Origin of the sequence: Microbacterium sp. zg-YB36 (assembly GCF_024623575.2) — a bacterium.
Lineage (GTDB): Bacteria > Actinomycetota > Actinomycetes > Actinomycetales > Microbacteriaceae > Microbacterium.
This window is the reverse complement of the sequence record NZ_JANJFD020000001.1, coordinates 1673450-1723187: the sequence shown is the minus strand read 5'-3', so window position 1 is coordinate 1723187 and position 49738 is coordinate 1673450. Positions and strand designations below refer to the sequence as shown.

The 49738-nt window shown below is 70.3% G+C and carries 57 protein-coding genes and 1 pseudogene (1 of these 58 only partly in view); 35 read left to right on the top strand and 23 right to left on the bottom strand.

Translation table 11 applies throughout. The features are described from left to right. Positions 1-229: 229 nt before the first annotated feature. Positions 230-664 (bottom strand): DUF1801 domain-containing protein, encoded by a 435-nt coding sequence (locus tag NQ151_RS08900; RefSeq protein ID WP_257527796.1) that lies wholly within the window; start codon positions 662-664, stop codon positions 230-232. 176 nt (positions 665-840) lie between these two features. On the opposite strand from NQ151_RS08900, the gene NQ151_RS08895 reads away from it, so the two are divergent. Continuing rightward, positions 841-1128: a hypothetical protein gene (locus NQ151_RS08895; RefSeq protein ID WP_257527795.1), complete on the top strand. Its 288-nt coding sequence runs from the start codon at positions 841-843 to the stop codon at positions 1126-1128. 106 nt (positions 1129-1234) lie between these two features. Here the strand turns inward: NQ151_RS08895 and NQ151_RS08890 are convergent, their stop codons facing one another. Both NQ151_RS08890 and NQ151_RS08885 read right to left on the bottom strand, forming a co-directional pair. Further along, the gene (locus NQ151_RS08890; protein WP_257527794.1) at positions 1235-1966 is read right to left on the bottom strand and encodes a hypothetical protein; all 732 of its coding nucleotides are present in this window, start codon (positions 1964-1966) and stop codon (positions 1235-1237) included. Further along, a complete protein-coding gene (locus tag NQ151_RS08885) occupies positions 1950-2405 on the bottom strand; it encodes a hypothetical protein (protein ID WP_257527793.1) in 456 nt (151 codons plus the stop codon). The genes NQ151_RS08890 and NQ151_RS08885 overlap by 17 nt, the downstream gene beginning before the upstream one ends. A 115-nt stretch (positions 2406-2520) precedes the next feature. On the opposite strand from NQ151_RS08885, the gene NQ151_RS08880 reads away from it, so the two are divergent. The 6 genes from NQ151_RS08880 to NQ151_RS08855 all read left to right on the top strand — a co-directional run bounded on the left by NQ151_RS08880 (position 2521) and on the right by NQ151_RS08855 (position 7307). Next, entirely contained in the window at positions 2521-3270 is a 750-nt protein-coding gene (locus tag NQ151_RS08880) for an ABC transporter ATP-binding protein (protein ID WP_257527792.1), read from the top strand. Beyond that, positions 3270-4022, top strand: a complete 753-nt coding sequence (locus NQ151_RS08875; RefSeq protein WP_257527791.1) for an ABC transporter permease — start codon at positions 3270-3272, stop codon at positions 4020-4022. The genes NQ151_RS08880 and NQ151_RS08875 overlap by 1 nt, the downstream gene beginning before the upstream one ends. Before the next feature lie 132 nt (positions 4023-4154). After that, on the top strand, positions 4155-5174 hold the full coding sequence (locus tag NQ151_RS08870; RefSeq protein WP_257527790.1) for a zinc-dependent alcohol dehydrogenase: 1020 nt from the start codon (positions 4155-4157) through the stop codon (positions 5172-5174). Beyond that, entirely contained in the window at positions 5171-5572 is a 402-nt protein-coding gene (locus NQ151_RS08865) for a 6-pyruvoyl trahydropterin synthase family protein (RefSeq protein ID WP_257527789.1), read from the top strand. Before NQ151_RS08870 ends, NQ151_RS08865 begins: the two co-directional genes overlap by 4 nt. Further along, positions 5569-6594, top strand: coding sequence for a glycosyltransferase family 4 protein (locus NQ151_RS08860; protein ID WP_257527788.1), 1026 nt, complete (start codon positions 5569-5571; stop codon positions 6592-6594). The genes NQ151_RS08865 and NQ151_RS08860 overlap by 4 nt, the downstream gene beginning before the upstream one ends. Further along, on the top strand, positions 6591-7307 hold the full coding sequence (locus NQ151_RS08855) for a RibD family protein (RefSeq protein ID WP_257527787.1): 717 nt from the start codon (positions 6591-6593) through the stop codon (positions 7305-7307). Before NQ151_RS08860 ends, NQ151_RS08855 begins: the two co-directional genes overlap by 4 nt. Here the strand turns inward: NQ151_RS08855 and NQ151_RS08850 are convergent. Together NQ151_RS08850 and NQ151_RS08845 are read right to left on the bottom strand one after the other, a co-directional pair. After that, on the bottom strand, positions 7280-8059 hold the full coding sequence (locus NQ151_RS08850) for an EI24 domain-containing protein (RefSeq protein WP_257527786.1): 780 nt from the start codon (positions 8057-8059) through the stop codon (positions 7280-7282). The genes NQ151_RS08855 and NQ151_RS08850 overlap by 28 nt on opposite strands. A 228-nt stretch (positions 8060-8287) precedes the next feature. Further along, positions 8288-8500, bottom strand: a pseudogene (locus tag NQ151_RS08845) (heavy metal translocating P-type ATPase); the annotation flags it as partial. A 314-nt stretch (positions 8501-8814) separates the two neighbouring features. On the opposite strand from NQ151_RS08845, the gene NQ151_RS08840 reads away from it, so the two are divergent. Continuing rightward, positions 8815-9867, top strand: coding sequence for a YihY/virulence factor BrkB family protein (locus NQ151_RS08840; RefSeq protein ID WP_257507692.1), 1053 nt, complete (start codon positions 8815-8817; stop codon positions 9865-9867). A gap of 17 nt (positions 9868-9884) precedes the next feature. Here the strand turns inward: NQ151_RS08840 and NQ151_RS08835 are convergent, their stop codons facing one another. Together NQ151_RS08835 and NQ151_RS08830 are read right to left on the bottom strand one after the other, a co-directional pair. Next, the gene (locus NQ151_RS08835; RefSeq protein WP_257527785.1) at positions 9885-10856 is read right to left on the bottom strand and encodes a cation diffusion facilitator family transporter; all 972 of its coding nucleotides are present in this window, start codon (positions 10854-10856) and stop codon (positions 9885-9887) included. Further along, positions 10856-11341, bottom strand: a complete 486-nt coding sequence (locus NQ151_RS08830; RefSeq protein WP_257527784.1) for a transporter substrate-binding domain-containing protein — start codon at positions 11339-11341, stop codon at positions 10856-10858. The genes NQ151_RS08835 and NQ151_RS08830 overlap by 1 nt, the downstream gene beginning before the upstream one ends. A 188-nt stretch (positions 11342-11529) precedes the next feature. On the opposite strand from NQ151_RS08830, the gene NQ151_RS08825 reads away from it, so the two are divergent. Beyond that, positions 11530-11919: a DUF7882 family protein gene (locus tag NQ151_RS08825; RefSeq protein ID WP_257527783.1), complete on the top strand. Its 390-nt coding sequence runs from the start codon at positions 11530-11532 to the stop codon at positions 11917-11919. Positions 11920-11925: 6 nt separating this feature from the next. Here the strand turns inward: NQ151_RS08825 and NQ151_RS08820 are convergent, their stop codons facing one another. After that, positions 11926-12270 (bottom strand): hypothetical protein, encoded by a 345-nt coding sequence (locus tag NQ151_RS08820; RefSeq protein ID WP_257527782.1) that lies wholly within the window; start codon positions 12268-12270, stop codon positions 11926-11928. A gap of 121 nt (positions 12271-12391) precedes the next feature. Between NQ151_RS08820 and NQ151_RS08815 the strand changes: the two genes are divergently transcribed. Beyond that, positions 12392-12724, top strand: a complete 333-nt coding sequence (locus tag NQ151_RS08815) for a DUF7882 family protein (RefSeq protein ID WP_257507697.1) — start codon at positions 12392-12394, stop codon at positions 12722-12724. Continuing rightward, positions 12711-12941: a hypothetical protein gene (locus NQ151_RS08810; RefSeq protein ID WP_257507698.1), complete on the top strand. Its 231-nt coding sequence runs from the start codon at positions 12711-12713 to the stop codon at positions 12939-12941. Before NQ151_RS08815 ends, NQ151_RS08810 begins: the two co-directional genes overlap by 14 nt. Here NQ151_RS08810 and arsB read toward each other — a convergent pair. Together arsB and NQ151_RS08800 are read right to left on the bottom strand one after the other, a co-directional pair. Beyond that, on the bottom strand, positions 12877-13911 hold the full coding sequence (arsB, locus tag NQ151_RS08805) for an ACR3 family arsenite efflux transporter (protein ID WP_502883570.1): 1035 nt from the start codon (positions 13909-13911) through the stop codon (positions 12877-12879). The two genes, NQ151_RS08810 and arsB, sit on opposite strands and share 65 nt — an antisense overlap. A 79-nt stretch (positions 13912-13990) precedes the next feature. Then, a complete protein-coding gene (locus tag NQ151_RS08800) occupies positions 13991-14356 on the bottom strand; it encodes an ArsR/SmtB family transcription factor (RefSeq protein ID WP_257507700.1) in 366 nt (121 codons plus the stop codon). An 85-nt stretch (positions 14357-14441) separates the two neighbouring features. On the opposite strand from NQ151_RS08800, the gene NQ151_RS08795 reads away from it, so the two are divergent. The 6 genes from NQ151_RS08795 to NQ151_RS08770 all read left to right on the top strand — a co-directional run bounded on the left by NQ151_RS08795 (position 14442) and on the right by NQ151_RS08770 (position 20307). Beyond that, the gene (locus NQ151_RS08795) at positions 14442-15752 is read left to right on the top strand and encodes an NAD(P)-binding domain-containing protein (protein ID WP_257527780.1); all 1311 of its coding nucleotides are present in this window, start codon (positions 14442-14444) and stop codon (positions 15750-15752) included. Then, positions 15740-16258, top strand: coding sequence for a GNAT family N-acetyltransferase (locus NQ151_RS08790; RefSeq protein ID WP_257527779.1), 519 nt, complete (start codon positions 15740-15742; stop codon positions 16256-16258). The genes NQ151_RS08795 and NQ151_RS08790 overlap by 13 nt, the downstream gene beginning before the upstream one ends. 39 nt (positions 16259-16297) lie before the next feature. Beyond that, positions 16298-16705 (top strand): arsenate reductase ArsC, encoded by a 408-nt coding sequence (locus tag NQ151_RS08785; RefSeq protein WP_257527778.1) that lies wholly within the window; start codon positions 16298-16300, stop codon positions 16703-16705. A gap of 314 nt (positions 16706-17019) precedes the next feature. Beyond that, entirely contained in the window at positions 17020-18339 is a 1320-nt protein-coding gene (locus NQ151_RS08780) for an ABC transporter substrate-binding protein (protein WP_257507704.1), read from the top strand. 85 nt (positions 18340-18424) lie between these two features. Continuing rightward, positions 18425-19411, top strand: coding sequence for a carbohydrate ABC transporter permease (locus tag NQ151_RS08775; protein WP_257527777.1), 987 nt, complete (start codon positions 18425-18427; stop codon positions 19409-19411). Further along, a complete protein-coding gene (locus NQ151_RS08770; protein ID WP_257507706.1) occupies positions 19408-20307 on the top strand; it encodes a carbohydrate ABC transporter permease in 900 nt (299 codons plus the stop codon). Before NQ151_RS08775 ends, NQ151_RS08770 begins: the two co-directional genes overlap by 4 nt. Positions 20308-20375: 68 nt before the next feature. Here the strand turns inward: NQ151_RS08770 and NQ151_RS08765 are convergent, their stop codons facing one another. Beyond that, positions 20376-22145 (bottom strand): glycoside hydrolase family 35 protein, encoded by a 1770-nt coding sequence (locus tag NQ151_RS08765; RefSeq protein WP_257527776.1) that lies wholly within the window; start codon positions 22143-22145, stop codon positions 20376-20378. A gap of 131 nt (positions 22146-22276) precedes the next feature. Here NQ151_RS08765 and NQ151_RS08760 point away from each other — a divergent pair, with 131 nt between their 5' ends. The 6 genes from NQ151_RS08760 to NQ151_RS08735 all read left to right on the top strand — a co-directional run bounded on the left by NQ151_RS08760 (position 22277) and on the right by NQ151_RS08735 (position 27840). After that, positions 22277-23302, top strand: a complete 1026-nt coding sequence (locus NQ151_RS08760; protein ID WP_257527775.1) for a LacI family DNA-binding transcriptional regulator — start codon at positions 22277-22279, stop codon at positions 23300-23302. Between the two features lie 126 nt (positions 23303-23428). After that, positions 23429-24316 (top strand): SIS domain-containing protein, encoded by an 888-nt coding sequence (locus tag NQ151_RS08755; RefSeq protein ID WP_257527774.1) that lies wholly within the window; start codon positions 23429-23431, stop codon positions 24314-24316. Beyond that, the gene (locus tag NQ151_RS08750) at positions 24313-25251 is read left to right on the top strand and encodes an ROK family protein (RefSeq protein ID WP_257507710.1); all 939 of its coding nucleotides are present in this window, start codon (positions 24313-24315) and stop codon (positions 25249-25251) included. The genes NQ151_RS08755 and NQ151_RS08750 overlap by 4 nt, the downstream gene beginning before the upstream one ends. Further along, positions 25248-26213, top strand: coding sequence for a 1-phosphofructokinase family hexose kinase (locus NQ151_RS08745; RefSeq protein WP_257527773.1), 966 nt, complete (start codon positions 25248-25250; stop codon positions 26211-26213). Before NQ151_RS08750 ends, NQ151_RS08745 begins: the two co-directional genes overlap by 4 nt. Continuing rightward, positions 26204-27052, top strand: a complete 849-nt coding sequence (locus NQ151_RS08740) for a class II fructose-bisphosphate aldolase (protein WP_257507741.1) — start codon at positions 26204-26206, stop codon at positions 27050-27052. Before NQ151_RS08745 ends, NQ151_RS08740 begins: the two co-directional genes overlap by 10 nt. After that, complete coding sequence (locus NQ151_RS08735) at positions 27049-27840, top strand: DeoR/GlpR family DNA-binding transcription regulator (RefSeq protein WP_257507742.1); 792 nt, start codon at positions 27049-27051, stop codon at positions 27838-27840. Before NQ151_RS08740 ends, NQ151_RS08735 begins: the two co-directional genes overlap by 4 nt. On the opposite strand, the gene NQ151_RS08730 is transcribed toward NQ151_RS08735, so the two are convergent. Continuing rightward, the gene (locus tag NQ151_RS08730) at positions 27813-28634 is read right to left on the bottom strand and encodes an IclR family transcriptional regulator (protein ID WP_257507743.1); all 822 of its coding nucleotides are present in this window, start codon (positions 28632-28634) and stop codon (positions 27813-27815) included. The two genes, NQ151_RS08735 and NQ151_RS08730, sit on opposite strands and share 28 nt — an antisense overlap. A 79-nt stretch (positions 28635-28713) precedes the next feature. On the opposite strand from NQ151_RS08730, the gene hutH reads away from it, so the two are divergent. From hutH to hutI, 5 genes are read left to right on the top strand one after another with little or no spacing between them, the layout of a single operon-like run. Beyond that, a complete protein-coding gene (hutH, locus tag NQ151_RS08725) occupies positions 28714-30267 on the top strand; it encodes a histidine ammonia-lyase (RefSeq protein WP_257527772.1) in 1554 nt (517 codons plus the stop codon). Positions 30268-30295: 28 nt separating this feature from the next. Next, positions 30296-31957, top strand: coding sequence for a urocanate hydratase (hutU, locus tag NQ151_RS08720; RefSeq protein WP_257527771.1), 1662 nt, complete (start codon positions 30296-30298; stop codon positions 31955-31957). After that, a complete protein-coding gene (locus NQ151_RS08715) occupies positions 31954-33165 on the top strand; it encodes an allantoate amidohydrolase (RefSeq protein ID WP_257527770.1) in 1212 nt (403 codons plus the stop codon). The genes hutU and NQ151_RS08715 overlap by 4 nt, the downstream gene beginning before the upstream one ends. Next, positions 33162-34508, top strand: coding sequence for a formimidoylglutamate deiminase (locus NQ151_RS08710; protein WP_257527769.1), 1347 nt, complete (start codon positions 33162-33164; stop codon positions 34506-34508). The genes NQ151_RS08715 and NQ151_RS08710 overlap by 4 nt, the downstream gene beginning before the upstream one ends. Next, positions 34498-35664, top strand: a complete 1167-nt coding sequence (gene hutI / locus NQ151_RS08705) for an imidazolonepropionase (RefSeq protein ID WP_257527768.1) — start codon at positions 34498-34500, stop codon at positions 35662-35664. Before NQ151_RS08710 ends, hutI begins: the two co-directional genes overlap by 11 nt. Positions 35665-35673: 9 nt before the next feature. Here hutI and NQ151_RS08700 read toward each other — a convergent pair whose 3' ends face one another. Then, entirely contained in the window at positions 35674-36033 is a 360-nt protein-coding gene (locus NQ151_RS08700; protein ID WP_257527767.1) for a DUF7882 family protein, read from the bottom strand. 167 nt (positions 36034-36200) lie between these two features. Here NQ151_RS08700 and NQ151_RS08695 point away from each other — a divergent pair, with 167 nt between their 5' ends. Then, positions 36201-36428 carry a hypothetical protein gene (locus NQ151_RS08695; protein WP_257507750.1) on the top strand — a complete coding sequence of 76 codons (228 nt, stop codon included), beginning with the start codon at positions 36201-36203 and terminating at the stop codon, positions 36426-36428. 19 nt (positions 36429-36447) lie between these two features. After that, positions 36448-36978: a MarR family winged helix-turn-helix transcriptional regulator gene (locus NQ151_RS08690; RefSeq protein WP_257527766.1), complete on the top strand. Its 531-nt coding sequence runs from the start codon at positions 36448-36450 to the stop codon at positions 36976-36978. Positions 36979-36983: 5 nt separating this feature from the next. Here NQ151_RS08690 and surE read toward each other — a convergent pair whose 3' ends face one another. From surE to NQ151_RS08640, 10 genes are all read right to left on the bottom strand, one after another. Beyond that, positions 36984-37724 carry a 5'/3'-nucleotidase SurE gene (gene surE / locus NQ151_RS08685; RefSeq protein WP_257527765.1) on the bottom strand — a complete coding sequence of 247 codons (741 nt, stop codon included), beginning with the start codon at positions 37722-37724 and terminating at the stop codon, positions 36984-36986. Further along, complete coding sequence (locus tag NQ151_RS08680) at positions 37721-38728, bottom strand: PfkB family carbohydrate kinase (RefSeq protein ID WP_257507753.1); 1008 nt, start codon at positions 38726-38728, stop codon at positions 37721-37723. The genes surE and NQ151_RS08680 overlap by 4 nt, the downstream gene beginning before the upstream one ends. Positions 38729-38806: 78 nt before the next feature. Further along, positions 38807-39952 carry a fatty acid desaturase family protein gene (locus NQ151_RS08675; RefSeq protein WP_257527764.1) on the bottom strand — a complete coding sequence of 382 codons (1146 nt, stop codon included), beginning with the start codon at positions 39950-39952 and terminating at the stop codon, positions 38807-38809. 134 nt (positions 39953-40086) lie between these two features. Beyond that, positions 40087-40290, bottom strand: a complete 204-nt coding sequence (locus NQ151_RS08670; RefSeq protein ID WP_191718937.1) for a cold-shock protein — start codon at positions 40288-40290, stop codon at positions 40087-40089. A 505-nt stretch (positions 40291-40795) separates the two neighbouring features. After that, on the bottom strand, positions 40796-40990 hold the full coding sequence (locus NQ151_RS08665) for a hypothetical protein (RefSeq protein WP_257527763.1): 195 nt from the start codon (positions 40988-40990) through the stop codon (positions 40796-40798). Positions 40991-41070: 80 nt separating this feature from the next. Continuing rightward, on the bottom strand, positions 41071-41391 hold the full coding sequence (locus NQ151_RS08660; protein ID WP_257527762.1) for a DUF7882 family protein: 321 nt from the start codon (positions 41389-41391) through the stop codon (positions 41071-41073). Between the two features lie 66 nt (positions 41392-41457). Further along, positions 41458-41772: a hypothetical protein gene (locus tag NQ151_RS08655; protein WP_257527761.1), complete on the bottom strand. Its 315-nt coding sequence runs from the start codon at positions 41770-41772 to the stop codon at positions 41458-41460. 177 nt (positions 41773-41949) lie between these two features. Next, on the bottom strand, positions 41950-42675 hold the full coding sequence (locus NQ151_RS08650) for an L-ribulose-5-phosphate 4-epimerase (RefSeq protein WP_257527760.1): 726 nt from the start codon (positions 42673-42675) through the stop codon (positions 41950-41952). Between the two features lie 50 nt (positions 42676-42725). Further along, on the bottom strand, positions 42726-44102 hold the full coding sequence (locus NQ151_RS08645) for an HNH endonuclease signature motif containing protein (protein ID WP_257527759.1): 1377 nt from the start codon (positions 44100-44102) through the stop codon (positions 42726-42728). Positions 44103-44234: 132 nt separating this feature from the next. After that, positions 44235-45194 (bottom strand): prenyltransferase/squalene oxidase repeat-containing protein, encoded by a 960-nt coding sequence (locus tag NQ151_RS08640; protein WP_257527758.1) that lies wholly within the window; start codon positions 45192-45194, stop codon positions 44235-44237. 91 nt (positions 45195-45285) lie between these two features. On the opposite strand from NQ151_RS08640, the gene NQ151_RS08635 reads away from it, so the two are divergent. The 5 genes from NQ151_RS08635 to NQ151_RS08615 all read left to right on the top strand — a co-directional run. After that, entirely contained in the window at positions 45286-46344 is a 1059-nt protein-coding gene (locus NQ151_RS08635) for an FUSC family protein (RefSeq protein ID WP_257527757.1), read from the top strand. Positions 46345-46534: 190 nt separating this feature from the next. Next, a complete protein-coding gene (locus tag NQ151_RS08630) occupies positions 46535-46858 on the top strand; it encodes an LLM class flavin-dependent oxidoreductase (RefSeq protein WP_257527756.1) in 324 nt (107 codons plus the stop codon). 63 nt (positions 46859-46921) lie between these two features. Beyond that, complete coding sequence (locus tag NQ151_RS08625) at positions 46922-48580, top strand: TIGR04028 family ABC transporter substrate-binding protein (RefSeq protein WP_257527755.1); 1659 nt, start codon at positions 46922-46924, stop codon at positions 48578-48580. Further along, entirely contained in the window at positions 48580-49527 is a 948-nt protein-coding gene (locus tag NQ151_RS08620) for an ABC transporter permease (RefSeq protein ID WP_257527754.1), read from the top strand. The genes NQ151_RS08625 and NQ151_RS08620 overlap by 1 nt, the downstream gene beginning before the upstream one ends. Further along, positions 49524-49738, top strand: the 5' end (the start) of a protein-coding gene (locus NQ151_RS08615; RefSeq protein WP_257527753.1) for an ABC transporter permease. The gene runs 700 nt beyond the window's last position; 215 of the gene's 915 nt are visible here — the first part of the coding sequence; its start codon is at positions 49524-49526; its stop codon lies off the right edge, out of view. The genes NQ151_RS08620 and NQ151_RS08615 overlap by 4 nt, the downstream gene beginning before the upstream one ends.

Here is a 49738-nt window from a genome sequence, read left to right as displayed (position 1 = left end):
CTCTGGCCCGACACCGGCTCTCCTATCGTGCTGACCGTGCTCTCAAGCAAGAGCTCAGCCGACGCAGAACGAGACGATGCGCTCATCGCGGCCGCCGCAAGGGCTGCGATAACAGCACTCAGACCTGCGAGTACCCGTTCTCGCGGGTGAAGATCATCGCGTCTGCCGGCGATGCCCGGGATGTCGAAGTGCCCCTGTCCGCGATGCTCGGGCCAGGTGCCCTCCGGGCTCAGGTCTGCGCCTGGTTCAGATCCTCGGTCACGTAGCGGTAGCCGGTTGCGATGAGCTCCTCGAGGACGGCCAGGTCCACATCGGCCAGCGTGTTGACATAGAGGCAGGACTTGCCGAGCCGGTGCTTGCCGAGCCTTTCCAGCAGCGCCGGCGCCTCGGGTTGCAGATGTGCGCCGTAGATGGTCAGGCTGGCCTTGCGGGGGGAGAACCCCGCGGCGAAGGCGTCGCCGCTATGGCCGGAGTCGTACTCGAAGTGGTGGTGGCCGTAGCCGACCATCGTGGGCCCCCACATGACCGGTCCCTGACCGGTGATCCGCCGGTACATCAGATCGAGGGTCTCGGCATCGGCACGCCGTACCGGATGCTCGACGTTCGCGATGAACTCCTCCGCGGAGACGTCGGTGGCTTTCGTCTTGTTCTCGTAGGGCGCCATGGGGCCATCCTGCAACTGCGACCCCACCGAGGGAAGACGCTCGGCTTCGGGGCCGACTCAATACCTGATGGCACGCCGAGAATGCAAGGGCGCCATGCATACTCGTCGGTTCTGTTTTCCTTGTTGCTCGGTGCGCAACCGCACCTGCACCCGTATTCACAGCAAGGAACACAGCCATGAGCAACACCCCCCAGAACGTCCGCGTCTCGCGTGTCTCGACCGAGACGAAGGCAGCTTTCAAGACGACCGAGTTCATCGCGTACGTCGTGATCCTCGTCTCCATGTTCATCGCCTCTGCCGTCGTGGACAACGGCGAGGACGGCCAGGGATTCGGCGCCGACCACGTGTGGCTCTACGCCACGCTGCTCACCATCGGATACATGATCAGCCGGGGACTTGCCAAGTCCGGCAGCCGCGAGTTCTACGACCGCGACGACCGTGCAGACCAGGGCGTTCGCCACTGACCGTTCGTTCTACTACGAAGACCCCCTGCAGCGCAGGGGGTCTTCGTGCTTCCGGCCCCCGCCGACAGCGCGACCACCATGCGCGCCGGGTGCCCATGTCCGGGCCTTATCGCCGGGAGCCCGAGGTGGCTAGCCGGTCCACAAGAGCGGGCAACCCGCAGGAAGAGTGGGTCGGGATCAGGCGCAGCATCCAGCAGGCGACCTGCACCGCCACCGCGAAAGCCGCACCGATGGCCATCAGCATCGCCGCGCTGCCGCTGGTCGGCCAGCTCGCCAGCGCGACCAGGCCCAATCCGACGACGAATGCTCCTGTGGGAATCGCCACGATCGGTGGCATCCGCCCTGCCGGCACAGCGTGCCGCGAGGCATCCCACGCTGCCGTCCCCACGGCCAGAGCGGCGGTGCCCAGCACGACCCCGATACCGAGGCTGACCGCCTCGGCGGGAGCATGTCCGGCTGTCACCGCGTGGCCGAAGAACGACATCGCCACCGCCAGCAGTGCGACCTGCGCGGCGGCACCTGCCGCCGCCACCGACACCGCATCCGGGCGCCGGCTGTCCTGCCGTTTGCGGGGGATATGGGCCCATGCTTCGGTGCGGTGATGACGTTCCAGCAGGGCGATCAAACCCAGGGTCACCGCAGACGAGAGCAGGGGCGTGACGGTGTTGTTGCTCGTCGCGAGCAGCGTGAGCACCGCAATGCACAGCATCAGCGGGGAGCAGAGCCAGTCCAGGACCGTCGCGGCCATGTAGGAGCGTCGTGCCGCGGGGATGTCCAGCGGATGCTGGAGTGGGCCACTGCGGTGCCCCAGCTGCCCCGGTTCACTGATGTGCGACATGATTCCCCCACGGGACATGACTGACGTGGCGCCCGTCGATACCGCCGCGTGCGATGTCGTAGACCTTCTGCCGGGACACCCCGAGGTCTGCGGCCACCGAGACGGCGCTGTACTCGTCCAGCAGCTCGTTCACCGCGGTGGCCCGCACCGCAGACGCGCGGGAGTTGAGGTGTGATGCCAGCGAGCTGACCTCGGCGGCGAGCAGCGCAACGGCATGCGGCCCGCCGAACGGCTCCGTCCAGTTCGGTTGCCCCGATGACGCTGCGGCGAACAACGCGTCACCCGCGTCGGCGAGCGTTCGCGCGACCAAGGATGCCGCTACGCCCTGCTTCTGAAAGCGAGCCACCGCATCGTCCACGCTGCCGTCGAACGCGCGGTGCGCGAGTACGTCGGTCCACGTTGCGGTCTCTGTGGCGCTCTCTCGGGTGTCATGAGGCACGGCCGCTCCCTTGTTCTGCCGAAAGTCTACCCGGGGTTGACAGCCCGTCAAGGGGGATGCCAGTGTGTCACCCCAGGGATGACACACATCCCGATTCTGAACAAATGAGGAACGGATGTCTTTGATCGATCTTCAAGGGGTGCGCAAGAGCTTCGGCGACGTCGAGGCCCTCCGCGAAGTCACCTTCTCCGTCGCCTTCGGCGAGGTGTTCGGCCTTCTCGGTCCCAACGGAGCGGGAAAATCGACGACGGTGGAGTGCATCGCGGGGACGTTGAAGCCGGATGCCGGCCGCGTGTCGGTTCTCGGGGTGGAACCCACCGGACACCGACGCTTCGTGCGCGACCGGGTGGGCTACCAGCTGCAGTCGGCGGCGTTGCCGCCGGCGCTGCGGGTCGGGGAAGCCCTCGACCTATTCGCGACGTTCTACTCCCTGCCCGCGGACGTCACGGAACTGCTGGATCTCGTCGGTCTCACCGGTCAGCGGCGCCGGCCGTTCGGAGCACTGTCGGGCGGGCAGAAGCAGCGTCTCTCCGTTGCGCTGGCGCTGGCGGGCAACCCGCGCGTCGCGATCTTCGATGAGCTGACGACGGGACTCGATCCGCAGGGGCGTCGCGATGTGAGAGCGCTGATCGAACGAGTTCGAGACACCGGACTGACGGTGCTTCTGGTCACCCACGACCTGGACGAGGCCGCGCGGCTCTGCGACCGGGTCGCTGTCATCGACCGTGGCCGGACGCGTTTCGTCGGCACGCCCGATGAGCTGATCGATTCGACGAGACCGGCATCGGGTGCGGCGCACGGCTTGGAGGACGCCTACCTGCGTCTGCTCGATCCGGCGCTGTCTGCGACACGAGGGGAAGCGTGATGCGTGTTCTTTCTGCACTGACTCGGGTCGAGGCTCTGATGTTCCTCAGAAATCCGATGAGCGTCTTCATGGCGTTGCTCCTGCCCTCGCTGCTGCTCATGCTGCAGGCGTTCGTGATCCCGGGCACGCTGGAGCCGATCGGGGGCGGCGGGGCGCTGGAAGAGTTCCGGCCCATCGACTTCTTCGTTCCGGTGTCCGCCGCGGTCGCGATCGCGAGCGTGGCCATCACCAACTACCCGGCGGCAGTCGGGGCCTACCGGGAAGCGGGTGTCCTCCGCCGGCTGGGCGTCACTCCGGTCGGCGCGCACCGCGTGCTGCTCGCGCAATGGGCCGTCAGCGGCGTCACGCTGGGGGCGGCGCTGGTGATCGCGTTCGCGCTCGCCGGGCTCACCTTCGGTGCGGTGCCGCCGGTGAATCCCGTGCTCGCGGTGCTTGTCATCGTCAGCGGAGCCATCGCGATGATGGCGGTCGGCTCGGTCATCGCGGCCGTCGCCGGGAGCGCTCAGATCGCCTATGGCTTGGGGTTCCTCGTCTTCATCGCGTGCCTGTTCACCGCCGGCATGTGGACGCCGGGACCGCTCATGCCCGAAGCGACCGAGGCGATCGCCGCGTTCACCCCCATGGGCGCGATGACGCTGGCGCTCACGGATGCCTGGTACACCGGCGCCGGTTCGCTCGCGCCGTTCGCCGTCATGGTGCTGTGGGCGCTGCCGACCGGCGCGATCGCCGTGCGCGTGTTCCGCTGGAGTTGAGGAGTCTGCCGCAGCGTACGGGTAACGCACCTCCGCAGCGCACCCCCTCGCCCGCGCGCGCCTCACCCGGCAGAGTGGGCACAGCCGACGACCCGGGGGGCTCGGGTCCGTGGGAGCGCGGGGGTGGAGCGAATGGGCGATGACGCCGAGGCGACCAGCGGGATGGATGTGATGACCCACGGCACCGCGTACTGGGTGGAGGCCCCCGGGACGGGGGCGCTGCGTAGCGAGCCGATCGCCGCGCCGGCGTCCGGCGACGTGCAGGTGCGCACCCGGTACACGGCGATCAGCCGGGGGACCGAGGCCCTGGTGTACCGCGGCGAGGTGCCCGAGCGCGAGCGCATGCGCATGCGGGCGCCGTTCCAGCAGGGCGACTTCCCCGGCCCCGTGAAGTACGGCTACCTCAACGTCGGCGTCGTCGAACGTGGGCCCGGTTCGCTGCAGGGCAAGACGGTGTTCACACTGTTCCCCCATCAGTCCCGGTTCGTCGTCCCCGCGACGGCCGTCGTTCCGGTACCCGATGGCGTGCCCGCCCGGCGTGCGGTGCTCGCCGGCGCCGTCGAGACGGCGGTGAACGTGCTGTGGGATGCCGCGCCCCTCACCGGCGACCGGCTCACCGTCGTCGGTGCCGGCATGATCGGGTGCGCCGTGGCCCGCCTCGCGCGCGGCATCCCCGGCATCGACCTCGCCGTCGTCGATGCGGATGCCGGCAAACGCGCCGTCTGCACGGCGCTCGAGGTCCCGTTCCACCTCCCCGCCGATGCCCCCGGCGACCGCGACATCGTCATCGACACCAGCGCCTCCGAAGACGGGCTGCGCCTGGCGCTGCGGACCGCGGTGACGGAGGGAGTCATCGTCGAGGCGAGCTGGTTCGGCAGCCGCGACGTGCGGCTGCCGCTGGGGGAGGACTTCCACTCGCGACGCCTCACGCTGCGCTCCAGCCAGGTGGGCGCGGTCGCGCCCGGGCGGCGCGGCACGCGCAGCGCGACCGACCGGCTCGCCCTCGCGCTGGAGCTGCTGCGCGACCCCGCCTTCGACGCGCTCCTCACCGGCGACGCACCGTGGCGCGAACTACCGGCGGTCATGGCCGCGATCGCCGACGGCGGCTTGACCGGGCTGTGCCACACGATCGACTGGAGTGATGCACCATGACCTACACGCTCACGGTGCGCGACCACATGATGATCGCGCACAGCTTCTCGGGTGCCATGTTCGGCCCCGCGCAGCAGTTGCACGGGGCCACTTTCGTCGTGGATGCCGCCTTCCGCGCGGCGCGGCTCGACGAGCACGGCGTCGTCGTGGACATCGGACGTGCCGCGGAGGTGCTGCGCGGCATCCTCGCGTCGCTGACCTACCGCAACCTCGACGAGGACCCGCGATTCGGGGGGGTCAATACGACCACCGAACGGTTGTGCGCCTTCGTCGCCGAGCGCCTCGTCGTCGCCGCCCGCGCCGGCGAGCTGGGCCGCGCCGCAGATGCCCTCGACGCCATCGCCGTCACGCTGCACGAGTCGCACATCGCGTGGGCGACGTACGAGGTGGCGCTGTGACCGGCGCGGTGTCGTTCGTCGTGCCGCCCGGCATCGACGACCCGGCCCGGGTGAGCGGCGGCAACGTCTACGACCGGCGCGTGCGCGACGGGCTGACCGGCCTGGGCTGGCGGGTCCGCATGGCGGAGGCTGCGCCTGCGGATGCCGGCGAGCTGCGGACGGCGCTGCGGGGTGCAGCCGACGGCGGGCTCGTGGTCGTGGACGGGCTCCTGGCCGGTGTCGGCGCGGACGTGCTCGTCGAGTCGGCCGCGCGGCTGCGGCTCGTGGTGCTTGTGCACATGCTGCGGGCAGCGCTGCCGGACGCCGACGCGGGCGTCGTCGCCGACGAGCGTCGCGCGCTGGGCGTCGCGCGGTTGCTGATCACGCCGAGCCAGTGGCTCCGCGGGCAACTCGCGGGCGACGGCGTGGGCATCCCCATCGTCGTCGCCCCGCCGGGCACCGCAACGGCGGGTGCGGCGACGGGTACCCCGGGCGGGTGCGCGCTGCTGTGCGTCGGGGTCGTTGCGCCGCACAAGGGGCAGGACGTGCTCATCGACGCCCTCACCGCGCTCGGGCCCGCCCCGGACTGGGTCTGCACGTTCGCCGGCGCGACGGAAGCCGATCCCGCGTTCGTCGCCGCGCTGCTCGCCCGTGCGGCCGCGCTGGGAAAGGGGGAGCGGATCCGATTCGCGGGCGTGCAGACTGACGCCGGGATGGACGGCCTCTACCGACGCACCGATCTGCTCGTCGCGCCGTCTCGCGCCGAGGCGTACGGGATGGCGATCGCGGAGGCCCGCGCCCGCGGCATCCCCGTCATCGCCAGCCGCGTCGGCGGGATCCCGGAAGCGGTGGGGCCGGACGGTGCCGCGCTGCTCGTGTCGCCTGGGGATTCCGCAGCGCTCGCGGATGCGCTCACGCGGTGGATGACGGATGCCGGCCTGCGGCGGCGCCTCACGAGCCAGGCGCGTGACGTGCGGTTGCACGGCCGTGCGTGGGAAGACACCGTCGCCCGGGTCGCGACAGCATTGGCGGACGTGCCATGAAAGCGGCCGGCCGGCCGTACGTCACCCTCAGCTGCGCGATGTCGCTGGACGGGTGCCTGGACAGCACCGCCCCGCATCGCATGGCGATGTCGAACGCGGAGGACTTCGACCGCGTCGACCAGCTGCGCGCCGACCATGACGCGATCCTGGTGGGCGCCTCCACCGTGCGGCGGGACAACCCGCGACTGCTGGTGCGCAGTGCGGACCGTCGCGCCGCGCGGGTCGCGTCCGGACGGCCCCCGTCGCCGGCGAAGGTGACGGTCACCGCCACCGGCGACCTGTCTGCCGACGCTGCGTTCTTCACCGCGGGCGACGGTGACAAGTTCGTCTACTGCCCCCGCGGCGCGGCGGACGCACTCACGCGTGCGGTGGGCGACCGGGCGACGGTCGTTGCCCTCGGCGACGCGGTGGTGGCGATGGCCGACGCGCTCGCCGATCTGGCGCGCCGCGGCATCGCGCGGCTCATGGTCGAGGGCGGTGGGCGCATCCACACGCAGTTTCTCGCGCAGCGGCTGGCCGATGAACTGCAGCTGGTGATCGCACCGTTCTTCGTGGGCGAGGCCGGCGCGCCGCGCTTCGTGCAACCCGCCCGGTTCCCGTGGGACGAAGCGCACCGGGCGCGGCTGTTGGACACCCGCCGGATCGGCGACGTCGTACTGCTGCGCTACGCGATGTCGGCGCGCGGTCAGGCCGAGGCCGACGCAGGCCGGTGACCGCCGAGGGCCGCCGGCCCCGCGGTGTCCTGCTCGAGCAGTGACCGCGCCAGCCGGGTCGATCCCGCCACCGCTGCGGGCATGGTGGCGACCGCGCCGAGGGGCACCAGGAAGCACAGCTGCGTCGCGACGCCGAAGCCCAGCATGCGCGCGCGGTGCGCTCGCATGAGCTTTCGCCGTGCGGCGGCACCGATGCCGCGTGCCGAGAGCGCCCGTGTGGCCAGTTCGTCGGCGAGCAGCCAACCGGTCAGCAGCACGCCGCAGACAGCACCGAGGATGCCGCCCACCACGGGGACCAGGCCGACCAGCGCGGCCAGCAGGGCGACCCCGACGCCGCGCACGAAGAGCGCGAGCCCATCGCGAACTGAGCGCCAGAATCCGTAGTCGGCGTCGATACCGGCGCTGCCGGCATCCGCCTCCACGGCCTTCCAGATGCGGTCGTAGAACGGCTCGCCGATGAACAGGGTGAGCACCGTAAAGGTGACAGCCACCAGCACGAGCGCCGCCCCCACCATCGCGGTGCCGACGGCGAGGCGGATGACGGTTGCCCACAGCGCCGGCCAGCCGTCGGCGAACGGGGTGGCCGCCTCGGTGAGGTCGGGCAGGAAGACGCCCAGCGTGATCAGCCCCGCCAGGAACAGCGCGCCGACGATCACCGCGGGGACCAGGCCCAGGGCCATGAGCCCCGGGCGTCGACGCCAGAATGAGAATCCGCCGCCTAAGAAGGCCATTCCCCGGGTGAACTCGCGCATGTGACCCGAGCCTACCGGCGGGGCGTCAGCGCTCAGCCGCGTCACGAGCGTAGGAGATGGTGCGAGCGTAGGACATTCGCTGCGGCATCCGTCCTACGGTCGCCACATTTCCTGCGCCCGTCACGCGCACCGCCTAACGGGTGAGGCCCACGCGACGCAGCAGCTGGGCGTTGAGGGCGACCACGACGGTGGATGCCGACATGAGTACCGCGCCGACCCACATCGGCAGGACGAACCCCAGCGGGGCGAGGCGATGAAGGTGACCGTGATCGCCAGCCCGATAAGCAGCATCATCCCGGGACGACGGGCCTTGAGCTCACCGATCGCGCCGGCGAGGAACGGCCGGCCGCCCCACAGGTACATCACGGTGCCCAGTGCCGGCGAGATCCAGGTGACACCGGGGATCGCGGGGAGCGCGTAGCCGAGAAGCATCGCGAACATGCCGGAGAAGGCCACGACGGGCACGGCGAGGATCAGGGTGATCCAGAACAGCCGGCGGAACTTGTGGATGCCGCGGGCGCAGTTCGCTCTCTTATACCCCCAGGGGGTATAAGACGTCAACCGAGCGTCGGGCCCAGGTATTCCGGGCGGATATCGGCGAACGCGTGATCGCGCCCCGACCGCACTGGCCCTCCGCAGCACACACGTTCCACGGATGCAAGTCCCTGTCGTGTGCGTGCACGTCACGAAGAATGGCAGTTCCCCGGGCGTCCGGCCGCGCCGGCAGACCCTTGCCCTTCGGAAGGAATGCGACAGTGAATCAGCAGAATCAGGACACGCGCGGCGGCGCGGTCCACCCAGATCACGCCGACAAGCCCGACGCACCTACGCAGATCGAGAAGCGCTCCTGGAAGTACGTGCTCGTCAAGACCGTGCGGGAGTTCACCGCCGATGGGTGCGTGGATGCCGCGGCCGGCCTTACCTACTATGCGGTGCTGTCGATCTTCCCCGCCCTCATCGCGGTCTTCTCGCTGCTCGGCGTCTTCGGCCAGAGCGGGTCCGCCGCCGACGCCGTGCTGGGGATCGTCGAGGACGTGGCCCCGGGTGAGACCGCCGAAACCCTCCGAGGCCCGATCGAGCAGCTCTCGCAGGCGCCGGGGGCGGGATTCGCGCTCATCACAGGCATCCTGCTGGCACTGTGGACCGCATCGGGTTACGTCGGGGCGTTCAGCCGGGCGATGAACCGCATCTACGAAGTCGAAGAGGGCCGTCCGTTCTGGAAGATGCGGCCCATGCAGCTGGTCGTCACGATCATCGCGGTGGTGTGCCTGACGATCGTCGCCGCCGGGCTGGTGCTATCCGGCGGCGTGGCCGACGCCGTCGGCAGCGCGATCGGCGTGGGGGAGGGTGTGCGCATCGCCTGGGACATCGTGAAGTGGCCGCTGCTGCTGCTGGTCGTGGTGTTCCTGATCGCCGTTCTCTACTACGCCACGCCGAACGCCAAGCAGCCGAAGTTCCGGTGGGTGAGCATGGGCGCGCTCCTGGCGATCGTCGTGCTGGCGCTGGGAACGCTCGGATTCGGACTGTACGTCGCGAACTTCTCCAACTACGACCGCACCTATGGGTCGCTCGCGGGAGTCATCGTCTTCCTGCTGTGGCTGTGGATCGCCAACCTCGCGCTGCTGTTCGGCGCGGAGTTCGACGCCGAACTCGAACGAGGACGCCAGTTGCAGGGTGGCATCGCGGCGGAGGAGGACATCCAGCTCCCCGCCCGCGACACCCGGCAGAGCGACAAGCGCGCCGAGAAGGAGCGGGAGGACATCGCCGAAGGTCGGCGTATCCGCCAACAGCACGCCGACGACTCGTGACGGGCAGTCGGAGCCGATCAGACAGGTGAGGTGACAGCGAGTTGCGCGGGCAGCTCGGGCACGAGCGTGATCACCATGTCGTGGATCTTCCAGTCCAGTGCGGTGCACTCCTCGGTCGCCTCGGTGACCTGCTCGAGAGTGGGCATGCGGCCGCGGGTGGGCACGATGAACGCCTCGACGTGGAAGAACTGTCCCTGATCGCGCACGCGGGTGGCGACCTGGGCGACCCAGGGGAGGTGCGCGAGAACTTCGTCCACCAGGGCGGCATCCGGATGCGGGCTGTAGTCATCGAACGTGGTTGCGCGGGTGTCCATCAGATCGGTGATCGCGGCGCGGGTGTTCTTCACCCCGTCCCAGAGGATGCTGGTGGCGATCAGCGTCGCGGCGACAGCGTCCGCCCACCACAGGCCGATTCCGATTCCGGCGACCCCGACGATCGAGCCGACCGCCGTCATCCAGTCGGCCTTGTTCATGTCGGCATCCGCGTAGAGCACCTTGTTGTGCAGCTGCTCGGCCAGCTGCATCTTCACGCGGCCGAAGTAGATCGGCAGCGGAATGGTGAGCGCCATCGCCACCATCATCAGCCAGCCGAGCCACACGGTCTGGCCGAACAGCTCCACCGACCCGATCGGCGGGCGGTCGCCCCGTGCCAGCCCGATCACCGACTCCACGAGCAGGAACGCCCCCATCGCGAACAGCGCGACCCCGGCGACGAGGTGGGCGACGCCGACAGAGCGGAAGAAGCCGTAGGGGTACTTCTCGGTGGGTGGCTTCGCCATCAAGCGGACGGCCAGTAGGAACGCCAGCGGCGGGGCGAGGGAGAGCAGGTCCTCGATCCACGCGGCTTTCATCGCCTGCGAGTTGCCCATCACGAGATAGACCATCGTGATCGCCACGGCCAGGAATGCGATCGTCGCCCACTCGATGCGGATCGCGCGCTTCAGTGCGTGTGCCTGCGCTTCCGGCAGCGGCAGCTGCGGTGGGTTCACTATGAGCCCTCCGCGCGCAGGAAGCCTTCCACGGCGGTGAGCAGGCGATTCTCGCCGAGGCGCGTAAGGAAGACGTGCTTCTTCGTCTGCCCGAACTCGTCGATCGCATCGACGTAGGGCACAGTGACGGCGGCCTTGTCGGTCCACGGGGTGTCCTCGGTGAACCCGCCGATGGCCAGGTCCAGCTCGCCCTGACGCAGCGCCTCGGCGAGCAGCGCCTCGCTGGCTTCGGTCCACACCACGTCGGCATCGAGGTCCGCCGCCAGTTGCTCGACGAGCTCGACCTCCGAGCCGGCGGGAGGGCCCGACGTGTCTGTCCACGGCGGGTTGTGCGTGATGCCGACCCGTATCTCCCCGTCGCGAACCCGGTCCAGCGTGCCGGCGGCATCCGCCGGTATCGCGGTGCAGCCGGCGAATGTCGCCGTCAGCAGTAGCGGCGAGATCACCAGGAGACGTCGGGCGTGGAGGGACGGTGAGCCTGGCATGCCCCCCACCATAAGCGGCCGCCCGGCGGCGACGCGGTAGCTCGCTAATCCGAGGGATGACGCCTAGAATGGGGTCACAGGTCTCGCCGACGACACTCGCTTATCGTTTCGCCAGCGACCCGAACCGCTTGTGGCACTTTTCTCATTGAACAATCTCCGCGACCTGTCTGAGGTCAAGGAGAGAGCCCATGGGCACCCTGTATTACAGTTCCGCCAGCACCCCCGTTCAGATCGAAGACACGCTTCTGGCCCACCTGAAGGTGGTCATGGCCACGAAGCTGCGTCGCGGCGAGAGTTTCACGCTCGCGTGGCAGCACGATGAGAACAGCCCTGCCGGCCGTACGACCCTGTGGCTCGAACCTTCCATCCCGCTGCGGTTCGTGTTCGACGACGCCGATCCGGCGGTCCTCGACCCGCGCCGTATGCAGTCGATGGCGGATGAAGTCGCCAGGACCGGTGCGATCACGCTCCCGCCCCTGCACACCCCCAGGCCTGAGCGCACGCGGCAGGTAGCCGGGAGCGGTCCTCGCCGCCACCGTGGTGCAGTGACGGCCGACGCCGCGGCATCCGCGCGCTGACCTGCCTCAGAATTCGTCGGTGTACCCGTCGTCGAATTCGTCCTGGATCATCCCCGCCGCGGGCGACGGTGATCTGTCGTTGCGCACCCGAGCGGATACATCGCGCAGGTGTGCGACGAGATCCTCGTCGACGATCTCGTCGTACGGCGACGGTTCCGAGTCCGAAATCAGTTGACTCGCCGGGCCGATGAGTACTTCTGAGCGCCCCCGCGATCCGTCTTCATTGAGCGTCGGCACCTCGACCGTCGCCGAGTCGCCGGCGCCGGCCAGCGCCTGGGCGTAATCGAGCAGCGCATGGGCGATGGCGGTGCCGGTCAGGATCGAACTGCCCGCGTAGTGAAGTCTGTCCATGTTCCGTATCTATCCCGGCAAAGCCCTCCTCGCGCACCGCCTTCCCTTCCCCGCGGACTTGGGATAAGAAGAGGCCGGCAGGGGTGCCGCTTCCGCGAGCGGGGCAGAGGGGATCACCACGATGGGCAAGTTCATTTTCGAAGGTCAGCTCAAGGCCGACTTCGAAGACAGGCTGCTCGCCCACCTGCAGGTGGTCATCGGCAGCAAGCTGCGCCGCGGGGAGTCGTTCTACTTCAGCTGGAAGGACGACGCGAGCATCGGCGACGGTCGGACCACCATCTGGGTGCACCCGCGAAGCGTGCTGGTCTACAAGTACTACGGCAGTCGCCGGGTACCGCTGAACCCGGCGTGGCTGGGCGCCCTGGCCTACACCGCCAACTCTCCGCACGGGCTGTACGTCGTGCCCGAGCCCGCCCCCGACACAGAGACTCCCAAGTTCGATGAAGCGCATTGACATCGCCTACGGCGGCCACTCCTACTCGATCAGCGGTCGCGACATCGCGGACCTCCGCGAGGAAATCCTCACCCGCATCGGCAGCGAAGCGCCCGCCTTCTGGCTCGAGGTGAACCATGGCGAGGGGCAGCCGCGTCCGACGTTCCTGCTCATCACCCCGACGACCGAGCTTGCGCTGACACCGATTCCGGGGGACGAGGAAGCTGTCGGGTCGTGACGTCGAACCGCGGCCGCAGCCACAACGCGACGTAGACCAGTCCCACCAGGACGGGCACTTCGATGAGGGGACCGACGATGCCGGCGAGGGCCTGGCCGCTGGTGGCCCCGAAGGTGCCGATGGCCACGGCGATGGCGAGCTCGAAGTTGTTGCCCGCCGCGGTGAAGGCCAGCGTCGTGGTGCGCTCGTAGCTCAACCCGATCGCCCTGCCGGTGGCGAAGCCGAGGAAGAACATGCCCGCGAAGTATGCCAGCAGCGGAAGCGCGATGCGGGCGACATCGAGGGGATGATCCACGACCTGCCGGCCCTGCAGTGCGAACAGCATGACGATGGTGAACAGCAGGCCGCCGAGCGCCAATGGACCGACCTTGGGCAGGAACACCGACTCGTACCAGTCCCGGCCGCGGCGGCGCTCGCCGATGAGGCGGGACAGGTACCCGGCGATGAGCGGAACGCCGAGGAAGACCAGGACGCTCAGGGCGATCGCCCACAGGGAGAATTCGGCGCTCGTGGTGGGCAAGCCGAGCCACGTCGGCAGCACCTGCAGGTAGAACCAGCCGAGCCCCGCGAACGCGATCACCTGGAAGACGGAGTTGAGAGCGACCAGGAATGCCGCAGCCTCCCGGTCACCGCACGCCAGATCGTTCCAGATGAGCACCATGGCGATGCAGCGGGCGAGGCCGACGATGATCAGTCCGGTGCGGTACTCGGGCAGGTCTGGCAGCAGCAGCCACGCCAGCGCGAACATCAACGCCGGGCCGACCAGCCAGTTGAGCGCGAGCGACGAGACGAGCAGGCGCTTGTCGCGGCCGATCACGGCGGCATCCGAATAGCGCACCTTCGCCAATACCGGGTACATCATCACGAGCAGGCCGATCGCGATCGGCACGCTGACGTTGCCGATGGATGCCGCGTGCAGCAGCTCCCCGAACCCGGGAGCGAACACCGCCAGCCCCAGCCCGGCGGCCATCGCCAGCAGGATCCACACCGGCAGCAGGCGGTCGAGTACTCCCAGGCGTGCCGGGGCGATGTCGGAGGTCACGTCCGCGTCACGCAGTCGGCGCGGGCGTCGTGGTGAACAGTTGTGAGACGCGGTCCAGCGCGCCGGGGACGAGCGCGAAGTAGGCCCACGTGCCGCGCTGGCTGCGGGTGAGGAACCCCGCCTCGGTCAGGACTTTGAGGTGGTGCGAAACCGTCGGCTGGCTCAGCCCCACGGGCTCGATCAGGTCGCACACGCACGCTTCGGCGTTCTCGGATGCCGCGACGATCGACAGCAGCCGCAGCCGGGTGGGATCGGCCAGCGCCTTCATCGTCTTCGCGAGCTTCTCGGCTTCGGCAGCAGACAACGGCTCCCGCACGAGCGGGGTGCAGCAGACGGTGGCGCTGACATCCGTGACTTCGAGCGTGATGGCCATGTATCGATACTAGTCGATATTGACAGCCGTCGATATCGAGGATAGAACTGAATATCGACGATCATCGATATCTGAGGAGTCCACGATGACACTGCTGGATCTCACACCTCGTCCCTCGGTCGACGGCGCGCTCGCGTCGCTGCCCGTCGCGATCATCGGTGCTGGGCCGGTGGGCCTGGCCGCCGCTGCGCATCTGGTCGAACGTGACATCGACTTCGTCGTCTACGAGGCGGGCGACACCATTGCGGCCAGCGTGCAGGAGTGGGGGCACACCCGGCTGTTCTCGCCGTGGCGGCACCTGGTCGACCCCGCCGCGCACCGGCTGCTGGAGCCGCAGGGGTGGGTGCTGCCCTCACCGGACCGAGCGCCGACCGGTGCTGAGCTCGTGGAACAGTACGTCGCACCGCTCGCGCGGCTGGAGCCGATCGCCTCCCGCCTCCGCACCGGTGCGACGGTGCTCGCCGTCTCGCGGCAGGGCATGGACCGCACTCGCACCCGGGGACGTGCGGCGACGCCGTTCGTGCTGCGCGTCCGCGACGCGGCGGGCGACGTGTCCGACCTGACTGCGCGGGCGGTGATCGATGCCTCCGGCACCTACACCTCGCCCAATCCGCTGTCCTCCGACGGGCTCGAACTGCTGGGCATGGGCGCCATCGCCGACCGCGTGACCGCGGCGCTGCCCGACGTGCTCGGGCGGGACCGTGCCCGGTTCGCCGGTCGCCGGGTCACCGTGGTCGGGGCGGGGCACTCTGCAGCGAACACTCTGCTCGGCCTCGTCGAGCTGGCCGGTGACGAACCCGGGACGGCTGTGACGTGGCTCATCCGCAACGACAGCGCCGCGCGGGTGTCGTCCTCGCCCGACGACGAACTCCCCGGCCGCGCGCACCTCGGCGGCCGCGTCGATGCCGCCGTCGCGCGCGGCGAGATCACCGTCGTGGACCGGTTCGAGATCGTCCGCGGCAGCATCGACGGCGATGCCGCGGTGCTCGTCGGCAACCGGGGTGGTGAGCTGGTCACCCACGTCACCGACGTCGTGGTGAACGCGACCGGCTTCCGCCCCGACCTGGACATGCTGCGGGAGATCCGACTCGACCTCGACGATGTCGTCGAGGCGCCCGCGCGCCTGGCGCCGCTCATCGACCCGAACGAGCACTCCTGCGGCACCGTCGCACCGCACGGCTTCCGCGAGCTCGCCCACCCCGAGCCCGGGTTCTTCATCGTCGGGATGAAGTCCTACGGCCGCGCTCCCACCTTCCTGCTGGCCACCGGCTACGAGCAGGTGCGGTCGGTGACCTCCTGGCTCGCCGGTGACACCGCCGCCGCGTCGACGGTGCAGCTCGTGCTCCCGGCGACGGGTGTGTGCTCCACTGATCAGGCGGGCGGATGCTGCTCATGACCCTGCGGGAGATGACGGCTACCGACTGGCCCGCCGTGGCGGAGATCTACCGCCAGGGGATCGAGGACGGCGAGGCGACCTTCGAGACCCGCACCCCGACGTGGCCCGAGTTCGACGCCGGCAAGCTGACCTCCCCGCGTCTGGTGTCCACCGGCGACGACGACCGGGTGCTGGGCTGGGCGGCGGCATCCCCGGTCTCATCGCGCGAGGCATACCGCGGCGTCATCGAGCACTCGGTCTACGTGGACCGTGGCGCGCGGGGCCAGGGCATCGGCCGGCTGCTGCTGGCCGCGTTCGTCGATGCCGCCGACGCCGCCGGGCTCTGGACCATCCAGTCGAGCATCTTCCCCGAGAACACCGCCAGTCTGCGGCTGCACGAGGCGGCGGGTTTCCGTGTCGTCGGGCGTCGCGAGCGGATCGCGCGTGCCGCGGTCGGGCCGCACGCCGGCAGCTGGCGGGACACCGTCCTCATCGAGCGGCGGAGCACCCGCGCCGGGTGCGATTGACTGGTACTGCAACACCGAAGGTCTACGAGGAGAGCCCCCATGCCCGACAAGCCCACCGTCCTGTTCGTCTGCGTGCACAACGCCGGCCGCTCGCAGATGGCCGCCGGCTACCTGCGCGCACTCGCCGGAGACGACATCGAGGTGCTGTCGGCCGGTTCCGCCCCGAAAGACCAGATCAATCCGGTCGCCGTCGCGGCGATGAGCGAGGAGGGGATCGACATCGCGGGGAACACCCCGAAGGTGCTCACCGTCGACGCGGTGAAGCAGTCCGATGTCGTGATCACGATGGGGTGCGGGGATGCCTGCCCGATCTTCCCCGGCAAGCGCTACGAGGACTGGGTGCTCGATGACCCCGCCGGGCAGGGGATCGAGGCCGTCCGCCCGATCCGTGACGAGATCCGCCGCCGGGTCGAGGTGCTCATCGCGGAGTTGCTGCCTGAGCGGTGACCCGCATGCCGCGCGGCGGCGTCCGCGGCTGATCGCCTGTCGCCCGGTGTCGCTTCGCGGCGCCTGAAGTACCCCACGCGCCGGCGGTTTCTCCCGGCCGATCGCTGCGCGCGGCTCTGCCGCGGTTCGTAGTGTTCGCGGTAAGCAATTCCGCCAACGTGATGAGTTCGAGACTTGCTCAGGCGCGGCGAAACGGTATTGTGAACGCAAACATCCATCTCATCGACGAAGATGGCGAACGCACGATCTCGCATCAACCGCCGATGCACACCGGTCGCGCCTGGGGGCGCGTCCTCCTCGAAGGAGAGCGACACATGACAACGAAGTTCCGCGGCGGTCGTACCGCTGCAGTCACGGCTCTGGCAGCCGTCTCCGCGGTCGCCCTGGCCGCATGCAGCGGCGGCAGCGCAGGCACGAGCCCTGAGGAATCCTCGGGCGACGCGGTCGAGATCACCTACATCCACCGCCTGCCCGACGGCGAGGGCATGACCGCCGTCGCCGACATCGTCGACCGCTGGAACCAGGACAACCCCGGCATCCAGGTCACCGCCACGAAGTTCGACGGCGCGGCCAGCGACCTGATCCTCAAGCTCGAGACCGACGTCAAGGCCGGCAATGGACCGTGCCTGGCGCAGCTGGGCTACTCCGAAGTGCCGCAGCTGTTCGTCAAGGGTCTGCTCGAGGACGTCGCCGCCGAGGCGGGCAAGTACGAGGGCGATTTCGGCGCCGGCGCATACGCGATGATGACCGTCGGCGACGCCGTCGTCGGCCTGCCGCAGGACACCGGCCCCCTGGTCTACTACTACAACGAGGCGGAGTTCGAAGCGCTCGGCCTGCAGGTGCCGACCACGATCGAGGAGCTCTCCGCCAGCGCGGCGATCGCCGCCGACTCGGGCAAGTACCTCGCCGCGTTCACCCCGGACGAGGCACTCAACTGGCTCGCGGCGCAGTCCGCCGCCGCCGGTGACGCCTGGTTCGACACCTCGGGCGACTCCTGGTCGGTCGAAGTCGAAGGCCCCGGCAGCCAGAAGGTCGCCGCGTTCTGGCAGGGGCTGGTCGACGGGCAGGACGCCCTGATGACCGAGCGCTGGGGCGAAGGCTTCACGCAGGCCATCAACGACACGGCTCTGATCGGCCACATCGGCGCAGCGTGGGAGGCGGGCTTCATGCTCGACTCGCTCGACGGCACTGCGGCCGAGGGCCAGTGGCGCGTCGCGCAGCTGCCCGACTTCGGCGCCGGCGCGATCTCGGGCCCCGACGGCGGCTCCGGCGTGGCTGTCATGGCCGGCTGTGAGAACCCCGCCGAGGCGATGGAGTTCAACGGCTGGTTCAACACCCAGATCGATGACCTCGCGTCGCAGGGCCTCGTCGTGGCGGCCAACGGCACGCCGGAGACCAGCGAGAAGATGCTGCGTCAGTTCGGCGGTCAGGACGTGCTGGCAGAGCTGGCCACGGCATCCGCTGCGATGAACCCGGAGTTCGTCTACGCTCCCGGATTCGCCTCGCTCACCACGATGAACGAGACCGCTTCCGGTGTCGCCACGGGTGGGGCCACGGTCGCGGACGTCTTCACGACCGGGCAGAACGACGCCGTCGCGGCGCTGAAGGACCTGGGCCTGCCGGTCGCGGACTGACGCGCTCCGCCGACACCCGCTGAGCCGGCGGAGCGCAAGGATCACCCATGCGCTCCGCCGGCTCCTGCACTTGAAAGACGATGACATGACACTGACCAGCCCGCCCACAGTGGTCGCCGCAGCTGCCAAGACGCGCGCGACCTTGCCGAAGCGAAAGGACCGAGCCCGACGCGGCGGCGCACGGCGGGAGGCGGTGACCGGCTGGCTGTTCCTGGCCCCGTTCGCGGTGCTGTTCGTCGTCGTGTTCGTCATCCCCATCGGCGTCTCGATCCGCGCGTCGATGTTCGGGGAGGTTCCCTCCGGTGAGGGCCTGTACGGCGGCGGCGAGCTGGTGGAGAAGTTCGTCGGCTTCGACAACTTCGCCATCGCGATCGCCAACGAGACGTTCTGGGCAGGCATGGGGCGCGTGCTGCTCTACGCGCTCGTGCAGATCCCGGTCATGACGATCGCCGCCCTCGGTCTCGCGCTCCTGCTGGACGCGTTCATCGTGCGCCGTCCCGCGTTCTTCCGCCTTTCGTTCTTCCTCCCGTACGCCATCCCGGGTGTCATCGCCGCGATGATGTGGCTGTACCTGTACACCCCCGAGGTGTCGCCGTTCATGCAGTACCTCCCCGAGGGGACGGACTTCATGGCGCCGGGCACGATCCTGCTGTCGATGGCGAACATGACGACCTGGACCTACACCGGGTACAACATGCTCATCTTCCTCGCCGCGCTCCAGGCGGCCCCGCGCGACCTCTACGAGGCGGCCCGCATCGACGGGGCGACGGGCTGGCAGATCGCGATCAAGATCAAGGTTCCGCTGGTGCGCGGCGCCGCCCTGCTGTCGGTGCTGCTGTCGATCATCGGCACGATCCAGCTGTTCAACGAACCCACGGTCATGGAGAGCCAGAACCCGTGGATGGGCAAGGGCTACACGCCGATGATGCTCACCTACAACTCGCTGCTCGGTGCGATCTCGCCCTCCGGCACGGGGATGGCCTCGGCCTACTCGCTGCTGATGGCCATGATCGCCGGCGTCCTGGCGATCGTCTACGCGCTGCTCCAGCGCCGCAAGGGAGACAACTCATGACCACCGCGACTCGCATCGGAAAGCGGCGCGCCCGCGAGGTCGACTTCGACCTGCCCCCGAAGAACGCGCTGCCGACGCTGCGGGGCAAGATCGCCGGGCTCATCGCGCTGGTCGCGGCCGCGGTGTACTTCCTCGGCCCGGTGTACTGGCTCGTCATCGCGGCGACGAAGAACAACCGCGACCTCACCTCGTCGTTCGGCTTCTGGTTCGCGGAGTGGAACCTCGGCGCCAACTACGAGAGCCTCATGTCCTGGACCCAGGGGATGTTCTGGCGCTGGGTGGGCAACTCGATCTTCTACTCGGTGACCGCCGGCGTCGTGGGCACGCTCTTCGCCGTCATGGCCGGCTACGCCATCGCGAAGTTCACCTTCCCCGGCAAGAAGATCGCCGTCGGCGTCATCATGGCGGGACTGCTGATGCCGGTGGCGCTGCTGACCGTGCCGCTGTACTTGGAGTTCCACGCCCTCGGTCTGGTGGACACCGCGTGGGCGATCATCATCCCCTCCGCCGTCTCGCCGTTCGGCGTGTTCCTGGGGATGGTCTACGCCCAATCGGTGCCGACCGAGCTGCTCGAGGCAGCACGCATCGACGGGGCGGGAGAGCTGCGGATCTTCTTCACGATCGTCATGCGCCTGCTCGCGCCGGCGATGGTGACGATCTTCCTGTTCATCTTCGTCGCGACCTGGAACAACTTCCTGCTGCCGCTGCTGATGGTGTCCTCGCAGGAACTCAAACCCGTCACGCTCGGCTTGTTCGGCATGATGAGCTACTTCTCGCCGAACAAGGGTGCCGTCATGCTCGGCGCGCTGCTGGGCGTGCTGCCGCTGATCATCCTGTTCTTCACGCTGCAGCGGTACCTGCGCTCGGGTCTGGCCGCCGGCGCCGTCAAGGGCTGACACCCGGACCACGAAGAACCCCCGGCGCCGCGGGCGCCGGGGGTTCTTTTCGTGCAGGTGGACGGGGCTCAGGAGCCGATGAACTCCTCGGCCTCACCCAGCGTCGCGACGTCGCGGATCTCGAGCTCGACCGGCAGCTGCTCCAGGTCCAGCACCCGCACCTCGTTGGTCCCGGCACGCCACAGCGGCGCCGGCGCGTAGAGCGTCTCCTGCGGGCCGACGCTCCAGTAGCGGCCGAGGAGGAAGCCGTTGAGCCAGACCAGGCCCATGCTGCCGCCGGGGAGGGCGAGCCACGCGTCGGCGGCTTCGTCGAGCTGGACGGTCGCGGTGGCCAGACCGGCCGCCGCGGTGGTGTCGCCGATGCCGGTGAGCGAGCCGTCGAGCGGGACGATCCGGTGCGTCCAGCCGTGCAGGTAGCGCCGGCCGAGCAGCACGCCGCCGAGGATGCCCTTGTGCTCGCCGATGTGGGCGCCGTAATTGATCCGGCCGAGGCTCTCCACGATCAGCGTCAGGTCGTGGTCTCCCGCGCCGTCGAGGACCACACTGGTCTGGCCGTCCCGCTCGAGCCGGGCGACCGGCTCACCGTCGAGGAGCACGATCGCACGATCGTGCAGCCCGTTGATCGTGAGGCTCGTCTCCGTCCCGATGTGCACGCGCGTCTCGTACACGACGACGCCGTCCGCGACGCCGAGCTCCTCGAACGTCGCGGGCCGGGCGCGGCGTTCCCCCGCGGGCAGGGCGCGAAGCGTCTCGCCCAGCGATCCCTCGCGCACCAGCGGCACCGACTGCGGCTCCTGGAACCACGGTTCGGCCGGCACGGGAGGCAGCGGCTCGTCGTGGAACGGGGCGAAGGCGGCGCGCAGGGCCTGGAACTTGGCGCCCACGCGGCCATCCTCGGCGATGGGGGCATCGGAGTCGTAGCTGGTGACGGTCGGCTGCAGCACGCCGTCCCAGTTGGCTCCGGCCCACAGGCCGAAGTTGGTGCCGCCGTGGGCCATGTACAGGCTCACCGAGCCGCCGGCTGCCAGCAGTGCGTTGACCGTGCCGATCATGCTGGCGGCACTGCGGACGTGATGGCGCTCTCCCCAGTGGTCGAACCAGCCGCCCCACAGTTCGCTGCACAGCAGCGGTGTGGCATCCGGCAGGAGCGTCTGTGCCGTGTCGACCCCGGTGCCGAACGTGAAGCTCGGCATGGCGCCGTCGACCGAACCGTGCCGCTGCATATCGGGGGTGATGCCGTCGGCGGTGGTGAGCAGTTCCACGATGCCGTGTGCGCGCAGCAGATCGCGCTGGTGCTCCATGTAGACGCGGTCAGAGCCGAACGAGCCGTACTCGTTCTCGACCTGCACCGCCACGATCGGGCCGCCGTTGACGGCCTGCAGCGGTGCGAGGCGGGGGAGCAGCTCGGCGTACCAGGCCTCGATCGGGCCGAGGAAGGCGGGGTCGCTGCTGCGCACGTGACGCGTGCGGGCGGTCAGCCAGGCCGGGATGCCGCCGTTGGTCCACTCCGCGCAGATGTACGGGCTCGGTCGCACGTAGACATCCAGCCCCACCTCGGCGGCGAGCCGGATGTAGCGCTCGATGTCCTGCCAGCCGTCGAAGCGGCGTGCGCCCTCGACCTGTTCGTGGAAGTTCCACGGGATGTAGGTGTCCACCGTGTTCGCGCCCATGGCTGCGAGCCGGCGCAGCCGGTCCTCCCACTGGTCGGGGTGCACGCGGAAGTAGTGCACGGCACCGGCCAGCATGCGATGGGGGCGCCCGTGCCGCAGCAGGGTGCCGTCGACATATGTGAGCGCTGCTACTGAGGAGTGCTGGTCGACCGCTGCGGGCGTATCCATCCGTGGGCTCCCTTTCGATTACGGGACCCTCGGTCCGAATGGTGCGATGTTTGCGTTCACATCTCATGACATTCTGCCCTATTTCGGGGTGCGATGGAATGTTCTGGTGGTGCGCTCACTACGATGAGTCCATGCCGCGCCGCACCTCGGGGGATCGAGCCCCCAGCCAGGTCGATGTCGCGCGTGTCGCGGGCGTCTCCACGCAGACCGTTTCCCGCGTCATCGCGGGGCAGGCCAATGTGCGCCCGGAGACGGCGCACCGGGTGATGGCGGCCGTGGAGGCCACCGGCTACCGCCTGCACGCCGCCGCAGCCTCGCTGGCGTCGGGGCGCACCCGCATGCTCGGGGTGATCTCGGTGTCGACCGCGCGCTACTCCACCAGCGCGATCCTGCTCGGCGTCGAGGCCGTCGCCGCCCAGGAGGGATACGCCGTCACCTCCGCGAGCGTCCCGCAGCACTCCCCGCCATCGGCGTTCGTCGAGGCGTTCGACCGGCTCGAGCGCCAGGGTGCCGAGGGCATCGTCCTGCTCGCACCCGTGGGCTTCCTCCCCGACGCGCTGGGCAATCGCACCGATCGCACGCCCACCGTGGGCCACCGTCAAGCCGACGGGCAGGGGGTCGATGCGCTCATCAACCAGCGTGCGATCGCCCGCGCGGCGACCGAGCACCTGCTCGATCTCGGGCATGAGACGGTGTGGCACGTGTCGGGCGATGAGTTCTGGCAAGAGTCCGTTGCCCGCCGGGAGGAGTGGGAGCAGGTGCTGCGCGAGCGCGGCATCACGCCCCCGCCGGTGATTCCGGGCGACTGGTCGCCGGAGTCCGGCTACCGCGCCGGCCGCACGATCGCGGTGATCCCCGGCGTGACGGCGGTGTTCGTCTCCAGCGACGAGATGGCCTTCGGCATGGTGCGGGCGCTGCACGAGGCGGGACGCTCCGTCCCCGGCGACGTCTCGGTCGTGAGTGTCGACGACATCGCACTCGCGGCCTTCGCGACGCCGGCGCTCACAACGGTGCGCCAGCCCTTCGAGCAGGTCGGCCGCACCGCCGCGGAGCGGGTGATCGCACTGATCGAGGAGCGCGAACCGCTCACCACTACACCGGTCGCTCCCGAGCTGATCGTGCGCGCCTCCGCGGCGCCGCCGCGTACCGCGGACTGATTCACCGCGCCATGTGGTCGCGGGATGCTCTGCCTCTGAATGATCACTAGACTGACTGAAACACCGCACACGCAATCACAATCGATCAATCTCTGATCAGGGCGCTGCGGGGGAAGCAGGCAGGCGATGAGTGGCGAACTGACGTACATGGAGACCGAGCTGCGGACGCAGCCGCAGACGTGGGCGCGCGCCGCCGACCTGGCTGCGAGCCAGTCCGTGCTGCCCGAGCGAGGCGCGCGCGTCGCGGTGGTCGGCTGCGGCACGTCGTGGTTCATCGCCCAGGCGTACGCCACCCTGCGTGAGCGCAGCGGCGCCGGGATCACCGACGCGTTCTCGGCATCCGAGATGCCCGACCGCGACTATGACGCGATCGTGGCGCTGACCCGCTCGGGCACCACCACCGAGGTGCTCCAGCTCGTCGAGCGCATGAAGGGCCGCACGAAGCTGATCGGCGTCGTCGGCGACGACACCTCGCCCCTGCCGGGCATGGTGGATGCCGCAATCACGATGCCGTTCGCCGACGAGCGCTCCGTCGTGCAGACGCGCTTCGCCACGACGGCGCTGGCCCTGTTCCGCGCCTCGCTGGGCGAGGACCTCACGCCTGTGATCGCCGACGGGGAGCGCGCGATCGCCGAAGAGCTCGACGCCGAGCTGGTCAACGCCGAGCAGTACACGTTCATCGGCACCGGCTGGTCGATCGGCCTGACGCACGAAGCGGCGCTGAAGATGCGCGAAGCCTCGCAGTCGTGGACCGAGTCGTACCCGGCCATGGACTACCGCCATGGGCCGATCGCGATCGCCGCGCCCGGCCGCGTGACCTGGTCGTTCGGCGAGGCGCCGGCGGGGCTGGCCGAGGAGGTCGCCCGCACCGGCGCCCGTTTCGAGCAGAGCGGACTGGACCCGATGGCGGACCTGGTGCGGGTGCAGCGGGTGGCTCTGGCCCGGGCCGTCGCGCGCGGACTGAACCCCGACCTGCCCCGCAACCTCACGCGCGCGGTCATCCTCGACGCATGACCGCGCCGGCCCTCGGCGACGGCCCCGTCGTCCTCTCCTTCGACGTCGGCGGCACCGCGACCAAGTCCGCGCTCATCGACGCCGGGGGTCAGATGACCGACCTGCGCCGTACGCCGACCCCGCTGTCTGCGGCCGACCCCGCCGGTGCGATCGCAGCGCACCTGGCGGTGCTGGCGGCGGCATACCGCACCGCCCACCCGCAGCTGGTCCCGGTCGCGGCCGGGCTGAGCGTGCCGGGACTCGTGGACGAGGATGCCGGCATCGGCATCTTCTCCAGCAACCTGGGGTGGCGAAACGCGCCGCTGCGCGACCTCGCGCAGGCCGCGGTGGAGGTGCCGGTCGCGTTCGGGCACGACGTGCGCGCGGCCGGTCTCGCCGAGTACCGCTGGGGCGCGGCCCGCGGGCATCGCGACGCGATGATCATCGTGATCGGCACCGGGATCGCCTCGACGATCATCGTCGACGGGGTGCCGCTCGTGGGCGGCGGCTACGCGGGCGAGATCGGCCACGTCGTGTCCGAGGTCGACGGTGAGGCCTGCCCGTGCGGCGGAGTCGGATGCCTCGAGACCGTCGCCTCCGCCGGCGCCATCGCGCGCCGCTACCGCCGGGCCACCGGCCACGACGTCGACGGCGCCCGCGGCGTGCTCCAGGCCGCGCACCGCGGCGACGAAGACGCGACGCGCGTGTGGACGGGAGCGGTCGAGGCGCTCGCCCACGAGATCGCCCGCGTCGTCACGGTGCTCGCGCCGGGGATCGTCGTCGTCGGCGGCGGGCTCGCCGAGGCCGGCGACGATCTGTTCGTCCCGCTGCGCGAGCGGATCGCCGGGATCCTCAGCTTCCAGCGCGTCCCGCCGATCGTCCCGGCCACGCTCGGCGAGGACGCCGGCCTGATCGGCACGGCCCTGCGCGCCCGCCTGCTGAGCGTGACCACGTGATCCTCACCGTCACCCCGAACCCGGCGCTGGACTGCACCTGGCACGTCGCCGCCCTGACCCCCGGCGACTCCCACCGGGTCGGCGCCGGGGCGGAGCGCGCCGGCGGCAAGGGCATCAACGTCGCCCGGGTGCTGCACGCCACCGGAACCGACACCCTCGCCCTGGCCACCGCGGGCGGGGCGACCGGTGACGCGCTCGCCCTCGACCTGCGCGCGGCGGGACTCGCGCACCGGCTCGTCCCGGTCGCGGCATCCACCCGTCGCAGCATCGCCGTCGTCGATGACGGGCGGGGCGAGGCAACACTGCTGAACGAACGCGGCGCCGCGCTGTCGCCCGACGAGGTCACGGCGCTGCTGCACACGGCGCGCACCCTCGCCGCGGGTGCCGCGGCGGTCGTGCTGTCGGGCAGCCTGCCCGCCGGCATCCGTTCCGAGGACGTCGGCCTGCTCGCCGCCGACCTCGTCGCCACCGGAACGATCGTGATCGCCGATGTGACCGGCCCCGCGCTGATGGCGGCCGCCGAGGCCGGCGCCCACGTCGTCAAACCAAACGCGGCCGAACTGCACGAGACCACCGGGTGCGCCGACGTGCTGACGGGGGCGCGGATGCTGCTCGAGCGCGGCGCGGGGCTGGTGATCGTCTCGCTCGGCGCGGACGGCATGCTGCTGGTGGGCCGCACCGCCCCCGACCGGCCGCTGCGGGCGCGACTGCGCCGCACGGGGCCCGCCCCCCCCCCCGGCGCGGGCGCCGCCGCGTGCGCGGCGGTGGTTGCCGCGCTCGTCCAGCGCGGCAGCGCCGCCGACCTGACCGACGACGAGCTGGCCGGGCTGGCACGCGATGCCGTCGCGTGGTCGGCATCCGCTGTCCTCATGCCGCAGGCGGGCGAGGTGTCGCCCGAGCGCGAGCGGCTCGCCGCCGATGTGATCTTCGACACCGACCTCACGGAGCTGACATGCCACTGACCGCCACCCACGCGATCCTCGACCGGGCGCGTGCCGCCGGCACGGCGACGGGCGCGTTCAACGTGATCCACCTCGAGACCGCCGAGGCGCTGGTGCGGGCGGCGGAGCAGACCGGCCTGCCGGTCATCCTGCAGCTGTCGGAGAACTGCCTGCGCTATCACGGGGCGCTCGAACCGCTGGCTCTGGCGACCCTCGCGCTGGCCGAGGGATCGGATGCCGCGGTGGCCGTGCACCTGGACCACGCCGAGGATGCCGAGTTGGCGCTGCGTGCGATCGACCTCGGGTTCACCTCGGTCATGTACGACGGCGCCAAGCTGGACTTCGCCGACAACGTCGCCACCACGCGCCGGGTCGTCGCCGCCGGCGACGCGGCAGGAGTGCTCGTCGAGGCAGAACTGGGCGAGATCGGCGGCAAGGACGGCGCGCACGCGCCGGGCGTGCGCACCGACCCCGCCGAGGCGGCGGTGTTCGTCGCGCAGACCGGCGTCGGGGCGCTCGCGGTGGCGGTCGGCTCCTCCCATGCGATGGCCGAGCGCACCGCCGTGCTGGACCTCGACCTGATCGCGCGGCTGCGCGACGCTGTGGCGGTGCCGCTGGTGCTGCACGGATCGTCCGGAGTGCCGGATGCCACGATCGTGGCGGGCATCGGCTCGGGGCTGGTGAAGATCAACGTGTCGACGCACCTGAACGCGTTCTTCACGCGTGCCGTCCGCGCGCACCTGGACGACCACCCCACGGTCGTAGACTCCCGAAAGTACATCGACGCGGGGAGGTCTGCCGTGGTGGAAGAGGCGGCACGCCTGCTGCAGCTGTTCGCAACACCCCGGAGCGCCGGATGAACCGAGCCGAACGGCTCAGCGCCGTCCTGGACCTCCTCGCCGAGACCGGCCGACTGCAGGTCGAGGACGTCGTCGACCGGCTCGGCGTGTCGCCGGCCACCGTGCGACGCGACCTTGATGCCCTCGCCGAGCAGCAGCTGCTGGCCCGTACGCGCGGCGGGGCCGTGTCGCACTCGGTCGCCTACGACCTGCCGGTGCGGTACAAGAACCAGCAGCACCGCGAGGCCAAGCGCGCCATCGCACGTGCTGCGAGCGCGCTCGTGCCGCGCGGGGCGATCGTGGGGCTGTCCGGCGGCACGACGGCAACCGCGATCGCCGACGAACTGATGGCCCGCGGCGACGTCTCGGAGCAGGCCGACGACCCGGGACTAACCGTCGTCACCAACGCCGTCAACATCGTCATGCAGCTCGCGGTGCGCCCGCAGATCAAGACCGTCGTCGTCGGCGGGGTGCTGCACCCTCGCTCCTACGAGCTGGTCGGTCCCCACGCCGAGGAGACCCTCAGCCGCATCAACCTGGACATCGCGTTCATCGGCGCCAATGCGCTGCATCCCGACCACGGCGCCACGACCCACGACGAGCGCGAGGCCGCCGTCAACGCCGCCATGGCCCGCCGCGCCGCACGGGCGGTGCTGGTGGTGGACTCCGGAAAGCTCGACAAGCGCGTCTTCGCCGTGATCGGCCCGGAGCGGCTGTTCCACACCGTCATCACCGACGCCGGCATCACCGCCGATCAGCGGGCGAGACTGGCCGACCGCGGCTACGAAGTGATCGTCGCGGACGCCTGAGCCGGACGCGACCGCGTCGCGCTGATCGGGCGCCCGTGGATGCGCCGGGACAGATCGGCGGCGCTGGCGGTCACCTGTTGCCGGATCGCCGCAACCGTCTCCTCGGGCAGCGCGGCGTCGAACGTCACGGCGATGCTCGCGGCCGGCCACCCGGTGTGATCGCGCACCGCCACGGCGATCGATGCGAGTCCCGGCGTGATGTCACCGTGCTCGGTGGCGTACCCGTGCGCCCGCACCTGGGCCATGAGCCGGCCCAGCGCGGCGTAGCCGGAGATCTGCTGATCGGTGCGCTGCGTGAACGCGCTGGGGTCGGGGAACAGGGCGCGCAGCTGCGATTTCGGCAGCGTGGCCAGCAGTGCCCGGCCGCTCGCGGTGAGGTGGCTGGGCAGGCGCACGCCCACCTCGGTCACCAGTGACGGCCGCCGCGGCGCGCGCTCCTCGATGAGGTAGATCACATCGCGCCCGTGCAGCACGGCGAGATGGCCGCTTTCTCCCACGCGGTCCACGAGCGCCGCCAGGATGGGCCCGCCCAATCGCGTCAGCGGCTCCTGCCGGGAGAACCCGGAGCTGATCTCGAATGCCGCCAGCCCGATGCCGTAGCGCCGCTCCTCCGGAAAGTGCAGCACGAAGCCGTACTCGGCCATGACACCGAGCAGCCGGTACACCGTCGACCGGGGCAGCGACAGGGCGGTAGCGATGCTGGCAGCCGTCACCGGCCCGCGTTGCGCGGACAGGTGCCGCAGCATCTCCAGGGTGTGCCGCGCCGCCGGTGCCGGGCCCGCCGGGTCTTCCATGCGGCAACTGTCTCACGGGTGGGACGAATATTCAGCGGGGACGGGTGCCGGCGGCATCCGGATGCCGTGTGATGAGACCATGCGATCCGCCACCTCCGCTCCCGTCGTCGTCGGCACCGGCGCGGTCACGCTGGCCGATGTCGTGGCCGTGGCGCGTCGGGATGCCGCTGTCGCGATCGGCGACGACGCCCGCGCCGCCGTCGCCGCGAGCCGACGCACGATCGACGCGCTCGCCGGCGACCCGACGCCGCACTACGGCATCTCGACCGGGTTCGGGGCGCTCGCGACGACGTACATCGCCGCCGACCGCCGCACGCAGCTGCAGCAGAGCCTGGTGCGCTCCCACGCCGCCGGGTCCGGTCCTGAGGTCGAGCGGGAGGTCATCCGCGCGCTCATGCTGCTGCGCCTGTCGACGCTGCTCACCGGCCGCACCGGCGTGCGGCTGGAGACCGCCGAGACGTATGCCGCGATCCTCAACGCCGGCATCACCCCCGTCGTGCGCGAGTACGGCTCGCTCGGCTGCTCGGGTGACCTCGCCCCGCTCGCGCACTGCGCACTGACGCTGATGGGGGAGGGGACCGTCCACGATGCCGCCGGCGAACTCCTGCCCGCCGCCGACGCGCTCGCCGCCGCCGGCATCGCCCCGGTGCTGCTGGCCGAGAAGGAGGGCCTTGCCCTCATCAACGGCACCGACGGCATGCTCGGCATGCTGGCGCTGGCGATCGACGACCTGCGGCTGCTGCTGACGACCGCCGACATCACCGCCGCGATGAGCGTGGAGGCGCTGCTGGGGACGGATGCCGCCTTCGCCGACGACCTCGCCGCCCTCCGCCCGCAACACGGGCAGCGTGCCGCGGCGGCGAACCTGCGCGCTCTCCTGGAGGGGTCGGCCATCGTCGCCAGCCACCGGGGGCCGGAGTGCACCCGGGTGCAGGATGCCTATTCGCTGCGCTGCGCGCCGCAGGTGCACGGCGCAGCCCGCGACACCCTCGACCACGCGAGCGTCGTCGCCGAGCGAGAGCTCGCCGCCGCCGTGGACAACCCCGTCGTCACCGTCGACGGCAGGGTGGAGTCCAACGGCAACTTCCACGGTGCGCCCGTGGGCTACGTGCTGGACTTCCTCGCGATCGTCGTCGCCGACGTCGCGAGCATGTCGGAGCGCCGTACCGACCGCATGCTGGATCCGGCACGGAGCAACGGACTGCCGGCATTCCTCGCCCACGACGCGGGGGTGGATTCGGGGCTCATGATCGCCCAGTACACCGCCGCCGGGATCGTCTCGGAACTCAAACGCCTCGCCGTCCCGGCATCCGTGGACTCCATCCCCTCATCGGCGATGCAGGAGGACCACGTCTCGATGGGGTGGGCCGCCGCGCGCAAGCTCCGCACCGGGATCGACGGGCTCACGCGGGTGCTGGCGATCGAGGCGATGACCGCCGCGCGGGCGCTGGATCTGCGCGCTCCGCTGCGGCCCGCTGCGGCCACCGGCGCCGTGCTCGCCCGCATCCGCGAATCCGTCGCCGGTCCCGGCAGCGACCGGCACCTCTCACCCGAGATCGAGCACGTCGTCGATGCTGTGCGCACCGGCGCGCTGCGCGCCGCTGCCGGCGCCGTCGTGACCGACGTGCAGTGACCCGCGAGCCGTCCCAGGAAGGAACCCCGTGACCGAGCACCTGCCCCGTCCCGTTCGCGCCGCCCGCGGCACCTCCCTCACCGCGAAGGGCTGGCAGACCGAAGCGCCGCTGCGCATGCTCATGAACAACCTCGACCCCGACGTGGCCGAGCGCCCCGACGACCTGGTCGTCTACGGCGGCACCGGGCGTGCCGCGCGCAGCTGGGCGGCGTTCGACGCGATCGTGCAGGCGCTGACCCACCTGGAGCTCGACGAGACGCTGCTGGTGCAGTCGGGCAAGCCGGTCGGGATCTTCCGCACCCACGAGTGGGCGCCGCGCGTGCTCATCGCCAATTCGAACCTCGTCGGTGACTGGGCGACGTGGCCGGAGTTCCGCCGGCTCGAGGCCGAGGGTCTCACGATGTACGGCCAGATGACGGCCGGTTCCTGGATCTACATCGGCACGCAGGGCATTCTGCAGGGCACGTATGAGACGTTCGCCGCCGTCGCCGACAAGCGCTTCGGCGGCACTCTCGCCGGAACGCTCACCCTCACCGGCGGCGCCGGCGGCATGGGCGGCGCGCAGCCGCTGGCCGTCACGATGAACGACGGCGTGGTGCTCATCGTCGACGTCGACCCCGCCCGGCTGCAGCGCCGCGTGGACCACGGCTACCTCGACGAGGTGACGGGCGACCTCGACGAGGCGCTGCAGCGGGTGCTGGCGGCCAAGGCCGAGCGCCGCGCGCTGTCGGTCGGGCTTGTCGGCAACGCTGCGACGGTCTTTCCCGAGATCGCCCGACGCGGGGTGCCGGTGGACATCGTCACCGACCAGACCTCGGCACACGACCCGCTGAGCTATCTGCCCGAGGGGGTGGCGCTGGAGCAGTGGCACGAGCGGGCAGCGGCCGATCCGGAGGGCTTCACCACGGCATCCCGCGTCTCGATGGCGACGCAGGTGCAGGCGATGGTGGCCTTCCAGGACGCCGGCGCCGAGGTGTTCGACTACGGCAACTCGATCCGCGCCGAGGCGCAGCTGGGCGGGTACGACCGTGCCTTCGACTTTCCGGGGTTCGTCCCCGCCTACATCCGGCCGCTCTTCGCCGAGGGCAAGGGCCCGTTCCGCTGGGCGGCGCTCTCAGGTGACCCGGCCGACATCGCCGCGACCGACCGCGCGATCCTGGAACTGTTCCCGCGCGACGACAAGCTCCGCCGCTGGATCACCCGCGCTGCCGAGAAGGTGCACTTCGAGGGCCTCCCCGCCCGCATCTGCTGGCTCGGGTATAAAGAACGCCACCTCGCGGGCCTGAAGCTCAATGAGATGGTCGCCTCGGGTGAGCTGCGCGCGCCCATCGTCATCGGCCGTGATCACCTCGACTCCGGTTCGGTCGCCTCGCCCTACCGGGAGACCGAGGCGATGAAGGACGGGTCGGATGCCATCGCGGACTGGCCGCTGCTGAACGCGCTGCTCAACACCGCGTCGGGGGCCACCTGGGTGTCGCTGCACCACGGTGGCGGCGTCGGCATCGGCCGGTCGATCCATGCAGGTCAAGTGGTCGTCGCCGACGGCACGGCGTTGGCGGCGCAGAAGATCGAACGGGTGCTGATCAACGACCCCGGCACCGGGGTCATGCGCCACGTGGATGCCGGCTACGACCGGGCCATCGAGGTCGCACGCGACCGGGGGCTGCGCGTGCCGATGGCGGAACTGTGACAGTCGCGGTGACGGCGGGCCGGCTCACGGGCCTGCACGAGATCGCCGACGTCGGCCGTGACCCCCGGCGCGGCGGCTACTCCCGGCATGTGTGGGAACCGGCCGACCTCGAGCTGCGCGCCTGGTTCGCCGAGCGTGCCGCGCGGTTGGGGCTGACCGTCGAATCCGACCGCAACGGCAACCTCTGGGCATGGTGGGGAGGCCCCGGCCACGACGCGGTCGTCGTCGGCAGCCACCTGGACTCCGTGCCCGGCGGCGGTGAATTCGACGGGCCGCTGGGGGTGGTCAGCGCGCTGGATGCGATCGCGCTGCTGCAGGCCTCGGGCTTCGCGCCGTCCCGCCCCTGTGCGGTGGTGGTGTTCGCCGAGGAGGAGGGCTCCCGCTTCGGCGTCGCGTGTCTGGGCTCCCGCCTCATGACCGGTGCGATCGCTGCTGACCGGGTGCGGGCGCTGGTCGACGCCGACGGCGTCACGTTAGCCGAGGCGGCCGAGGCTCACGGCACCCCAGCCCGCCACCTCGGTCGCGACGACGAAACGCTCGCCCGGATCGGCGTCTTCATCGAACTGCACGTCGAGCAGGGACGCGGGCTGATCGACCTGGGGTCCCCACTCGCCGTCGCCTCGAGCATTCTCGCCCACGGCCGCTGGCGCATCGACGTGACGGGGGAGGGCAACCACGCCGGGACCACCGCGATGAGCGACCGCCGCGACCCGATGGTCGCCGCCGCCCGCGGCATCCTGGCGGTGCGGGATGCCGCCGCACGCCGCGACGACCGAGCGACGATCGGTCGCCTCCACGCCGTCCCCGGTGGCACGAACGTGATCCCCTCCCGCGTGACGGTGTGGCTCGATGCCCGCAGCGCCGACGACGGCGACGCCCGTGACCTGGTAGCCGAGATCACCGTGCACGTGCAGGATGCCGCGATCGCCGAGGGCTGCACGGCCACCGTCACCGAGGAGTCGTGGAGCGGTGAGGTGCGGTTCGACCCGGCGCTGCGCGACCGGCTGGCCGCGAGTCTCGGCGGCATCCCCGCTCTCGCCACCGGTGCCGGCCACGATGCGGGGACCCTCGCCGGGCACGTTCCCACCGCAATGCTGTTCGTGCGCAATCCCAGCGGCATCTCGCACTCCCCGGACGAGCATGCGACCCTCGACGACTGCTCCGCCGGCGTCGCGGCCCTGCGCGATGCGCTGCGAGGGCTGCTGTGACCTTCCACTGCGACACCACGCTCATCGGCGGTTCCCCGGTGGGATCGGTGCGCATTCATGCCGACCCGGCCGGGCGCATCGCCCGGATCGAGGTCGACACGCCCCCGCAGGACGGCGATGTGCGGCTGGGGCTGGTGATGCCCGGGGCCGGGAACGCCCATTCGCACGCGTTCCATCGGGCGCTGCGCGGGCGCACCCACGATGACGGCGGCGACTTCTGGCGCTGGCGGGAGCGTATGTACGCCGCCGCCGCCCGCCTCGAACCCGACACCTACTTCGTCCTCGCCCGCGGCGTGTTCGGCGAGATGCTCGCTGCCGGCTACACCGCCGTGGCAGATTTCCACTACGTGCACCACCGGCCTGACGGCACGCCGTACGTGCCGGCCCACGCGATGGAACGCGCGCTCGCGGATGCCGCCGCCGACACCGGCATCCGGCTCACACTGCTCGACACCTGCTATCTCACCGGTGGCATCGCGACGCCGCTCGAAGGCGTGCAGCGCCGGTTCGGCGACGCCACCGCGGCGGCGTGGCTGGAGCGGTGGCACGCGCTCCGGGATGCGCTCGACCCCGCGGTGGTCGTGGGTGCGGCGCTGCATTCGGTGCGCGCCGTGCCTCCCGACGAGATCGCGGCCGTCGTGGCGGGGCTCCCGTCGGACGTGCCGCTGCACGTGCACCTGTCGGAGCAGTCGCAGGAGAACGCCGACTGCCTCGCCGCCTACGGGGTGACGCCCACGAGGCTGCTGGCGGATGCCGGGGCGCTGTCGCCGCGGCTGAGCGTCGTGCACGCGACGCACCTGACCGAGGACGACATCGGGATGCTGGGCGGCGCCGAGGTCACGGTCGTGATGTGCCCGACGACCGAGGCCGACCTGGGTGACGGCATCGGCCCAGCGCGGCGTCTGGCCGATACCGGTGCGCGCATCGCCCTCGGGTCGGACCAGAACGCCGTCGTGGATCCGTTCCTGGAGGCTCGCGCCCTGGAGGCGGGGGAGCGACTCGCCTCGGGGCGCCGCGGCCGCTTCACCCCCGGCGAGCTGACCACCGCGCTCACCGAGCACGGCTACCGCGCACTCGGCCGCACCGGCGGCATCCGCGTCGGCGCCGACTGCGACCTCGTCGAGATCGACGCCACCTCGGCGCGCACGGTCGGCGCCGACCCGGCGCAGGTCGTGCTGGCGGCGACGGCGACGGATGTGCAGCGGGTGATCGTGGGCGGACAGGTGCGAGCGCGCGCCGGTACGCTGTGCAGGCCGTCCGGTGGACACGTGGGCCCCGCGCATCTCCTTGCCGCGGCGCTTGCCCCATTCGACGACCCTCGGGAGGAACCAGATGGTCGCTGAACTGGTGACCGACATCGGCGAGCTGACGACCAACATCGCCGGCGAGCCGCGGCGCACCGACGCCGCCCTGGTCATCGACGCCGGCCGCATCGCGTGGGTGGGTGCGGCCGCGGCAGCCCCGGCCGTGGACACCGTCACCTCAGTCGGCGGGCGCGCGGTGCTGCCGGGATGGGTCGATTCGCATACCCACCTCGTCTTCGCCGGCGACCGATCAGCGGAGTTCGAAGCCCGTATGGCGGGGGAGGCATACGTCGCGGGCGGCATCGCACGCACCGTGCGGGCCACGAGGGACGCGAGCGAGGCCGATCTCACAGCCAACCTGCGTCGGCTCCGCACCGAGGCACTGAGACAGGGGACCACCTACCTGGAGACCAAGACCGGATACGGGCTCGAGGTGGCATCCGAAGCGCTCGCCGCGCGTATCGCCGCGACCGAGGCGGACATCGTGACGTTCCTGGGGGCGCACGTCGTTCCCCACGGGATGGACGCGCGGGCCTACCTCGACCTGGTCACGGGCCCGATGCTGGACGCAGTGCTGCCATGGGTGCAGTTCATCGACGTCTTCTGCGAACAGGGCGCGTTCGACGTGGAGCAGTCACGCGAAGTGCTGCAGGCCGGCGCGCGCGCCGGGCTCGGGCTGCGGGTGCACGGCAATCAGCTCGGTCACAGCGGCGGTGTCGGGCTTGCCGTGGAGGTGGGGGCCGTGAGCGTCGATCATTGCAACGCTCTGACCGCAGCCGACGTCGCGGCGCTCGCGGGATCCAGCACGGTCGCGACGGTGCTACCGGCGTGTGACCTGTCGACGCGGCAGCCGCTGGCCCCGGCGCGGGCCCTCGTGGATGCCGGTGCCACGGTCGCGATCGCCACCAACTGCAACCCCGGCACGTCGTACACGACCTCGATGGCTTTCTGCGTTGCGACCGCCGTGCTGCAGATGGGACTCACCGTCGAGGAGGCTGTGTGGTCGGCGACGCGGGGCGGCGCCGTCGCGCTGGGCGTCGCCGATGACGCCGACGCGATCGGATTGATCGCCGTGGGTGGGCGGGCGGACCTGCAGGTGCTCGAGGCGCCCTCGGCCGCCCACCTGGCCTATCGGCCGGGGGTCCCGCTGACCGCCGCCGTGTGGCGGGCGGGGGAGCGGGTGGCGGGAGTCTGAGGGTTTTTGCTACGCCGCGACGAGGTGCCGCTGGGCGGAGACGGGCGCGTACGGGACCGGCTCGGCGACAGTCTCGTCCTCCCAGACCAGCATCATGCCGCCGGCGCCGTTCGCTGATGCGGCGAGCTCCTTGAGCAGCACAGGGTCCAGCGTCTCCGGCTCGGGGGTCTCGAAAACGAAGCGCAGCGGGATCGAGGGCTGCATCCACAGCGTCGTCCGGCCGACGGTGTCGCCCTGCGCGTGCCGCCACGAGATGGTGAAGCTCTCGTTGCGGCGGAGCTTCGTGGCCGTGACGACCTTGACGTGCGCCAGCAGGCGGTCGGGGATCTGGGCCGGGGTGGTGTCGGCTCCGTAGTAAAGACGTCCCATGGCTGGACCCTTTCGTTCGCCGGCGGCGCTCCTAGCGCTCGCCGAATGTGTGTGAGTCATTCATACCGACAAAATTCATCGGATGTCAATCTAACTAAGTATGTAATACACCGGGTGTTTAATCGATTGGACGGGTCGCCGTCATGATCTACACTGAGGGAGACGCCATGTCCGTGATCATCGACGAAGTCCGCTCCGCCGATATCCGTGGGGGCGCTGCCTGGTTCCGGGTTGAGCCGGGGTTCTGGGTTGCCAACACCGGCGGCCGCTACCTCGGAGCGGTGGAGCTGCTGCGCTCGGGTGGGTACAGTGCCCGCAACGACACCGGCGCCGAGGTGGGGGTCTTCGCATCCCTCGCCGAGGCACGTGGCGCCGTGGCATCCGAGAGCTCGTAGAAGGGTGGGCACTGCGATCATGCCCCAGAACATCGTGCGTCACGAAGCTGAGCACCTCTATGCCGATCCGCCGCAGTCTTCGGCGGGCCGCGAGCTGAGTGAGGCGATCCTGCGACTGCGCCGGGCCGAACACGTCCAGGCCGACCGGGCGCAGGAGCGTGCCGGGCTGTCCAGCCTGGACCTCACGGCGCTGCGCTATCTCGTGCAGGCGTACCGCGACGAACGCGACGTCAGCCCGAAAGATCTGCTGGTGATGCTCACGACCTCCAGCGCCACCGTGACCAACGTCGTGGAGCGACTGGTCACACGCGGCCTGGTGGAGCGGGTGCAGCATCCTCATGATCGCCGCGCGGTCTACCTCGTTCCCACGCCGGATGCCCTGCGCGTGGTCGACCAGGCCCACGCCGCACATCACACCGCCGTCGTCGAGGTGATCGACGAATTGACGCCCGAGCAGGCCGCCACGACCGCCGCGTTCGTCAGCAGGCTCGCCGAACGGCTCGATCGGCTCGACCAGTTCGAGCGTGCGAAGGGTGAATTCCTGCACTGATCGCGTCAGCGCAGGCCCAGGGGGACGTGTGACACGGAGTCCAACCCGGTCACGGTGACCCAGCCGTCTGCCAGATGAGCAGCGTCGGTGCCTGGTTCGGGCGTGTGGGGCAGGTCTTCCACGGCAAGCCGGATGTGGTGCTCATCGCGCTCGCTGAGCGTCGTCTGCACGATTCCGAACGGCGCGAGGGCGGACTCCCGGATGCCGCGGTTGCTCGCGGTGTTGGGCGCATTGACGTTGATCACCGTGCCGGGCGGGCGCTGGAGCAGGTCGGGCAGCAGCCCGAGTGCGGCATCCGCGGCGGCATCCCAGTGGAATTCGCTTGGTCGCATCCCCACATCGAGGGAGACCGCCACGGCACGGGCGCCGTTGAGGCCACCGGTGAGCGCAGCGCCGACCGTTCCGGAGTGCAGGATGGCGCGTCCGACGTTGGCGCCGTGGTTCACGCCGGACAGCACGATCTCGGGCGGGGGGCCGAAGGCGCCGTGCGCGGCGATGAGCGCGATGAGGCCGGGCCCGCCTTTCACGGCGAACGCCGGGACATGCTCGAGCCCCACCAGGGTGCGCCGTTCCACCGCGATCCGGCCGTCGTGGTCTTCGGCCATGATCGATGCGCTGGCACCGCTGGACTGCACGGCGGGAGCGGCGATCACAATGTCCAGCCCCGACGCGCGGGCCGCGCGGGCGAGCGCGTGCAGTCCGGGCGCTGAGATGCCGTCGTCGTTGGTGAGGAGGGCGCGTGTCACGGCCGCTCCTCGGGCTCGGCGAGGGCGGCCAACCCGATGGGGCTGACCCTTCCCGTCACCGGTTGCTCCGGAAGCGCCTCGTCGCTGTAGGTGGCGTCGCGCACCCTGACGGACGGACGGATCGTCGCGATGGCGCGTGCGTCGCCCGTGCCGAGGCCATGACGTGTGACGTTGAGCGCGCCCGCGGCGGCACCCAGCGTGATCGCCTGGCGCGCGGTCTCGCCGGCGGCCATGCCGGCAGCCACCCCGGCCGTGAGCGAGTCGCCGGCACCGCGCGTGTCCGCGACCTGCAGGTGCGGCGTGCTCACCTCGACGACGCCGCGTTCGTCGAGCAGCAGCAGCGGCTCGGCCGCGCGCGAGACGATGACCGTCCGTGCCCCCCGTTCGTGGAGCCCCCGCATCGCCGCCCGCACCGACGACACCGAGCGGTCACTGATGAGCCCGTCGGCGAGCAATTCCTCGTCGCTCACCTTCAGGACGTCCACACCGCCCGTCACGGCGGCGTCCAGACGCTTCCCGGCAAGGTCGATCAGCACCGCCGAGCCGCCCGCGCGCAGGTCGGAGGCCAGGCGCCGGTAGGTGTCGGGAGGCAGCGCGCTGTCGCCGGCCGGTCCGCTGAGGATCACCAGCTTCGACGCCAGGCCTGCCGCGAGCGTGGCGCCGTAGAGCTCGTCGAGTTCGTGGCGCCCGATCGGATCACCCTCCTCGGCGGTGATCACCACGCGCTGACCGCCGCGGCGGTCGTGTACGTACGCGGAGCCGCGACCCTCGCGCAGCACGGCGACGACAGTGATGCCCTCGTCTTGCAGCAGGTGCCGCATTGCGCGGCCGGTCTCGCCGGTGAGCGCGCAGCACATCGTCACGCTCGCCCCCAGCCGCAGGAGCATGCGCGCCTGCCACACGCCCTGCCCGCCGGCGTGCACGTGGATCTCGCTGCCGGTGGGGTGATCCTCAACCGTGACAGTGAGGATGGGCGAGGGGGCGAAGATGGTGACGTCGCTCATGCCGCGAAGCTACGCCCGGCACGAACGAACGCGGCACCCCCTTGCGAACAAGGGGGTGCCGCGGTCAAGCCGCTCGGGTCACACCCGACGGTAGGTGGAAGCCATCGGGCAGTCGAACGGGTCACGCGCGGCGAGGCCGACACGGTTGAGGTAGTCGATGACGATCGCGTACGAGCGCAGCAGGCTGGTCTCGGTGTACGGGACGTCGAGCGTCTTGCAGGCCTCGATGACGATCTCGCGGGCTTGGGCGAGGTGCGGTCGGGGCATGTTGGGGAACAGGTGGTGCTCGATCTGGTAGTTCAGACCGCCCATGAGCCAGGTCGCCCACCAGCCACCGCGGATGTTGCGGGAGGTGCGCACCTGCTTGGTGAAGAAGTCCAGCTTCGCGTCCTTGTCGATGACCGGCATGCCCTTGTGGTTCGGGGCGAATGAGGCACCCATGTAGACGCCGAAGACGGCCAGCTGAACGCCCATGAAGGCCAGTGCCATGCCGACCGGCAGGAAGATGAACAGCGGCGTGTAGACGACGGCGTGTCGCACCAGCAGCAGCGTGATCTCGAACCAGCGATCCTTGACGGGCTGACGGCCGAACACGTGGCGGAAGGCAAGGAAGTGCAGGTTCAGGCCTTCGAACATCAGCAGCGGGAAGAACAGCCATCCCTGGCGCTTGGTGATCAGGCGTCGGATGCCGCGCGCGGAGGCGGCGTCCTCATCGAGGAAGGAGATCGTGTCGATCTCGATGTCGGGGTCCTTGCCGACCCGGTTGGGGTTGGCGTGGTGGCGACTGTGCTTCGTGTCCCACCAGGAGTAGCTCATGCCGACGACGCCGTTGCCGAGGAGTCGGGAGAGGCGGTCGTTCGCGCGCCCCGATGCGAGGATCTGCCGGTGCGCGCCTTCGTGCGAAAGGAATGCCACCTGCGTGAAGAGGATGCCGAGGGCAGCCGCGATGAAGAGCTGGAACCAGCTGTCGCCGAGGAGGAAGAATCCCGTGATGCAGGCGGCGAACCCGACCAGGATGGCCGCCCCCACGAGGGCGTAGAAACCCCGGGTCCGCTCGAGCAGGCCGCGTTCCTTCACCAGGCGGGACACATCCGTGTAGGCCCGGGTGATGGGCGGGAAGTCCTTGGTGCCTGCGTACGTCTGGCGGATCGGACCGAGGGTGGACTCGATTGTGGTGGCGGAAATAGCTGCACCTCTTCGATCGGGGACCGGGTGGGCCGTCATTGAGCCAACGGCGGCTGCCGATCGCTTAGAGGCCTACATTACGCGGGAGTCTATACGCGGGAGGGAATGCACCGTCGACCTCGGAATGAACGACAAAGGCCGGCACGCCTAAGCGTGCCGGCCTTTGGGGAAACTCAGAGTGCGCGGATGTTCGCAGCCTGCATGCCCTTGGGGCCCTGCTCGGCGTCGTATTCCACCTTCTGCGTCTCGCGCAGTTCCTTGAAGCCGTTGCCGGCGATCGCGCTGTAGTGCGCGAACAGGTCGGCGGACCCATCGTCAGGTGCGATGAAGCCGTAGCCCTTCTCGGAGTTGAACCATTTCACGGTGCCAGTGGCCATCGTGTCTTTCCTTCTACTTTTCGGGCCGCTAGTGCGACCGATGGTGCCGAGCCGACGAATGCGGCGCGGACGGGTGAGCCGCGGGTGTGCCGCGGAAGTTTTTGTGTTGTTGACGTCGTCGCGGAGATCCGTGACGACGCGCTGTGCGCTCTCGAGCGTGATGTGCAAGCCGAGTGCTTGACCGAGCGGGCCGTGGGCGGTGAAGCCCGATTCAGCACGTGCGGTAAACCCAGCGTACTCGCCATTTACGGTGGCGACGTACACATCGGGATCAGCTTGGCGCCAATCGAGCGGGCGCTGCGCGACGGTGTCGCAGCAGGAAACAGAAGACAAGGTAGAGAAACTTTCATAAGCGGCGTCGCGCGCCAGTGAGGCGGGAGCACATGTCGATGGGCCGCAGATGCGGCGGATCCGATCGGTAGTGCTCTCCGGCACTGGAGTGTGTCGACGCGATGGATCTTCCCCGAACCGGGGACTATCTACTGTAGCACGATAATGCGGCCGCTCATTCCTCGGCGGGGATCTCGTCCAGCACCGGCCCGCCGGGGCGCACCGGCGCGTCGTCACGGATGTCGATCCTGGTGACGCCGTCCCGGTGAGTGACGTCGATGCGCGGGTCGGCGTCGGACTCCACGGCGTCTGGCGCGGCCAGCAGCTGGTCGCGGCGCTTCTCCTCGTCGGTCATGTCATCTGCAGCCATGGTTCACACGCTAGGCACCGCGGCCGGTTCTCGCCTCGGGCTTTACAACTGGTTGCGGCTGGACTATTGGTCGTGCCTGATCAGCCGACAGCGTCGGCGAGGACCGCGGTGCCTGGCGCCGGCTCGGGGACCACCCGCAGGCCGTTCGCGCTGCTCGCCTCCTGCATGAGTGCTTCGACCCAGTCCCGGTTCACCGTCGGCTGGCGGCTGCCGTGGAATTGGAGGATGAACGGCACCGACGGGTCCATCCAGACGCTGCAGGTCAGATGCGGCTCGGTGTGGTGGAACATGAACGACTCCCCGCGGCGAAGCTTGTTCATGAAGACGACCCGCAGGTGCGCAAGAGTGCGATCCTCGATCTCGAAGGATCTGCTGCCATTGCCATAAACGAGTTTGCCCACGTTTGAAGGGTACCCGTCGGGCGCGGGTAACCGATCTGGTGAGGCTGCCTCACACGTGGCGGCAGGTCAGTTCGTGGTGAACGGCGTGCGGTGGGCGATCGGGATGGGTTTGGTCCGCCGCGATTCGACCTGATCCGTCATCATGTCCAGTGCGATGCGAGTGACTTCCTCGAGGGTCGAATGCCGGCTGGTCTTGGCGTGCGTGGCAACCCAGACCGCCTCGTAGAAACCGTCCGCGGTGAACTCGACGTAGGCGAAGAGCGCGAGGCCGGCATCCTCCACGGTGGTGTCTGAGAGGCGCCAGGCGCCGCGGCCCAGGGGGTCGATGCGGATCCGGCCGGTCGGCGGATTGGAACTGTGCGGATGCGGTGCGGGATCCATAGGGGGTGTGCCTCCACTCCGAGCGTGACTGGCGTTCCCCTTGCTGGAGAGGGGATTGACAGTGCTCCACCCGGCGATTAGCACTTCGACTCACCGCCGGGGGTGCGGTCCAGTCTCCGAACTGTGCTTCCAGCGTCGTACGCCAAGTGCTGGCCGTCAACACCGAAACAGGTGGGGCTACCGTCGGTCGTCGGTGGTCTGGCCGTACACGTTCTGGTACCGGTCGTAGAGCCGGTCGATCGCATCCTGCGGGATCGGGGAAAGTTGCCCACCCTGCCGGGCCAGATGCACGGTGCGGGCGACGTCTTCCACCATCACCGCGGCCTTGACCGCATCCCGCGCCGTCGCCCCGATCGTGAACGGGCCGTGACCCTGCATCAGCACCGCCCGCGACCGGTGCCCGGTGAGGGTGTCCACGATGCCCCGGCCGATGGAATCATCCCCGATGATCGCGAACGGACCCACCGGCACCTCCCCACCGAACTCATCCGCCATCGCGGTGAGGACACACGGAATCGCCTCACCCCGCGCGGCCCACGCCGTGGCATACGGCGAATGCGTGTGCACGACCCCACCCACCGCCGGCATGTTCCGGTACACGAACGCATGCGCCGCGGTATCCGATGACGGCGACCGGTCACCGCCCGGCGTGCCCGCAACCACCGCGCCGTCCAGGTCGCACAAGATCATGTTCTCCGGACCCAGCTCGTCATACGACACCCCCGACGGCTTGATCACGAACAGATCCGCCCCCGGCACCCGCCCCGACACATTCCCACCCGTCCACACCACCAGCCCATACCGCACCAACTCGGCGTGCAACGCGGCGACCTCCGCACGCACCCGCGCGATCGCGTCTTCGATGGCGGCGGACAGCGGGGTGGGGACGACGGTGCGTGTCATGCGGCGATGGTACCGGTAACAGGGGTTGGCCTGCCGGTCCGGGCGCCTGATCAGAAGGGTGCGGGCTCCTCGATGGCGGCCAAGGCCATGAACTCCAGCACCCGTCGGGGGATGTCGGTGTAGACCCGGCCGGTGGGGCTGGTCCATTCCAGGATGCCGTCGGCTTTCTGCACCACGCTCCACGCGGTGCCGTGCTTGACCGGGTGATGTCGACCCGGGCACAGGTTCGCGAGATTCGTGAGGCAGGTCGGCCCACCCAGGGCAGCGTCGTGGGTGTGGTCGAGGTCGCACTGACGGGCCGGCCGTCGGCACCCCAGGAACCGGCAGTGCTCGTCCCTCGCGTCGAGGTGTCTGCGCATCTCCCGGGTCGGCCGATAGGTGAGCACCTGCTCCACCGCCCCACTGGTCGGGGAGGTGAACAGCCGTTCCCACACGTCGGCGGTCGCGGCGAGCCGTCGGGCGGTGTCGGGGCTGATGGGCCCGTATCCGACCAGCTCGGCGGGCTCGTCTCCGATCCCGACGAGGGTGTTGGCAGGGATCACCACCTGGACCTGCGCGACGATCGCCGTGCCCTCCGGGATCGCCCCGGTGGCGGCGGGTGCGGTGGCGTGCCCGGTGAGCAGCAGGTCGGTGAGCACGTCGGCGCGGATCTGGTCCATCGTGCGGGTATCGGTCGCGACGATCTGTGCGGAGGTCGTTTCGGGGGCGTCGGCGTCGGCGTCGGCTTCGGCTTCGGTCTCCGCTGCGGCAGCGGCTTTGGCCGCGGCGTGGTGGGCGTCGGCGACCTGGCGGGCGTGCTGGTTCAGCCGGTCCCGCATGGCGTAGACCAGCTCCGCCGGCAGCAGCGCGGCCAGTTCGGCCATCCCGTCGTCCAGGTCCCGCACCCACACCCGCCGGCCCGCCGCGGCCTCCTTGTGCCGCTCCTCCAATGGCACCGGGTTGAGCCGCTGCGCCAGCATCAGCACGAGTGGCTTCGCCCGTCCCGGAGTGTCCTTCTCGCACACCACCAGCGCGGCCTGTTCGAACCGGGCCCGCACCTGCGGGTCGGTGATGCGGGCGGCGGCATCCTGGATGATCCGCACATGCTGCCGGTCGATCCGGTCCTCCCGAAGCGCCCTGAACGTCGCGGGCAACTCGGTCACCAGCACGGTCGCGTCGTGCATCCGGTCGCGCATGCCGTGGTCCGAGCGGCGCAGCACCGCGCCGACTTCCGCGGCCATCGACCGCAACGGCATCTCCCGCTCTCGACCCTCACTGGACGGGATGCGGGCGGTCTCCGCCTCCGCAACAGCCTCCGCCTGCGAGAGGAACCACACCTCGTCGGCATCCACCTCCGCCCGACGCCGCCGCACGTCCTCCAGCCCGGAGATCACCTGCTCATGCGACAGCACTGCCGTCCGGGCGGTGGTGGTCGGGGAGGTGTTCATACCCCCGATTCTGCCGACCCCCTCCGACATTGCGACCCACGGAAACCGACGTTGATCAGGGGTTGTGGATAACTCACCACATCCCCGGCTGGGGAGGAGACGCCCCGCGCCCGGTACCCCGCGCCCGCGCGCTCAGCGCGGCGCGGCGGCGTCCCACCAGTCGAGCACTCGCGTGCCGATGAGCGTCAGCCACTTCGACGGCTCGCCGGGCTCCACATCCACGTGGAACCACACCCGGCCGGGCTCCCGCCCCTCCTGCAACCACATGCCGTCCGCCCGCCGCGCCGCCCGCACCACCTCGACCGCATCGGCCAGCCTCGGGTCCGGCGGTACCTCGTCGAACCGCGCGGCCTCGCGGAAGTGGTCCAGCGCGTTGAGGGCGTTGAACCGCCACCGGAACGGATAGGTGAGCCTCGTCGCCCACGGCGCAACCGGCTCCCCGTCCGACAGCCGTCGCAGCAGCCGCCGCTCGAGCAGATACTCCTGCCCGACATGCCGCGCCGCGCGCAGTTCGTCGTCGCCGCCGACGACGCGTTCGTACCAGAGCAGCCCCTTGAGCGTGTTCAGCGTCGAGTGGAACGACGATCTGGTCGACCCCTCGATCCACTCGCAGTTCCAGCCGCCGTCGGCGAGTTGATGATCGAGGAACCACTGGCGGATGCCGCGGACGTCGGCTCCCAGCCACGCGCCGTTGGACAGTGTGTACGCGTTGATGCAGCAGTCCACCTCGCCACCCCAATACGGCAGGTCGTCGTAATCCCACCGGCAGTTCGCGTCGAGGCGCGCTGCCGTGTCACCGAGAGCTGCGGCATCCACACCCCACTCCCGCAGCGCGTTGAGGGACCAGGTGGTCGCCGTCCACGGCTGCCCGTCTTCGTCCTCGGTGGCATCGTGCGGGAAGAAGGATCCACCCGCCCACTGCCCATCCGGATCCTGCAGCGTCAGCAGCCGCGCGCCGAACCCCTCGCGGGGGACCCGGGCGCGGGTGGCCTGCCACACCTCGGGTGGGTCGTGAATCACGTCGCGCTCCACCTGCCAGCGCAGCGCCGGATCGGAATCGAGCAACCACGTCGTGCGGACATCCTCGGTCATGGCCGGGACGCTAGCACCGCACGTCGACACTCAGCATGCCCGGATCACCGCGCACTACCGTGGAAGGCTCACGCCCACCTCCGGAGGACCCATGTCGCGTGCGCGCGCCGCGCTGACCGACATCGTCGCCGGACTCTTCCGGCTGACCCCTGCTCCGGCGCCGCGCTGGCCGCTCGCCCTGCAGGCCGCCGTCGCCATGGTCGCCCCGATCGCGGTGTTCACCGTGCTGGGCGCACCGGAACTGGGCTACCGCGCAGCCGCCGGTGCCTTCGTGATTATCCACGCCAGCGCCCTGCCGCCGGCCGAACGCGCGCGAGTGCTCCCGTTCATCGGAGCGGGGCTGCTCGCCGCCGCCGCCCTGGGCGTCGCGTGCGCACACGTCCCCGCCCTTTCGCTCGCCGGTCTGGTCGTCGTGGCCCTGCTGGCGGCGGCCACGATGTACGGCTTGGCCCTCGGCGCACCGGGGCCGTTGTTCTTCGTGCTGATCTACGGGCTCAGTGGCCAGATCGCCTCCGCGATGGATGCCGCCCAATCGCTGACCTACCTGGGCACCCTGGCTCTCGGCATCGGCTTCGCCTACCTGCTCGCGCTGACCCCGCTGCTGTGGCGGAGCGTGCGCCGCGTCTCGGCGCGGCCACTGCGGCACCTGCTTCCCCGCCCGGTGCTCACCGGCGTCGCCGGCACGATGTTCCTGCGCGCCGCGGTCGTGACGATCGTGGGCACCGCCATCGGGGCCGCCGTCGACCCGCAGCGGACGTACTGGGTCGTCGGTGCGGCGCTCGGCGTGGTGGGGGTGGCGGTCGGCCGCCGGGTCGCCGTGGCCCGCGGCCTGCACCGGATGCTGGGCACCGTCGCCGGCGCCGGAGTGTTCCTGCTCATCGCGCCGTGGGGTGTCGAAGGCCTGTGGCTCGCGGCGGTGCTGGGCCTGCTGCAGTTCGTGGTCGAGCTGCTCGTGGTGCGCAATTACGGGCTGGCTCTGGTGTTCATCACGCCGCTCGTGCTGCTGCTGACGGGCGCGGCGACGGGGGAGCTGGGCACCGCCTTCGTCGGTGAGCGCATCGTCGACACCCTCGTCGGCGGTGCACTCGGTGCGGCGTCCGGGTTCCTCCACCGCCCCGGCCACGGCGCGGTGGTGACACCACCGCGCTGACGCGGCAGCGCGTCACACTTCGCCATACAACGGGCCGCGGCGCCCCCCGCTCCGCCCGGCGTCGCCTGCCCGCTCGACACAGGCCGACACATTCCCCGATCGCCCCTTCGGGGGCCGGCGCATCCTCCTTACGCTGACCGCACGCCGCCACCAGTCGGCTGCACCGCCGTCCGCGACCTCAGGAGACACAATGCCCCGCATCTCCCGCCGCCTCACCCTCGGGGCCATGGTGCGCACGCTGGGCGCCTACCCCTCCGGCTGGCGGCACCCGGGCGCACACGCCGAACCCGGCCGCGACGCCGCGGTGCTGATCGACCCCGCCGGGCTGCACGCCACCGACGCCCACGGCACGCACATCCGGGTGACCGGTCCCCTCAACACCGCCCGGCCGCCGCAGGGCCACCTGCCGATCGTGCATGCCGGCACGTCGTCCCGGTCGCGCGCGCTGGCCGCCGAGCTGGCCGATCTCGCGCTTGTCGCGCCAGCGGCTCGGACTGCCGCCGGCGACCACTGAAATCGCCGACCTCGCGCAGGCCACCGCCTGATGGGCCGCGCGCACCGAAGAGAAAGCACCGCCATGTCCCGTTCCTTCCCGCACCGTTCCGCCGCCGCGGCCACCGCGGCATTGGCTCTGCTCGCCCTCACCGCCTGCGCCGCCCCGGCCGGCGGCCCCAGTACGAACGCCGCCGCGGGCGACCCCGTCGAGGGCGGCACCCTGGTGTACCTCGAGCACCAGCCGCACACGACGCTCTATCCGCCGTCGGCGGGGTTCTATCCCAACGGCGGCATCGTCAACAACGTGTTCGACCGGCTCGTGTGGCAGGACCCCGAGACGCTCGAGCTCAAGCCCTGGATCGCCACCGACTGGGAGGTGAACGCCGATGCCACCGAGTACACCTTCAACCTGCGCGACGGGGTGACCTTCTCCGACGGCAGCGACCTGAACGCCGAGGTGGTCGCGAAGAACTTCGACCTGTACGGCCTGGGCGACGCCGAACGCGGCCTCACCGTCTCGGAAGCCATCAACAACTACGAGCGCAGCGAAGTGGTCGACGATGACACCGTCACCTTCCACTTCAGCGCCCCCGCCCCCGGCTTCCTGCAGGCGACGTCGACGAACAACTCCGGCCTGCTGTCGGAATCCACCCTCGACTTCACCCTCGAGCAGTTCGCCCCCGGCAACTCCGCCGAGGTGATCGGGTCGGGTCCGTTCACGATCACCGCGGAGGAGATCGGCGCGACCCTCACCCTCACCGCCCGCGACGACTACGACTGGGCGCCGCCGGACCGCGCGCACCAGGGCCGCGCGTACCTCGACGCCGTGCAGATCAACGTCACCCCCGAAGACAGCGTGCGCATCGGCGCCCTGCTATCAGGCCAGGCCGACTACGTCCGCTACGTCGAGGCGCAGGACGAGGCCCAGGTGGAGGGGGCCGGGTTCACGATCTACGCGCCGCAGACCAACGGTGTAAACAACGCGTTGAGCCTGCGGTTCCGCGACGGCATCCTCTCCGACATCCGGGTGCGCCAGGCCCTGACCGCCGGCATCGACCGGCAGGAGGTGGTTGACACGATCTACTCCGAGAAGTACCCGCTGGCCACGTCGGTGCTCAGTCAGGGCGCGCTCGGCTACGTCGACACCGCCGAGGCGTTCGCCTACGACCCCGACAAAGCCGAGCAGCTGCTCGACGAAGCCGGCTGGACCGTCGGGTCCGACGGGATCCGCGAGAAGGACGGCGAACCGCTCACCCTCGTGGTCAACGAAGCAGGACCGCAGCCGCGCTCGTTCGAGGCGCTCACCCTCATCAGCCAGCAGCTGAAGAAGCTCGGCGTGGATCTGCAGATCCTCAAGGCGGATGCCGGGACGGCCGCCGAGGCGATCCGCGATGCGGACCAGGTGCAGATCAACCACTCGATGGTCGCCCGTGCGGATCTCGACGTCATCAAGAGCCAGTTCTTCTCGCAGAACCGCAACGCGCTGCTGAACCTGGACTACGACGACCAGAGCATCGGCGACCCGAAGCTCGAGGAGCTGCTGCAGGCGGTGGCATCCGAGCCGGATGCCGACGCGCGCATCGCCGACAGCCAGGCGGTGCAGCAGTACCTCGCCGAGCAGGCCTATGTCATCCCGCTGTTCGAGGAGCCGCAGGTGTACGGCACCGCCACGAACGTGCAGGGCGTCACCTTCGAATCCGTCGCCCGCCCGAGCTTCTACGAAGTCTGGCTCAGCGACTGATGAGGTACCTCGTCCGCAGGGCCGGGCAGGCGGTCGTCGTCTTGCTGGTCGCGTTCACCGGGGCGTTCCTGCTGCTGCAGGCGCTCCCCGGTGACGCGCTCATGATCAAGTACGAAAACCCCGAGTTGGGGCTCTCTCCGCAGCAGATCGCCGATGTGCGGGAGCGCTTCGGCGTGGATACCCCGCTGCACGTGCAGTACGTGCACACCCTGCTCGGCTTTGTCGCCGGCGACTTCGGCTACTCGCTGCAGACCGGCACCCCGGTGCGGCAACTGCTGGGCGAGGCGCTGCCGCACACCCTGGCCCTCGGCGGCATCGCCCTGGTCGTGGCCGTGCTGATCGCGGCGGGCATCGCGTTCCTGTCCAGCGTGCCGCGGTTCGGCTGGATCCGCGACGCGCTGCGGTCGCTGCCGCCGCTCATGGTCTCCATCCCCACGTTCTGGTTCGGCATCATGCTCGTGCAGGTCGTGAGCTTCCAGCTGGGCTGGGTGTCGGTGATTGCGCCGGGCCCCATCGAAGGACTGATCCTCCCCGTCATCACCCTGGCGGTGCCGCTGTCCGCCCCGCTGGCGCAGATCCTGGTGCGCAGCATCGACGACGTCGCCGCGCAGCCGTTCGTGACCGTCGTGCGGGCGCGCGGCGCGTCGCCGTCGTGGATCCTCCGGCGCAACGTCGCCAAGAACGCGATCCTGCCCACGCTCACGATGGCGGGGCTGCTGCTGGGCGACCTGATCGGCGGCGCGGTGCTCACCGAGACCGTCTTCGCCCGGCCCGGCATCGGCCGCATCACCGAGCAGTCGGTCACAAACCAGGACACCCCGGTGCTGCTGGCGATCGTCGTGGTCGCGGCGGCCGCGTTCGTCGTCGTGAACCTCGTCGTCGACCTGCTGTACCCGCTGCTGGATCCGCGGCTGGCCAGCCGCGTGAAGGAAGGAGCCACCGCATGAGCGCGCAGACCCTCGTGGGGATCGGCACCGAGATCGTCGATGAGCAGGCCACCGCCCGCCTCGACCCGCCCACCGCCGCCGCACCCCGCCGCGCCGGGTGGCGCGCGCGGGTGCGGCGCGTGCGCCCGACCGAGATCGGGTCGTGGCTCGTGCTGATCGTCGTCGTCGCCTGGGCGATCGTGCCCTGGCTGTTCACGCCGCTGGACCCGTT

Excerpts from the sequence above, each read along its gene's own strand:
- NQ151_RS08900 (WP_257527796.1), bottom strand. The coding sequence starts at position 664 with ATGGCGCCCTACGAGAACAAGACGAAAGCCACCGACGTCTCCGCGGAG.
- NQ151_RS08895 (WP_257527795.1), top strand. The coding sequence starts at position 841 with ATGAGCAACACCCCCCAGAACGTCCGCGTCTCGCGTGTCTCGACCGAG.
- NQ151_RS08890 (WP_257527794.1), bottom strand. The coding sequence starts at position 1,966 with ATGTCGCACATCAGTGAACCGGGGCAGCTGGGGCACCGCAGTGGCCCA.
- NQ151_RS08880 (WP_257527792.1), top strand. The coding sequence starts at position 2,521 with ATGTCTTTGATCGATCTTCAAGGGGTGCGCAAGAGCTTCGGCGACGTC.
- NQ151_RS08875 (WP_257527791.1), top strand. The coding sequence starts at position 3,270 with ATGCGTGTTCTTTCTGCACTGACTCGGGTCGAGGCTCTGATGTTCCTC.
- NQ151_RS08870 (WP_257527790.1), top strand. The coding sequence starts at position 4,155 with ATGGGCGATGACGCCGAGGCGACCAGCGGGATGGATGTGATGACCCAC.
- NQ151_RS08865 (WP_257527789.1), top strand. The coding sequence starts at position 5,171 with ATGACCTACACGCTCACGGTGCGCGACCACATGATGATCGCGCACAGC.
- NQ151_RS08855 (WP_257527787.1), top strand. The coding sequence starts at position 6,591 with ATGAAAGCGGCCGGCCGGCCGTACGTCACCCTCAGCTGCGCGATGTCG.
- NQ151_RS08850 (WP_257527786.1), bottom strand. The coding sequence starts at position 8,059 with ATGCGCGAGTTCACCCGGGGAATGGCCTTCTTAGGCGGCGGATTCTCA.
- NQ151_RS08830 (WP_257527784.1), bottom strand. The coding sequence starts at position 11,341 with ATGCCAGGCTCACCGTCCCTCCACGCCCGACGTCTCCTGGTGATCTCG.
- NQ151_RS08825 (WP_257527783.1), top strand. The coding sequence starts at position 11,530 with ATGGGCACCCTGTATTACAGTTCCGCCAGCACCCCCGTTCAGATCGAA.
- NQ151_RS08820 (WP_257527782.1), bottom strand. The coding sequence starts at position 12,270 with ATGGACAGACTTCACTACGCGGGCAGTTCGATCCTGACCGGCACCGCC.
- NQ151_RS08815 (WP_257507697.1), top strand. The coding sequence starts at position 12,392 with ATGGGCAAGTTCATTTTCGAAGGTCAGCTCAAGGCCGACTTCGAAGAC.
- NQ151_RS08810 (WP_257507698.1), top strand. The coding sequence starts at position 12,711 with ATGAAGCGCATTGACATCGCCTACGGCGGCCACTCCTACTCGATCAGC.
- arsB (WP_502883570.1), bottom strand. The coding sequence starts at position 13,911 with ATGGCCGCCGGGCTGGGGCTGGCGGTGTTCGCTCCCGGGTTCGGGGAG.
- NQ151_RS08800 (WP_257507700.1), bottom strand. The coding sequence starts at position 14,356 with ATGGCCATCACGCTCGAAGTCACGGATGTCAGCGCCACCGTCTGCTGC.
- NQ151_RS08795 (WP_257527780.1), top strand. The coding sequence starts at position 14,442 with ATGACACTGCTGGATCTCACACCTCGTCCCTCGGTCGACGGCGCGCTC.
- NQ151_RS08790 (WP_257527779.1), top strand. The coding sequence starts at position 15,740 with ATGCTGCTCATGACCCTGCGGGAGATGACGGCTACCGACTGGCCCGCC.
- NQ151_RS08785 (WP_257527778.1), top strand. The coding sequence starts at position 16,298 with ATGCCCGACAAGCCCACCGTCCTGTTCGTCTGCGTGCACAACGCCGGC.
- NQ151_RS08780 (WP_257507704.1), top strand. The coding sequence starts at position 17,020 with ATGACAACGAAGTTCCGCGGCGGTCGTACCGCTGCAGTCACGGCTCTG.
- NQ151_RS08775 (WP_257527777.1), top strand. The coding sequence starts at position 18,425 with ATGACACTGACCAGCCCGCCCACAGTGGTCGCCGCAGCTGCCAAGACG.
- NQ151_RS08770 (WP_257507706.1), top strand. The coding sequence starts at position 19,408 with ATGACCACCGCGACTCGCATCGGAAAGCGGCGCGCCCGCGAGGTCGAC.
- NQ151_RS08765 (WP_257527776.1), bottom strand. The coding sequence starts at position 22,145 with ATGGATACGCCCGCAGCGGTCGACCAGCACTCCTCAGTAGCAGCGCTC.
- NQ151_RS08760 (WP_257527775.1), top strand. The coding sequence starts at position 22,277 with ATGCCGCGCCGCACCTCGGGGGATCGAGCCCCCAGCCAGGTCGATGTC.
- NQ151_RS08755 (WP_257527774.1), top strand. The coding sequence starts at position 23,429 with ATGAGTGGCGAACTGACGTACATGGAGACCGAGCTGCGGACGCAGCCG.
- NQ151_RS08750 (WP_257507710.1), top strand. The coding sequence starts at position 24,313 with ATGACCGCGCCGGCCCTCGGCGACGGCCCCGTCGTCCTCTCCTTCGAC.
- NQ151_RS08740 (WP_257507741.1), top strand. The coding sequence starts at position 26,204 with ATGCCACTGACCGCCACCCACGCGATCCTCGACCGGGCGCGTGCCGCC.
- NQ151_RS08735 (WP_257507742.1), top strand. The coding sequence starts at position 27,049 with ATGAACCGAGCCGAACGGCTCAGCGCCGTCCTGGACCTCCTCGCCGAG.
- NQ151_RS08730 (WP_257507743.1), bottom strand. The coding sequence starts at position 28,634 with ATGGAAGACCCGGCGGGCCCGGCACCGGCGGCGCGGCACACCCTGGAG.
- hutH (WP_257527772.1), top strand. The coding sequence starts at position 28,714 with ATGCGATCCGCCACCTCCGCTCCCGTCGTCGTCGGCACCGGCGCGGTC.
- hutI (WP_257527768.1), top strand. The coding sequence starts at position 34,498 with ATGGTCGCTGAACTGGTGACCGACATCGGCGAGCTGACGACCAACATC.
- NQ151_RS08700 (WP_257527767.1), bottom strand. The coding sequence starts at position 36,033 with ATGGGACGTCTTTACTACGGAGCCGACACCACCCCGGCCCAGATCCCC.
- NQ151_RS08695 (WP_257507750.1), top strand. The coding sequence starts at position 36,201 with ATGTCCGTGATCATCGACGAAGTCCGCTCCGCCGATATCCGTGGGGGC.
- NQ151_RS08690 (WP_257527766.1), top strand. The coding sequence starts at position 36,448 with ATGCCCCAGAACATCGTGCGTCACGAAGCTGAGCACCTCTATGCCGAT.
- NQ151_RS08680 (WP_257507753.1), bottom strand. The coding sequence starts at position 38,728 with ATGAGCGACGTCACCATCTTCGCCCCCTCGCCCATCCTCACTGTCACG.
- NQ151_RS08675 (WP_257527764.1), bottom strand. The coding sequence starts at position 39,952 with ATGACGGCCCACCCGGTCCCCGATCGAAGAGGTGCAGCTATTTCCGCC.
- NQ151_RS08670 (WP_191718937.1), bottom strand. The coding sequence starts at position 40,290 with ATGGCCACTGGCACCGTGAAATGGTTCAACTCCGAGAAGGGCTACGGC.
- NQ151_RS08665 (WP_257527763.1), bottom strand. The coding sequence starts at position 40,990 with ATGGCTGCAGATGACATGACCGACGAGGAGAAGCGCCGCGACCAGCTG.
- NQ151_RS08655 (WP_257527761.1), bottom strand. The coding sequence starts at position 41,772 with ATGGATCCCGCACCGCATCCGCACAGTTCCAATCCGCCGACCGGCCGG.
- NQ151_RS08650 (WP_257527760.1), bottom strand. The coding sequence starts at position 42,675 with ATGACACGCACCGTCGTCCCCACCCCGCTGTCCGCCGCCATCGAAGAC.
- NQ151_RS08645 (WP_257527759.1), bottom strand. The coding sequence starts at position 44,102 with ATGAACACCTCCCCGACCACCACCGCCCGGACGGCAGTGCTGTCGCAT.
- NQ151_RS08640 (WP_257527758.1), bottom strand. The coding sequence starts at position 45,194 with ATGACCGAGGATGTCCGCACGACGTGGTTGCTCGATTCCGATCCGGCG.
- NQ151_RS08635 (WP_257527757.1), top strand. The coding sequence starts at position 45,286 with ATGTCGCGTGCGCGCGCCGCGCTGACCGACATCGTCGCCGGACTCTTC.
- NQ151_RS08630 (WP_257527756.1), top strand. The coding sequence starts at position 46,535 with ATGCCCCGCATCTCCCGCCGCCTCACCCTCGGGGCCATGGTGCGCACG.
- NQ151_RS08625 (WP_257527755.1), top strand. The coding sequence starts at position 46,922 with ATGTCCCGTTCCTTCCCGCACCGTTCCGCCGCCGCGGCCACCGCGGCA.
- NQ151_RS08620 (WP_257527754.1), top strand. The coding sequence starts at position 48,580 with ATGAGGTACCTCGTCCGCAGGGCCGGGCAGGCGGTCGTCGTCTTGCTG.